The 57,671-nt window shown below is 51.8% G+C and carries 44 protein-coding genes, 1 tRNA gene, 2 other RNA genes and 2 pseudogenes (1 of these 49 running past the window's edge); 33 read left to right on the top strand and 16 right to left on the bottom strand.

All coding sequences use genetic code 11. The features are described 5' to 3' along the window. On the top strand, nt 1-1,751 hold the 3' portion of the coding sequence (gene glyS / locus H9644_RS17660) for a glycine--tRNA ligase subunit beta (protein ID WP_064527871.1). The gene continues 319 nt to the left of window position 1, outside the view; only the last 1,751 of its 2,070 coding nucleotides appear in the window; the start codon falls outside the window, past its left edge; it ends in the stop codon at nt 1,749-1,751. Nucleotides 1,752-1,873: 122 nt separating this feature from the next. On the opposite strand, the gene H9644_RS17655 is transcribed toward glyS, so the two are convergent. Continuing rightward, the gene (locus H9644_RS17655; RefSeq protein ID WP_123057978.1) at nt 1,874-2,761 is read right to left on the bottom strand and encodes a LysR substrate-binding domain-containing protein; all 888 of its coding nucleotides are present in this window, start codon (nt 2,759-2,761) and stop codon (nt 1,874-1,876) included. A gap of 133 nt (nt 2,762-2,894) precedes the next feature. On the opposite strand from H9644_RS17655, the gene H9644_RS17650 reads away from it, so the two are divergent. The 5 genes and pseudogenes from H9644_RS17650 to H9644_RS17630 all read left to right on the top strand — a co-directional run. Then, the gene (locus tag H9644_RS17650; protein ID WP_000023622.1) at nt 2,895-3,905 is read left to right on the top strand and encodes an aldo/keto reductase; all 1,011 of its coding nucleotides are present in this window, start codon (nt 2,895-2,897) and stop codon (nt 3,903-3,905) included. A gap of 19 nt (nt 3,906-3,924) precedes the next feature. Then, complete coding sequence (locus H9644_RS17645) at nt 3,925-4,722, top strand: SDR family NAD(P)-dependent oxidoreductase (protein ID WP_064527865.1); 798 nt, start codon at nt 3,925-3,927, stop codon at nt 4,720-4,722. Between the two features lie 25 nt (nt 4,723-4,747). Then, nucleotides 4,748-5,164, top strand: a complete 417-nt coding sequence (locus H9644_RS17640; RefSeq protein WP_064527863.1) for an SRPBCC family protein — start codon at nt 4,748-4,750, stop codon at nt 5,162-5,164. A gap of 154 nt (nt 5,165-5,318) precedes the next feature. Next, complete coding sequence (locus H9644_RS17635; RefSeq protein WP_191775682.1) at nt 5,319-5,531, top strand: YdgH/BhsA/McbA family protein; 213 nt, start codon at nt 5,319-5,321, stop codon at nt 5,529-5,531. Nucleotides 5,532-5,666: 135 nt separating this feature from the next. Next, nucleotides 5,667-6,005: pseudogene (locus H9644_RS17630) on the top strand (oxidoreductase); the annotation flags it as partial. A gap of 176 nt (nt 6,006-6,181) precedes the next feature. Here H9644_RS17630 and cspE read toward each other — a convergent pair. Together cspE and H9644_RS17620 are read right to left on the bottom strand one after the other, a co-directional pair. After that, nucleotides 6,182-6,394 (bottom strand): transcription antiterminator/RNA stability regulator CspE, encoded by a 213-nt coding sequence (gene cspE / locus H9644_RS17625; RefSeq protein ID WP_000014594.1) that lies wholly within the window; start codon nt 6,392-6,394, stop codon nt 6,182-6,184. A gap of 280 nt (nt 6,395-6,674) precedes the next feature. Then, a complete protein-coding gene (locus H9644_RS17620; protein WP_191775680.1) occupies nt 6,675-6,965 on the bottom strand; it encodes an HTH-type transcriptional regulator in 291 nt (96 codons plus the stop codon). 419 nt (nt 6,966-7,384) lie between these two features. On the opposite strand from H9644_RS17620, the gene H9644_RS17615 reads away from it, so the two are divergent. Next, nucleotides 7,385-8,095 (top strand): DUF3053 domain-containing protein, encoded by a 711-nt coding sequence (locus tag H9644_RS17615; RefSeq protein ID WP_064527854.1) that lies wholly within the window; start codon nt 7,385-7,387, stop codon nt 8,093-8,095. A 48-nt stretch (nt 8,096-8,143) separates the two neighbouring features. Here H9644_RS17615 and ghrB read toward each other — a convergent pair whose 3' ends face one another. Together ghrB and H9644_RS17605 are read right to left on the bottom strand one after the other, a co-directional pair. Continuing rightward, nucleotides 8,144-9,118, bottom strand: coding sequence for a glyoxylate/hydroxypyruvate reductase GhrB (gene ghrB / locus H9644_RS17610; RefSeq protein WP_191775678.1), 975 nt, complete (start codon nt 9,116-9,118; stop codon nt 8,144-8,146). A 103-nt stretch (nt 9,119-9,221) separates the two neighbouring features. Then, nucleotides 9,222-9,881, bottom strand: coding sequence for an OmpA family lipoprotein (locus tag H9644_RS17605; RefSeq protein ID WP_000747625.1), 660 nt, complete (start codon nt 9,879-9,881; stop codon nt 9,222-9,224). A gap of 152 nt (nt 9,882-10,033) precedes the next feature. Here H9644_RS17605 and bisC point away from each other — a divergent pair, with 152 nt between their 5' ends. Then, on the top strand, nt 10,034-12,367 hold the full coding sequence (gene bisC, locus H9644_RS17600) for a biotin sulfoxide reductase (protein WP_191775676.1): 2,334 nt from the start codon (nt 10,034-10,036) through the stop codon (nt 12,365-12,367). Here bisC and H9644_RS17595 read toward each other — a convergent pair. Together H9644_RS17595 and tag are read right to left on the bottom strand one after the other, a co-directional pair. Then, a complete protein-coding gene (locus tag H9644_RS17595) occupies nt 12,336-12,776 on the bottom strand; it encodes an N-acetyltransferase (RefSeq protein ID WP_064527847.1) in 441 nt (146 codons plus the stop codon). The genes bisC and H9644_RS17595 overlap by 32 nt on opposite strands. Next, nucleotides 12,776-13,336: a DNA-3-methyladenine glycosylase I gene (tag, locus tag H9644_RS17590; RefSeq protein WP_191775674.1), complete on the bottom strand. Its 561-nt coding sequence runs from the start codon at nt 13,334-13,336 to the stop codon at nt 12,776-12,778. The genes H9644_RS17595 and tag overlap by 1 nt, the downstream gene beginning before the upstream one ends. A gap of 157 nt (nt 13,337-13,493) precedes the next feature. On the opposite strand from tag, the gene H9644_RS17585 reads away from it, so the two are divergent. From H9644_RS17585 to dppF, 11 genes are all read left to right on the top strand, one after another. After that, nucleotides 13,494-14,192, top strand: a complete 699-nt coding sequence (locus H9644_RS17585; RefSeq protein WP_064527843.1) for an autotransporter outer membrane beta-barrel domain-containing protein — start codon at nt 13,494-13,496, stop codon at nt 14,190-14,192. Nucleotides 14,193-14,420: 228 nt separating this feature from the next. Continuing rightward, nucleotides 14,421-15,623 (top strand): L-lactate MFS transporter, encoded by a 1,203-nt coding sequence (locus H9644_RS17580; protein WP_135522583.1) that lies wholly within the window; start codon nt 14,421-14,423, stop codon nt 15,621-15,623. Nucleotides 15,624-15,899: 276 nt separating this feature from the next. Beyond that, nucleotides 15,900-17,591 carry a kdo(2)-lipid A phosphoethanolamine 7''-transferase gene (gene eptB, locus H9644_RS17575; RefSeq protein ID WP_191775672.1) on the top strand — a complete coding sequence of 564 codons (1,692 nt, stop codon included), beginning with the start codon at nt 15,900-15,902 and terminating at the stop codon, nt 17,589-17,591. Nucleotides 17,592-17,682: 91 nt separating this feature from the next. Then, nucleotides 17,683-17,759 (top strand) — tRNA-Pro (locus H9644_RS17570). A gap of 34 nt (nt 17,760-17,793) precedes the next feature. Then, nucleotides 17,794-17,928: non-coding RNA, RtT sRNA (locus tag H9644_RS17565), on the top strand. Nucleotides 17,929-17,962: 34 nt separating this feature from the next. Then, nucleotides 17,963-18,097: non-coding RNA, RtT sRNA (locus H9644_RS17560), on the top strand. Between the two features lie 954 nt (nt 18,098-19,051). Beyond that, nucleotides 19,052-20,659: a dipeptide ABC transporter substrate-binding protein DppA gene (gene dppA / locus H9644_RS17555; RefSeq protein WP_001222876.1), complete on the top strand. Its 1,608-nt coding sequence runs from the start codon at nt 19,052-19,054 to the stop codon at nt 20,657-20,659. Nucleotides 20,660-20,966: 307 nt separating this feature from the next. Next, nucleotides 20,967-21,986: a dipeptide ABC transporter permease DppB gene (dppB, locus tag H9644_RS17550; protein WP_191775670.1), complete on the top strand. Its 1,020-nt coding sequence runs from the start codon at nt 20,967-20,969 to the stop codon at nt 21,984-21,986. Nucleotides 21,987-21,995: 9 nt separating this feature from the next. Next, the gene (gene dppC / locus H9644_RS17545) at nt 21,996-22,898 is read left to right on the top strand and encodes a dipeptide ABC transporter permease DppC (protein ID WP_064527826.1); all 903 of its coding nucleotides are present in this window, start codon (nt 21,996-21,998) and stop codon (nt 22,896-22,898) included. A 10-nt stretch (nt 22,899-22,908) separates the two neighbouring features. Then, nucleotides 22,909-23,892 (top strand): dipeptide ABC transporter ATP-binding protein, encoded by a 984-nt coding sequence (dppD, locus tag H9644_RS17540; protein WP_064527824.1) that lies wholly within the window; start codon nt 22,909-22,911, stop codon nt 23,890-23,892. Beyond that, the gene (gene dppF, locus H9644_RS17535; protein ID WP_105289477.1) at nt 23,889-24,893 is read left to right on the top strand and encodes a dipeptide ABC transporter ATP-binding subunit DppF; all 1,005 of its coding nucleotides are present in this window, start codon (nt 23,889-23,891) and stop codon (nt 24,891-24,893) included. The genes dppD and dppF overlap by 4 nt, the downstream gene beginning before the upstream one ends. A 29-nt stretch (nt 24,894-24,922) precedes the next feature. On the opposite strand, the gene H9644_RS17530 is transcribed toward dppF, so the two are convergent. Further along, nucleotides 24,923-26,194 carry an aromatic amino acid transport family protein gene (locus tag H9644_RS17530; protein WP_064527820.1) on the bottom strand — a complete coding sequence of 424 codons (1,272 nt, stop codon included), beginning with the start codon at nt 26,192-26,194 and terminating at the stop codon, nt 24,923-24,925. Nucleotides 26,195-26,669: 475 nt separating this feature from the next. Between H9644_RS17530 and H9644_RS17525 the strand changes: the two genes are divergently transcribed. Further along, nucleotides 26,670-26,777, top strand: coding sequence for a type I toxin-antitoxin system toxin Ldr family protein (locus H9644_RS17525; protein ID WP_074399495.1), 108 nt, complete (start codon nt 26,670-26,672; stop codon nt 26,775-26,777). 86 nt (nt 26,778-26,863) lie between these two features. Here H9644_RS17525 and bcsG read toward each other — a convergent pair whose 3' ends face one another. Genes bcsG through bcsE form a run of 3 tightly spaced genes read right to left on the bottom strand, consistent with a single transcriptional unit; the run spans nt 26,864 to nt 30,299 of the window. Continuing rightward, nucleotides 26,864-28,543, bottom strand: a complete 1,680-nt coding sequence (bcsG, locus tag H9644_RS17520; RefSeq protein WP_191775667.1) for a cellulose biosynthesis protein BcsG — start codon at nt 28,541-28,543, stop codon at nt 26,864-26,866. After that, nucleotides 28,540-28,731: a cellulose biosynthesis protein BcsF gene (gene bcsF / locus H9644_RS17515; protein WP_064527814.1), complete on the bottom strand. Its 192-nt coding sequence runs from the start codon at nt 28,729-28,731 to the stop codon at nt 28,540-28,542. Before bcsF ends, bcsG begins: the two co-directional genes overlap by 4 nt. After that, entirely contained in the window at nt 28,728-30,299 is a 1,572-nt protein-coding gene (gene bcsE, locus H9644_RS17510; protein WP_191775665.1) for a cellulose biosynthesis c-di-GMP-binding protein BcsE, read from the bottom strand. Before bcsE ends, bcsF begins: the two co-directional genes overlap by 4 nt. A 273-nt stretch (nt 30,300-30,572) precedes the next feature. On the opposite strand from bcsE, the gene bcsR reads away from it, so the two are divergent. The 9 genes from bcsR (at nt 30,573) to H9644_RS17465 (ending at nt 46,314) form a co-directional block, all read left to right on the top strand. After that, nucleotides 30,573-30,761 carry a cellulose biosynthesis protein BcsR gene (bcsR, locus tag H9644_RS17505; protein ID WP_064527810.1) on the top strand — a complete coding sequence of 63 codons (189 nt, stop codon included), beginning with the start codon at nt 30,573-30,575 and terminating at the stop codon, nt 30,759-30,761. 11 nt (nt 30,762-30,772) lie between these two features. After that, nucleotides 30,773-31,525: a cellulose biosynthesis protein BcsQ gene (bcsQ, locus tag H9644_RS17500; RefSeq protein WP_064527808.1), complete on the top strand. Its 753-nt coding sequence runs from the start codon at nt 30,773-30,775 to the stop codon at nt 31,523-31,525. Continuing rightward, nucleotides 31,522-34,140 (top strand): UDP-forming cellulose synthase catalytic subunit, encoded by a 2,619-nt coding sequence (gene bcsA, locus H9644_RS17495; RefSeq protein WP_191775664.1) that lies wholly within the window; start codon nt 31,522-31,524, stop codon nt 34,138-34,140. The genes bcsQ and bcsA overlap by 4 nt, the downstream gene beginning before the upstream one ends. Before the next feature lie 10 nt (nt 34,141-34,150). After that, nucleotides 34,151-36,490 carry a cellulose biosynthesis cyclic di-GMP-binding regulatory protein BcsB gene (gene bcsB / locus H9644_RS17490; protein WP_191775662.1) on the top strand — a complete coding sequence of 780 codons (2,340 nt, stop codon included), beginning with the start codon at nt 34,151-34,153 and terminating at the stop codon, nt 36,488-36,490. Between the two features lie 6 nt (nt 36,491-36,496). Next, nucleotides 36,497-37,603, top strand: a complete 1,107-nt coding sequence (gene bcsZ / locus H9644_RS17485; RefSeq protein WP_191775735.1) for a cellulose synthase complex periplasmic endoglucanase BcsZ — start codon at nt 36,497-36,499, stop codon at nt 37,601-37,603. Then, complete coding sequence (gene bcsC, locus H9644_RS17480) at nt 37,585-41,058, top strand: cellulose synthase complex outer membrane protein BcsC (RefSeq protein WP_191775660.1); 3,474 nt, start codon at nt 37,585-37,587, stop codon at nt 41,056-41,058. The genes bcsZ and bcsC overlap by 19 nt, the downstream gene beginning before the upstream one ends. 82 nt (nt 41,059-41,140) lie before the next feature. Continuing rightward, on the top strand, nt 41,141-43,129 hold the full coding sequence (gene hmsP, locus H9644_RS17475; protein ID WP_074399493.1) for a biofilm formation regulator HmsP: 1,989 nt from the start codon (nt 41,141-41,143) through the stop codon (nt 43,127-43,129). Between the two features lie 182 nt (nt 43,130-43,311). Further along, complete coding sequence (dctA, locus tag H9644_RS17470) at nt 43,312-44,598, top strand: C4-dicarboxylate transporter DctC (protein WP_064527800.1); 1,287 nt, start codon at nt 43,312-43,314, stop codon at nt 44,596-44,598. 219 nt (nt 44,599-44,817) lie between these two features. Next, on the top strand, nt 44,818-46,314 hold the full coding sequence (locus H9644_RS17465) for a M16 family metallopeptidase (RefSeq protein WP_064527798.1): 1,497 nt from the start codon (nt 44,818-44,820) through the stop codon (nt 46,312-46,314). A gap of 104 nt (nt 46,315-46,418) precedes the next feature. On the opposite strand, the gene kdgK is transcribed toward H9644_RS17465, so the two are convergent. Then, the gene (gene kdgK, locus H9644_RS17460) at nt 46,419-47,348 is read right to left on the bottom strand and encodes a 2-dehydro-3-deoxygluconokinase (RefSeq protein WP_064528019.1); all 930 of its coding nucleotides are present in this window, start codon (nt 47,346-47,348) and stop codon (nt 46,419-46,421) included. Nucleotides 47,349-47,579: 231 nt separating this feature from the next. Between kdgK and pdeH the strand changes: the two genes are divergently transcribed. Both pdeH and H9644_RS17450 read left to right on the top strand, forming a co-directional pair. Continuing rightward, nucleotides 47,580-48,347 carry a cyclic-guanylate-specific phosphodiesterase gene (gene pdeH, locus H9644_RS17455; protein ID WP_191775658.1) on the top strand — a complete coding sequence of 256 codons (768 nt, stop codon included), beginning with the start codon at nt 47,580-47,582 and terminating at the stop codon, nt 48,345-48,347. Between the two features lie 68 nt (nt 48,348-48,415). Beyond that, nucleotides 48,416-50,476 (top strand): AsmA family protein, encoded by a 2,061-nt coding sequence (locus H9644_RS17450; RefSeq protein ID WP_191775656.1) that lies wholly within the window; start codon nt 48,416-48,418, stop codon nt 50,474-50,476. Between the two features lie 40 nt (nt 50,477-50,516). Here H9644_RS17450 and H9644_RS17445 read toward each other — a convergent pair whose 3' ends face one another. The 3 genes from H9644_RS17445 to H9644_RS17435 all read right to left on the bottom strand — a co-directional run bounded on the left by H9644_RS17445 (nt 50,517) and on the right by H9644_RS17435 (nt 54,189). Further along, nucleotides 50,517-51,839: an MFS transporter gene (locus tag H9644_RS17445; protein ID WP_064527793.1), complete on the bottom strand. Its 1,323-nt coding sequence runs from the start codon at nt 51,837-51,839 to the stop codon at nt 50,517-50,519. 388 nt (nt 51,840-52,227) lie between these two features. After that, on the bottom strand, nt 52,228-53,241 hold the full coding sequence (yhjD, locus tag H9644_RS17440) for an inner membrane protein YhjD (protein WP_191775654.1): 1,014 nt from the start codon (nt 53,239-53,241) through the stop codon (nt 52,228-52,230). Between the two features lie 48 nt (nt 53,242-53,289). Beyond that, nucleotides 53,290-54,189, bottom strand: a complete 900-nt coding sequence (locus H9644_RS17435) for a LysR family transcriptional regulator (protein ID WP_225221444.1) — start codon at nt 54,187-54,189, stop codon at nt 53,290-53,292. Between the two features lie 515 nt (nt 54,190-54,704). Here H9644_RS17435 and H9644_RS17430 point away from each other — a divergent pair. Continuing rightward, entirely contained in the window at nt 54,705-55,307 is a 603-nt protein-coding gene (locus tag H9644_RS17430; RefSeq protein WP_064527789.1) for a helix-turn-helix transcriptional regulator, read from the top strand. A 49-nt stretch (nt 55,308-55,356) separates the two neighbouring features. Here H9644_RS17430 and H9644_RS17425 read toward each other — a convergent pair whose 3' ends face one another. Next, complete coding sequence (locus tag H9644_RS17425; RefSeq protein WP_191775650.1) at nt 55,357-57,006, bottom strand: alpha,alpha-trehalase; 1,650 nt, start codon at nt 57,004-57,006, stop codon at nt 55,357-55,359. Nucleotides 57,007-57,502: 496 nt separating this feature from the next. On the opposite strand from H9644_RS17425, the pseudogene H9644_RS17420 reads away from it, so the two are divergent. After that, nucleotides 57,503-57,671, top strand: a pseudogene (locus tag H9644_RS17420) (glutamate decarboxylase); the annotation flags it as partial.

The raw sequence follows: 57,671 nt of genomic DNA, 5'->3' as shown, positions 1-57,671 counted from the left end.
GCCTGACTACTGACAAAGGCGAATGGCTGCTGTATCGCGCCCACGTGAAGGGCGAAAGCACCGAGGCGTTGGTGCCGAATATGGTCGCGACTTCTCTTGCGAAGCTACCGATCCCGAAACTGATGCGCTGGGGCGCGTCTGACGTGCACTTCGTACGTCCGGTTCACACAGTGACTCTGCTGCTGGGCGACAAAGTCATTCCGGCAACTATTCTGGGTATTCAGTCCGATCGCGTGATTCGCGGCCACCGCTTTATGGGCGAGCCGGAAATTACTATCGATAATGCCGATCAGTATCCGGAAATTCTGCGTGAGCGCGGTAAAGTCATCGCCGATTACGAAGAACGTAAAGCGAAGATTAAAGCTGATGCCGAAGAAGCGGCGCGTAAGATTGGCGGTAACGCTGACTTAAGCGAAAACCTGCTGGAAGAAGTGGCTTCTCTGGTTGAATGGCCGGTTGTTCTGACCGCGAAATTCGAAGAGAAATTCCTCGCGGTGCCATCTGAAGCGCTGGTTTACACCATGAAAGGTGACCAGAAGTACTTCCCGGTGTACGCGAACGACGGCAAACTGCTGCCGAACTTTATCTTCGTTGCCAACATCGAATCGAAAGATCCGCAGCAAATTATCTCCGGTAACGAAAAGGTTGTTCGTCCACGTCTGGCGGATGCCGAGTTCTTCTTCAATACCGACCGCAAAAAGCGTCTGGAAGATAACCTGCCGCGCCTGCAAACGGTACTGTTCCAGCAACAGCTGGGTACGCTGCGTGATAAAACTGACCGCATCCAGGCACTGGCTGGCTGGATTGCTGAACAGATTGGCGCTGACGTTAACCACGCAACCCGTGCGGGCCTGCTGTCTAAGTGTGACCTGATGACCAACATGGTCTTCGAGTTCACCGACACCCAGGGCGTGATGGGGATGCACTACGCGCGTCACGATGGTGAAGCGGAAGATGTGGCAGTGGCGCTGAACGAGCAGTATCAGCCGCGCTTTGCCGGCGATGACCTGCCGTCTAACCCGGTAGCCTGTGCACTGGCGATTGCTGACAAGATGGACACCCTGGCGGGCATCTTCGGTATTGGTCAGCATCCGAAAGGCGACAAAGACCCGTTTGCGCTGCGTCGTGCGGCACTTGGCGTGCTGCGTATTATCGTTGAGAAGAACCTCAACCTTGATTTGCAAACGCTGACCGAAGAAGCGGTGCGCTTGTACGGTGATAAGCTGACTAACGCCAATGTGGTTGATGACGTTATCGACTTTATGCTCGGTCGTTTCCGCGCCTGGTATCAGGACGAAGGTTACACCGTCGACACCATCCAGGCGGTACTGGCACGTCGTCCGACTCGTCCGGCAGATTTCGATGCTCGTATGAAGGCAGTATCGCACTTCCGTACGCTGGATGCAGCGGCAGCACTGGCGGCGGCGAACAAGCGCGTATCTAACATTCTGGCGAAATCAGACGAAGTGCTGAGTGATCGCGTTAATGCCTCCACCCTGAAAGAGCCAGAAGAAATTAAGCTGGCGATGCAGGTGGTTGTGCTGCGCGACAAACTGGAGCCGTACTTCGCGGAAGGTCGTTACCAGGAAGCGCTGGTTGAACTGGCTGAGTTGCGTGAACCGGTAGATGCTTTCTTCGATAAAGTGATGGTCATGGTTGATGACAAAGAACTGCGTATCAACCGTCTGACTATGCTGGAGAAACTGCGCGAATTGTTCCTGCGCGTTGCGGATATTTCGTTGTTGCAGTAATAACTCCTTTAATAAAAAACCTGCCATCTGGCAGGTTTTTTTATCGCTATAACCCGTCCTGAATAGTGTTGACACGTTCTGGTCGGGGCTCAGGCGGGAACTAATGGTTCCCGCTTAACGTTTTATTCACCGCGCAGAATCTGGCGGAAATGGGAAACCAGCGGACGTTGGTTGGCTTTATGCCATGCTGCCCATAATTGCGTTGAATAATTCATCCACGGCAATTCACGTAATACCACCCCTTCCGGCGCATTATGACGCAGACTATGTTGAATTAAGGCCAGACCTAATCCCGCAGCGACCAGACCTAATGCCGTGAGTGGTTCACCCGCTTCCAGGCGAATATCAGGATTAAACCCGGCGTTAACACAGGCGGCGACAAAATGATCGCGAGAATGCGCATCGTCGTTATGAATCACCGCAATCCACTGCTGATCGCCAAGTTGCGACGCGACAAGGTTTTCCTCCTGCGCCAGAGGATGATTTTGCGGTAAGGCCAACAACATTCGATCATCCAGAACCTGAATATATTCCAGATCCTGCTCGCTGTCGGCGGGCGGCGTATCGACCAGGGAAAAATCGAGACTGCGCTGGCGCAGGCCTTCAATCTGGGTGGCCGGTGGTTGGCTGTAAAGTGCGATATGCACATTCGGACGCGATACACGTAACGTACGTAGCGCCGTAGAAAGCACACCGGAATGCATGGCGTTTTCAATATAGCCAATACACAAGCCGCCATCTTCACCACGCCCCAGGCGTTTGCCTAACGACTCCAGACGGTTGGCGTGTGTCAGCAACGAACGTGTTTCGGCAAGGAATGTATGTCCATCAGCGGTCAGGCGAATGCGCTGCTGATTACGCTCAAACAGCGTCAGCCCCAGCCGTTCTTCCAGTTGTGCAATCTGGCGGCTCAGTGGTGATTGCGAGATATGTAATCGCTCGGCTGCGCGTCCCACGTGCTCTTCTTCTGCGACCACCACGAAGTACTTCAGTTGGCGTAAATCAATCATGTTAGACCTCAAAGGACTTAAGTCAGACGAATTATGTCCTATCAGGTCACAGCGTTGCAATGTATTGTGATCCTCGTCACAGGGCGATAGCAAAAAAACGCCCGAACCCAAACTGAATAATTGAGGACATCTTATGAGCATCAAAAATTTACTTCCCGGCAAAATTGGCTTAGGCGGCGCACCACTCGGCAACATGTTCCGTGCCATTCCGGAAGAAGAGGCCCACGCCACCGTGAGCGAAGCCTGGAACCTGGGCGTGCGTTACTTTGATACCGCGCCGCTGTACGGCTCTGGCCTTTCTGAAATCCGCATGGGTGAAGCGCTGTCTCAGTATCCACGCGATGAATACGTTCTGAGCAGCAAAGTCGGCCGCATCATGCTGGACGAAATGGAAGATCCGGCAAAACGTGATTTCGGTGAAAAAGGTGGCCTGTTCGAACACGGCCTGAAAAACAAAATTCTGAATGACTACTCTGCTGACGCCACGCTGCGCTCGATTGAAGACAGCCTGAAACGCCTGAAAACAGACCGTCTGGATATTGTCTGGATCCACGACCCGGCGCAGGACTTCTACGGTGACAGCTGGCTGGAGCAGTTCAACATTGCCCGTACCGGTGCGTTTCGTGCGCTGACACGTTTGCGTGACGAAGGTGTGATTAAAGCCTGGGGACTGGGTGTGAACCGCGTCGAACCTTGCGAACTGACGCTGGCGCTGGACGAACCGAAGCCAGATGCGTTCCTGCTGGCGGGGCGTTATTCCCTGCTGGATCACGAACGTGCGCTGCAACGCTTGATGCCAGAAGCACTGGAACAGAACGTGGATATTGTTGTGGGCGGTCCGTACAGCTCTGGCGTACTGGCAGGTGGCGAGCACTTTGAATATCAGAAAGCCTCTGCGGCCATCCAGCAGAAAGTGGCACAAATTAACGCCATTGCCACACGTTTCAATGTGAACGTTAAAGCAGCTGCGCTGCAATTCGCGCTGGCAAACCCGGCCGTTGCGGCGGTTATTCCTGGCTCCAGCCGTCCTGGTCGTATGGCAGAAGATCTGGCTGCACTGAATGCGCCTGTTCCGGCTGAATTCTGGGCAGAAATGCGCCGTCAAAATCTGGTTGCGGAAAATGCTCCGCTGCCGACCCGTTAATCAACCTGGTGAGAAAACGATGAAACTGGATCTGACAGGTAAAGTCGCGGTGGTCAGCGGCTCAACCTCCGGCATTGGGCAGGGTATCGCCGCCGGACTGGCAAAAGCAGGCGCAACGGTGGTTGTCGTCGGCCGTAAACAGAGCGGCGTTGATGACGCCATGGCTGCGATTGCGGCACAAACTCCCACGGCGTCACTGCGCGGCGTGGTGGCCGATCTCAGCACCGAAGACGGCGTGGCTACGCTGATCACTGCAGTCCCAACGGCTGATGTGCTGGTCAATAATCTGGGTATTTTCAACGATAAAGATTTCTTTAGCGTTCCGGATGATGAGTGGATGCACTTCTATAACGTCAACGTCCTCTCTGGCGTTCGTCTGGCGCGTCACTATGCGCCAGGTATGGCGGAGCAGGGCTGGGGGCGGATTATCTTTGTCTCGTCCGAATCCGGCGTGGCAATCCCTGGCGACATGATCAACTACGGCGTCACCAAAGCCGCGAATCTGGCGGTTTCTCATGGTCTGGCGAAACGACTGGCGGGGACCGGTGTGACCGTCAACGCCATTCTGCCAGGGCCAACCTTTACCGATGGCCTGAAAGAGATGCTGGCGGATGCCGCTGCACAGTCGGGACGCAGTGCGCGTGAACAGGCCGATGAGTTTGTTAGAACCTCGCGTCCGAGCTCCATCATCCAGCGTGCGGCGGATGTGGAAGAAGTGGCGAATCTGGCGGTTTATCTCGCGTCACCGCTTTCCTCGGCAACCACAGGGGCAGCTCTGCGCGTCGATGGCGGCGTCGTCGACACCCTGACTATGTAACCCTATAAATTAAGAGAAAATTATCATGGCTAAAACAACTGTATCGATCGAAATTCCGGCGTCTGCCGACGCCGTATGGCAATTGATGGGCGGCTTTGATGCGCTGCCAGACTGGCTACCCTTCATCCCGAAAAGCGTGGTGACAGAAGGTGGTCGCGTTCGTTCGCTGACAACCTCTGACGGCGGCACGGTGGTTGAACGTCTGGAAGCGTTCGATAACCGCCAGCGCAGTTATACCTATTCTATTATTCAGGCACCGTTCCCGGTTGTGGATTATCTCTCCACCATCACGGTTCAGGAGACTGCCGACAGCCAGGTTTCCCGTGTGGAATGGTCAGGTGAATTCACCCCTGTGAACGTGAGCAATGAAGAGGCCGAGGCGCTGTTTACCGGCATCTACCGTGATGGCCTCAAGGCGCTGAAAGACAACTTTGTTGCCTGATGCGAACGACAGGCGTTGGAATGTCCGGCGCCTGATTATTAACAATATAGAATAGCCTATTGTCATTTGTATCATTTATGTCATCAAACAACAGGCGTGTTCTCCTCTCATCGCGTTATCCGACGCACTTAATCAATATATTCTGGATATGACTATGAAAACTATTATCGCAATTGTTACCGCTTCCCTGTTCTCTGCTGCGGCGTTCAGCGCCTCTGCGCAATCCGTAACGGCAACGGGCACCACGCTGGATTCTGCGGAAGCGGTTATTGCGCAGAAAGCGAAAGAGATGAATGCCTCTGAATACAAAATTACCAGCGCTCGCATGGGCAATACCGTCACCATGAGTGCCGAACTGTATAAATAATCGCGCGAGGAACCCATTATGTTATTTGCTAAATATGCGCTGAATGCGTTGTTATTAAAAAACCGTATTGTAATGCCACCGATGACGCGTTCCCGCGCCGGTGCGGGCGACGTAGCGACTGACATGATGGTGGACTATTACGCGGCGGCAAGCGTACTGAACGAGCTGGGGATTGCCTATATCCATATTGCCGAAGCCGACTGGGAAGATGCGCCGGTGATGCCTGCGGCCTTTAAAGAAGCGCTGCGCATAATTTTCCACGGCACGCTGATTTACTCCGGTAAATACACCAAAGCGCGCGCCGAAGAGGCGTTGGCTAACGGCTGGGCGGATCTGATTGGTTTTGGTCGTCTGTTTATTGCCAACCCGGATCTTCCACATCGTCTGGAAAACGATTTACCGCTGAATGCGCCCATCAAAGAGAAATTCTTTGGCGGCGGTAAAGATGGATATCTGAATTATCCGTTTCTCTGAATTTGTTTTTTTGTCAGTCTGTCGTGATTGCCACATGCCGGACTTTTGTCCGAATATTCCTGTGCCGGATCTGGATTGCTCCTGCGACTGCTCTTCTCTACATTTAACGCGTTTTTTAAATAAAAAAATCCCCGCCAATTGGCAGGGATCTTAGATTCTGTGCTTTTAAGCAGAGATTACAGGCTGGTTACGTTACCAGCTGCCGGGCCTTTAGCGCCGCTTTCGATGGTGAAGGACACTTTCTGACCTTCGTCCAGAGATTTGTAACCATCGTTCTGGATAGCAGAGAAGTGTACAAACACGTCTTTAGAGCCATCGTCAGGAGTGATGAAGCCGAAGCCTTTGTCAGCGTTGAACCATTTTACGATACCAGTCATTTTACCGGACATAGTGTATTACCTTTAATAATTAAGTGTGCCTTTCGGCGATATGGCGTGCTTTACAGATTTTTGAAGCGTTAAAGGAATGTGCACTACGAGGGGTATCAACGATAACTCTTGAAGGGACTTGCCTTACTACACTGCTTTAATGGTCTGTACGTCAAACCGTTGAGTGCATTAAGCCACGCATTGGGGGCCGATGCAACAATTATTTTTCAAATTTATGATTAATTGGTCGGAAAGCGGTCCTGTCATCAGGACCGTAAACATCAAAAAAGTTAATAAAACTCTATTCCATCAACTGTTTACTTAATGCCGGATTGGCCTGAATCAGACGCATTAATTTTAGTTCAGCACTGGAAGGCTTCACTCGTCTGGATTCCCATTCCTTTACCATCGCAACGGATACGCCCAAAACCCGGGCGAAATCATCAATTTTTAACCCCGTTCCTTTGCGTAATTGCTCAATCTCGGTACAGGGCGTTGGTCTGTGCGTCAGGGTAATCTTTTGTGTTTCATCTTTAAAAACAATTTGTTCCAGGCTGCTCAACAGCTCATACATTGGATCTTTATATTCCATTGAAAACTCCTCAAATCACACTGCGGGATCGTGAATTGCATTGAAGCTCATTAAGAATAGCCGGGAAACACAGACTCAGCGGGAAGCAGCAGGAGTGTGATTCGATTCAGCTCATCAATAACTGTGACTTATAGTTACCTAACGATATGATTAATGCCGATATATTTTGCAGAATCCAGTATTGTAAAGATTCCGAAAATTTCACCTATTGAAGAGAAGTAAAGTTCTGGCTAAAAAACGCAATAGCAATGCCTGTTTTTAACAATGAAACAACAAATTAACCTTCCTTCATTTTCTACATCATTTTCCCAGGAAGATTATGCATAAAGGGTATCTTGCAAGCTTGTCCTGGACTATCCTTGTCACGTCAGACACACGTGTGTCGTTGTGCGCTTTTTTTGGGTGAAAGGAGTAAGAAAATGGCGACAGGAAAGTCCTGCTCTCGCTGGTTTGCGCCTCTTGCGGCGTTATTAATGGTAGTTAGCCTGAGTGGGTGTTTTGATAAAGAAGGTGATCAGCGTAAAGCGTTTATCGACTTCCTGCAGAATACAGTGATGCGTAGCGGTGAGCGTCTACCAACCCTGACTGCCGATCAGAAAAAACAATTTGGTCCTTTTGTCTCTGATTACGCGATTCTGTATGGCTATTCCCAACAGGTGAATCAGGCGATGGATTCCGGTCTGCGTCCGGTTGTAGACAGCGTTAACGCAATTCGAGTACCACAGGATTATGTCACGCAAAGTGGTCCACTGCGTGAAATGAACGGTTCGCTGGGTGTACTGGCGCAACAGCTACAAAATGCGAAGTTGCAGGCCGATGCAGCGCACTCTGCGCTGAAACAGACTGATGACCTGAAACCAGTCTTTGATCAGGCATTCACCAAAGTGGTGACGACACCGGCTGATGCGTTACAACCGTTGATTCCGGCGGCGCAAACCTTTACACAACAACTGGTAATGGTTGGGGACTATATTTCCCAGCAGGGTACTCAGGTAAGCTTTGTGGCGAATGGCATTCAGTTCCCGACTTCGCAGCAGGCGAGTGAATATAACAAACTGATTGCGCCATTACCGGCACAGCATCAGGCGTTTAATCAGGCCTGGACCACTGCAGTAACTGCAACCCAATAAAGAGTAAAAGCCCGAGAGATTTTCGGGCTTTTCTTCACGCAGTCGCGGTTAGTCTGCGACTTGCGGATTCACACAGTTCTTCTCGACATTCCCTTGTAACGCATTAATCAAATTATCCACAGCACAGGCGGCCATGCCATAACGCGTCTCATGGGTGGCAGAGCCAATATGTGGGACTGCGACGACATTTGCCATTGAGAGCAGCGGTGAATCTACTGACAGTGGCTCTTGTTCGAAGACATCCAACCCGGCGGCGTGAATTTCCCCTTTCTGCAATGCCGCAATCAGTGCATTTTCGTCAACCACCGGTCCACGTCCTGCATTAATGAAGATGGCGGAGGATTTCATTTTGGCGAATTGTTCAGCGCCAAACAGGTGATGAGTTTCTTCTGTCAGCGGTAGGATCAGGCAAACGAAATCCGATTCTTGTAACAGCGTATCCAGATCGCAATAACGGGCGTTAAAGCGTTCTTCAGCTTCTTTATGGTGGCGGCGAGCGTTATAGAGAATCGGCATATTGAAACCAAGGTGTGCCCGCTGCGCCAGTGCCATGCCGATCCGTCCCATCCCGACAATGCCAAGTGTTTTATGATGCACGTCGCTGCCGTACCAGTCCGGGCCGATGCTCGCGGTCCATTCACCTGCTTTTACGCGTTCAGCTACCTCGACAACCCGACGCGCGGTACACAGCACCAGCGCCATCAGCGTATCGGCCACCGTCTCCGTTAATACGGTTGGCGTATGCATTAGCAGGATTTTTCGGGCGGTAAGCGCATCGACATCGAAATTGTCATAGCCTACAGAGATAGTTGATGTGGCACGCAGTTTCGGCATTTTTTCCAGCAACACAGCATCAACATTTTCATTTGAACCTAACAAGCCTTCGGCTTCGGCAAAAATCTCCGCGTTTTGCTCAACGGTCTGTGGAGTCAGATCTGTCACCTGGTGAACGGTGAAATGCGCTTGCAGGCGTTGCAGTAAATCATCAGGTAAGGCTTTGTAGAGGATAACGGACGGCTTCATGCTTCTCTCCATTCACTGTTAAGGCGATCACCTTAGCCTGAAAAATGAAGCAGGAAAACCTAAGAATACCAGGTGATTGAATCACCACCTGGCATGAAAGTGATTACAGCGGGCTTAACGTAATTTCTACGCGACGGTTTTGGGCTTTGCCTTCTGCGGTGCTGTTGCTGGCGATTGGATTAGCCGGGCCAAGACCCTGGGTACGAATACGGCTGGCGTCAACGCCCTGGGTAATCAACGCGCTGGCAACGGAATCAGCACGCTGCTGCGAAAGGCGCATGTTCAGGTCATGACCGCCAGTGCTGTCGGTGTAGCCAATCACGTTAACCGCCGTTTTCGGGTACTCTTTCAGCACCATTGCAACACCGGTCAGGGTGTTAGCACCTGCTGGTTTCAGAGTGGCGCTGCTGCTGTCGAAGGTCACATTGTTCGGCATGTTGAGGATAATGTTGTCCCCGCTACGGGTTACGCTAACGCCTGTGCCGCGCATTTTGTCGCGCAGTTTCGCTTCCTGTACATCCATGTAATAGCCAACGCCGCCGCCCAGTGCCGCGCCTGCTGCTGCGCCAATCAGTGCGCCTTTACCGCGATCTTTCTTCGAAGAAGAGAGTGCGCCAATACCCGCGCCAACGAGAGAGCCCAGACCCGCGCCAATAGCAGATTTACCCGCTTCGCGTTCGCCGGTGTAAGGGTTAGTTGTACAGCCAGATACCGCCAGAGCGCCACTCACAACGGCGGCAATAAGATAAACACGTTTCTTCATTGTTAATCCTTAATAACCTTTTTATTCTTTGCCACGGGTTTCGTGGCGGAAGATTATGCCGCGTGAACATGAAGATTATTCCTGGGAATACTCGGAAATTTGTAAGTAATATTTAACTGCTCAATACATCTAACTTTTCAGGAGCCTTCGGTTTGGCCAACTCATCCTCACGTTATTCTGTTCTTACTGCTGCCCACTGGGGACCCATGCTGGTTGAAACCGACGGTGAAACAGTTTTTAGCTCGCGTGGTGCGTTAACCACAGGAATGGAAAACTCCTTGCAGAGTGCGGTTCGCGACCTGGTTCATAGCAATACGCGGGTGCGATTTCCGATGGTGCGTAAAGGCTTTCTTGCGTCACCGGCAAACCCACAAGGCATTCGCGGGCAGGACGAATTTGTGCGCGTGAGTTGGGATGAGGCACTGGATCTTATTCACCAACAACACAAACGTATTCGTGGAGCTTATGGTCCTGCGTCGATTTTTGCTGGTTCCTACGGCTGGCGTTCAAACGGCGTGCTGCATAAAGCGTCAACCTTATTACAACGCTATATGGCGCTGGCAGGCGGCTATACCGGCCATCTGGGGGATTATTCGACCGGCGCGGCACAGGCGATTATGCCGTATGTTGTGGGCGGCAGCGAAGTTTATCAGCAGCAGACCAGTTGGCCGCTGGTGCTGGAACATAGCGATGTGGTGGTGCTGTGGAGTGCTAACCCTCTAAATACGCTGAAAATTGCGTGGAATGCCTCCGATGAGCAGGGGCTTTCTTACTTTTCCGCACTGCGTGACAGCGGGAAAAAGTTGATCTGTATTGATCCCATGCGATCGGAAACCGTCGATTTCTTTGGCGATAAAATGGAATGGGTGGCACCGCATATGGGAACTGATGTGGCGCTGATGCTGGGGATAGCCCATACGCTGGTGGAAAACAGCTGGCACGACGAAGCGTTTCTGGCACGTTGCACTACCGGCTATGACGTCTTCGCCTCTTATTTACAGGGCGAGAGTGATGGCATAGCGAAAACTGCCGAATGGGCGGAGGGAATTTGTGGTGTTCCGGCAGATAAAATTCGCGAACTGGCGGCTATTTTCCATCAAAACACGACCATGCTGATGGCGGGATGGGGAATGCAGCGTCAGCAGTTTGGCGAGCAAAAGCACTGGATGATCGTCACGCTGGCGGCAATGTTAGGGCAAATTGGCACACCTGGTGGCGGTTTTGGCCTTTCCTACCATTTTGCTAATGGCGGTAACCCTACGCGCCGCGCCGCAGTGCTCTCTTCCATGCAAGGCAGTTTGCAGGGGGGGACGGATGCGGTAGATAAAATCCCTGTCGCCCGTATTGTCGAGGCTCTGGAAAACCCAGGTGGCGCATATCAACACAACGGCATGAATCGTCACTTTCCGGATATACGCTTTATCTGGTGGGCGGGCGGCGCCAATTTTACACATCATCAGGACACTAATCGTCTGATCCGTGCCTGGCAAAAACCGGAGCTGGTAGTTATTTCAGAATGCTTCTGGACGGCGGCAGCGAAACACGCCGATATCGTCCTGCCTGCAACCACGTCTTTTGAGCGTAACGATCTCACCATGACCGGAGATTACAGCAATCAGCATCTTGTTCCGATGAAACAAGTGGTGCCACCGCGTGACGAAGCGCGTAATGATTTTGACGTCTTTGCTGAATTAAGCGAACGCTGGGAGAAGGGCGGCTATGCACGGTTTACGGAAGGGAAAACTGAGCTGCAATGGCTGGAAATGTTTTATAACGTTGCCCGGCAGCGTGGGGCAAGTCAGCAGGTTGAATTGCCACCGTTTGATGAGTTCTGGCAAGCCAACCAGTTGATTGAGATGCCGGAAAGTCCTGACAGTGAGCGGTTTATTCGCTTCGCCGATTTTCGCCGCGATCCGCAGGCTCATCCATTAAAAACCGCCAGCGGTAAGATTGAAATCTTCTCGCAGCGTATTGCGGATTACGGTTACCCGGATTGTCCGGGGCATCCCATGTGGCTGGAGCCGGATGAGTGGCAGGGTAATGCCGAACCGGAACAGTTGCAGATACTTTCTGCCCACCCCGCACATCGTTTGCACAGCCAGCTAAATTACAGTTCTCTGCGTGAATTATACGCGGTGGCAAACCGCGAACCTGTCACCATCCACCCTGATGATGCACGAGCGCGAGGCATAAAAGAGGGCGACACGGTACGCGTGTGGAACTCGCGCGGGCAAATTCTTGCCGGCGCGGTCATTAGCGAAGGTATTAAACCTGGCGTGATTTGTATTCACGAAGGGGCATGGCCCGATCTGGATTTAACCGCTGGCGGCATTTGTAAAAACGGCGCGGTGAACGTGCTGACGAAAGATCTCCCCAGCTCGCGGCTGGGGAATGGATGCGCGGGTAACACTGCGTTAGCGTGGCTGGAGAAATACACTGGCCCGGAACTGCCACTTACGGCGTTTGATCCGCCTGCCAATCCATAATCCAGGTGGGAAGTTGGGTTTCTTCCTGCCAGGCGCAGTCGACAATATGGAATCCTTGCGCGTGGTAAAAATTTATCGCGGGCTGGTTTTTCTGGTAAACCTCCAACAATAAATGGGGATGGCGTTGTTGCACATGTTGCATCAGCGCCTTACCAATACCGCGCCTGACGGCCTTTGGTGTGACAAACATCGCAGCCAAAAATCGTCCTTCCATCACGCTGACAAAACCGAGAAACTTGCCGTCTTCTTCCCACACCCAGTTTTGCGCGTTGGCAAGATAAGCATCACGCACCAGCGGAATGCAGTCACGCCAGTAGCTTTCTTCTATAAAAGGATGTCCCCAGGTTGTACTTTCCAGCCATAATTCAAGGATCGCAGGTAATTCCAAACGTTGCGCTTCTCGAATCATTATTTCCCCCCCGGATGGCAACAGCAGCCAACGACATGATCGTTCACCAGCCCGCATGCCTGCATAAAGGAGTAACAAATCGTCGTGCCAACAAATTTGAAGCCGCGTTTTTTCAGTGCTTTGGAAAGCGCGTCAGAGGCGGGCGTTGACGTGGGGATTTCGCTCAACGTTTTGGCTTGTGTCACCTGTGGCTGATGGTTTACGAACGACCAGACAAAGTCGGCAAACGGTTCGCCGTTCTGCTCCATTTGCAGGAATGCCCGTGCATTACCAATTATCGCCTGAATTTTCCCACGATGGCGGATAATCCCGGCATCAAGCACCAGTCTTTCGACGTCCTCTTCCTGCATAGCCGCGACTTTTACCGGATCGAACTGATGAAAACAGGCGCGATAGTTTTCACGTTTTTTGAGAACGGTAATCCAGGATAACCCTGCCTGTTGCCCTTCAAGGCAGATCATTTCGAACAGTTTATTACTGTTGGTTTCAGGCACGCCCCACTCGTTATCGTGGTAGGCAATATAAAGCGGGTCCTGACTCACCCAGCCGCAACGTTCCATACTTTCCCTCGCTATGTACCCGATCGTAAATATTTCACCCTCTTTTCTTGACGCATCGGTGAAAAAGTCAATATTTAATACAGGGCTAAGATGCCCGACATCCTACATACAATGACAATAATATTGCCGAATTCGGCTCTTCCCTGGAGTCGTGTTAATGATCATAAAAAAATGCGGTGGTCGCTGGCCCCTAAGTCTGCTGGCGAGCGTGGTAATCAGTTCTTTTTTTCTCAACACAGCTTACGCCTGGCAACAAGAATATATCGTTGATACGCAGCCAGGACATACCACAGAGCGTTATACCTGGGATAGCGATCACCAACCGGATTACAACGATATTTTGTCGCAACGTATTCAAAGTAGCCAAAGAGCGCTGGGACTGGAAGTTAATCTGGCGGAAGAAACCCCGGCGGATGTGACCAGCAGTATGAGTATGGGCTGGAATTTTCCTTTATATGAGCAGGTTACAACAGGTCCAGTCGCCGCATTACATTACGATGGCACAACCACCTCGATGTATAACGAGTTTGGTGACAGTACTGCAACACTGACCGATCCGTTATGGCATGCCAGCGTCAGTACGTTAGGCTGGCGTGTTGATTCCCGACTTGGCGATTTCCGTCCCTGGGCGCAAATCAGCTACAACCAGCAATTTGGTGAAAATATCTGGAAGGCTCAATCAGGCCTGAGTCGCATGACGGCGACAAATCAGAATGGTAACTGGCTTGATGTGACCGTAGGCGCCGATATGTTGCTTAACCAACATATTGCCGCCTATGCCGCGTTATCCCAGGCAGAGAATAGCGCCAATGATAGTGATTATTTGTATACCATGGGCGTTAGCGCCAGATTTTAACGTATTTTTTACAACTATGGGCTGCTAATAACAACCATTGCAATGATAGTGGGTGCTAACTGACCAAATAATTATTGTGGTGAATATTTGTCACGTCATTCATTCCTGAACTAAGGCATTTCATTCCGTTCTGATGGCATTTCATGCCTTTTTTTCCCCTGCATAAAATGCACTTCGTTATGTTTGTCGGCAGAGAATTTTCCTTTTTACTACCGCAGGAATACTGCCATGACACCTTCAAACTATCAGCGTACGCGCTGGCTTACCCTTATCGGTACCATTATCACCCAGTTTGCGCTGGGGTCAGTTTATACCTGGAGCCTGTTTAATGGCGCGCTCTCTGCCAAACTGGATGCGCCGGTCAGTCAGGTTGCTTTCTCCTTCGGTCTGTTGAGTCTGGGACTGGCGATTTCTTCTTCTGTTGCAGGCAAGTTACAGGAACGTTTTGGTGTCAAGCGCGTCACAATGGCTTCCGGTATTCTGCTGGGATTGGGTTTCTTCCTTACCGCGCATTCCAACAGCCTAATGATGCTGTGGTTGAGCGCTGGTGTGTTGGTCGGTCTGGCAGATGGTGCGGGCTACCTGCTGACCCTTTCTAACTGCGTGAAGTGGTTCCCGGAGCGTAAAGGTCTGATCTCCGCATTCGCCATTGGTTCTTATGGTCTGGGAAGCCTGGGTTTCAAATTTATCGACACACAATTGCTGGAAACGGTCGGTCTGGAAAAAACCTTTGTAATTTGGGGCGCGATTGCGCTGGTGATGATTGTCTTTGGCGCGACTTTAATGAAAGATGCGCCGAAACAGGAAGTAAAAACCAGTAACGGCGTAGTGGAAAAGGACTACACCCTGGCAGAGTCTATGCGTAAACCGCAATACTGGATGCTGGCGGTAATGTTCCTGACGGCCTGCATGAGCGGCCTGTATGTGATTGGGGTAGCGAAAGATATTGCTCAGAGCCTGGCGCATCTTGATGCAATCTCCGCGGCCAATGCGGTAACAGTTATTTCTATTGCTAACCTTTCTGGTCGTCTGGTGCTGGGCATTCTGTCTGACAAAATCGCCCGTATCCGCGTCATCACTATTGGACAGGTTATTTCGCTGGTGGGTATGGCAGCACTGCTATTTGCACCGTTGAATGCGGTGACGTTCTTCGCGGCGATTGCCTGTGTGGCGTTTAACTTCGGTGGCACAATTACCGTCTTCCCGTCACTGGTCAGTGAGTTCTTCGGCCTCAATAACCTGGCGAAAAACTACGGCGTGATTTATCTCGGCTTTGGTATCGGTAGTATCTGCGGTTCGATTATCGCCTCACTGTTTGGCGGTTTCTATGTGACGTTCTATGTCATTTTCGCCCTGCTGATTCTATCTCTGGCGCTTTCAACGACCATTCGCCAGCCTGAGATCAGAGTGTTGCGCGAAGTACATGGTTAAGTTTAGCAACAGGTTTTAGACTTGTTCTGAGATTAAAAGGGTCATAAAACTGGCCCTTTTAAGCGTTCAATTACTACATAAGTCTCCTTTCATACTTGTATTTTTGTAAATTTGTGCTTCAAGCACATTCTTTCCCCACACTTTTTCCCTTTGCTGTGGTCTACTTATCTGTGTGTGCAGATTTTCCTTATCTGACGACCTTCGCACTTTTCCCTTGCCTGGCTTGAAAGGCCATTATGCAGGGTGTTATCACCTGTTTTTCCAGGGTTTGTTTGCATGAGATATATCAAAACGATAACACAGCAAAAGCTAAGTTTTTTGCTCGCTGTCTATATCGGCCTGTTTATGAATTGCGCAGTCTATTTCCGTCGGTTTGACGGTTACGCGCATAACTTCACTTTTCTTAATGGCGTCTCGGCGGTTATCGAACTGGCAGGGACGGTTCTGGCAACCTTCTTCTTTTTACGCTTAATTTCACTTTTCGGTAGAACAGTCTGGAAAGTGCTGGCCTCGTTGCTGGTGCTGATCTCTGCCGGAGCCAGCTACTACATGACATTTATGAATGTCATGATTGGCTACGGAATTGTCGCTTCGGTGATGACCACCGACATTGACCTGTCGAAAGAAGTGGTTGGCTGGACGCTTATCGCATGGGTTGTACTGGTGAGTATTATCCCGTTGCTATTTATCTGGATGAACCGCTCACAAGATACTTTCTGGCGTCAGCTTCGTACTCCGAAAACACGCTGGCGTAGTGCGCTTACCGTGCTGTTGGCGGGCTTATTAGTATGGGGGCCAATCCGTCTGATGGATGTAGTGCAAAAGCGTGCAGACCGTATGGCCGGAGTGGATATGCCGAGCTACGGTGGCGTGCTGGCGAACTCTTATTTGCCTTCTAACTGGCTTTCTGCGTTGGGGCTGTATGCCTGGGCGCAAGTGGATGAATCGTCAGACAATCGGTCGCTGATGAATCCGGCAAAAAAATTCACCTATACCCCGACGCAAAATCTCGACGATACCTATGTGGTTTTCATTATTGGCGAAACTACACGTTGGGATCATATGGGGATGCTGGGCTACGAGCGCGATACCACGCCGAAGCTGGCCAAAGAGAAAAACCTGGTGATGTACCGTGGTTATTCTTGTGATACCGCCACTAAATTATCACTACGCTGTATGTTTGTGCGTGAAGGTGGAACGGAAGATAACCCTCAACGTACGCTCAAAGAGCAGAACGTATTTGCGGTTCTCAAACAGTTGGGCTTTAGCTCTGATTTGTACGCTATGCAGAGTGAGATGTGGTTCTATAGCAACACCATGGCTGACAACATTGCCTATCGCGAGCAAATTGCAGCAGAGCCGCGTAACCGTGGGAAAGCGGTGGACGATATGTTGCTGGTCAATGAGATCGAGCGTTCTCTGGAGAAAAAACCAGAAGGTAAGCATCTGATTGTGCTGCATACCAAAGGGTCACACTATAATTATACTCAACGTTATCCCCGTGAGTTTGCCCAGTGGAAGCCAGAGTGCTATGCAATTGACCGCAAATGCCCACGCGCGCCGATGATTAACTCATACGATAACTCCATCACCTACGTTGATCATTTTATCGACACGGTGATCGACAAATTCCGCGATAAGAAGGCCATAATTTTCTATGCTGCGGACCATGGTGAATCAATTAACGAGCGTGAGCATTTGCATGGCACCCCCCGTCAATATGCGCCGCCGGAGCAGTTCCGCGTACCGATGATGGTCTGGATGTCGGATAAATATCTGGAGAATCCGGCCAACGCGCAGGCGTTCGCGCAATTGAAGAAAGAAGCGGATATCAAAGTGCCACGCCGTCATGTGGAACTGTACGACACCATTTTAGGTTGCCTTGGTTATACTTCACCTGACGGTGGTATCAACGAAAACAACAACTGGTGTCGAATCCCTGAGACGAAGAAGGCAGAAGCTAACTAAATGCACTGCTGAGTTTCTCGCCAGTCAACTGGCATTTTATCATTAAGGGATTGACGAAGGCGTATCTGAGCAGTAAGATGCGCCCCGCATTCGGTGATTGGCGCAGCCTGGTAGCGCACTTCGTTCGGGACGAAGGGGTCGGAGGTTCGAATCCTCTATCACCGACCAAATTCGAAAAGCCTGCTCAACGAGCAGGCTTTTTTGCATCTGTAGCCTAAAGAGGATGAGAACCTCCGGGGGCAGGGAGGTTCGACTCGAGCGAAGCGAGAGAACGTTGCGCCAGCAACGGCCCGCAGGGCGAGCCACGAAGTGGCGAGTAATCCTCTATCACCGACCAAATTCGAAAAGCCTGCTCAACGAGCAGGCTTTTTTGCATCTGTAGCCTAAAGAGGATGAGAACCTCCGGGGGCAGGGAGGTTCGACTCGAGCGAAGCGAGAGAACGTTGCGCCAGCAACGGCCCGCAGGGCGAGCCACGAAGTGGCGAGTAATCCTCTATCACCGACCAAATTCGAAAAGCCTGCTCAACGAGCAGGCTTTTTTGCATCTGTGCCTGCTCGAACCCAGGCCTGATAAGACGCGCCAGCGTCGCATCAGGCAAATGTGCCAGCCTGTTGTCGGATGCGGCGTAAACACCTTATCCGACCTACATGAGTGTGCTAATTCAATAAATTGCATCTCTCCCGGTAGGCCTGATAAGACGCGCCAGCGTCGCATCAGGCAAATGTGCCAGCCTATTGTTGGATGCGGCGTAAACACCTTATCCGACCTACAGGATTGTGCTAATTCAATAAATTGCATCTCTCCCGGCAGGCCTGATAAGACGCGGCTGCGTCGCATCAGGCAAATGTACCAGCCTATTGTCGGATGCGGCGTGAACGCCTTATCCGACCTACACTCCACATATTTCCCCGCCAAAATTGCGCCCCACATCTCACTATCCATTAACGGATTTGTGACAGAATCCATTGTCTTTTTTTATATTTGCTTAAATCTTTTTTTGCGTTACTTATGGCTGGCGCTGGCATTTTCCGCTGTGCGGTTTAGCGTTCATGGTATTAATCGCTCAGATATCCACCTTTTCATCAGATTTTTTTCACGAAAAGCATAAAATTTAATCACCAATTGTTGATAAATATTAAGCTGATTGTTCTGGTTATGTTGGAGTAGCACAAATTTCTCTGCTGCAAATAGTTGTTTGAAGTTTTTTTAATCTTTGTTTGTGGATTCTCACCGTTGGTGTAAATCCCGGTTGGCTGTATTGACGTTTTCACATTCTGTTGACAGATTGTAGGTCACGAGGGGCATTTTATGGAGGATCCGCACTGTAACACTGATGTTAATTAGTACGGCATCCCCACCTCATAACGTTGACCCGACCGGGCAAAAAACAAAAAAGGTCAGGCAGCGACAACCCACTGCAAAGGGTTAAAACAACAAACATCACAATTGGAGCAGAATAATGCGTATTTCCTTGAAAAAGTCAGGGATGCTGAAGCTTGGTCTGAGCCTGGTGGCTATGACCGTCGCAGCAAGTGTTCAGGCTAAAACTCTGGTTTATTGTTCAGAAGGATCACCGGAAGGGTTTAACCCGCAGTTGTTTACCTCTGGCACCACCTATGACGCCTCTTCCGTGCCGCTTTATAACCGTCTGGTTGAATTTAAAATCGGCACCACTGAAGTGATTCCGGGGCTCGCTGAAAAGTGGGAAGTCAGCGAAGACGGTAAAACCTATACCTTCCACCTGCGTAAAGGTGTGAAGTGGCACGACAACAAAGAATTCAAACCGACGCGCGAACTGAACGCCGATGACGTGGTGTTCTCGTTTGATCGTCAGAAAAACGCCCAGAACCCGTACCATAAAGTTTCTGGAGGCAGCTACGAATACTTCGAAGGCATGGGCTTGCCGGAGCTGATCAGCGAAGTGAAAAAGGTGGATGACAACACCGTTCAGTTCGTACTGACTCGCCCGGAAGCGCCATTCCTTGCTGACCTGGCAATGGACTTCGCTTCTATTCTGTCAAAAGAATATGCAGACGCGATGATGAAAGCCGGTACGCCGGAAAAACTGGACCTTAACCCAATCGGTACTGGTCCGTTCCAGTTGCAGCAGTACCAGAAAGATTCCCGTATTCGCTACAAAGCGTTTGATGGCTACTGGGGCACCAAACCGCAGATCGATACGCTGGTCTTCTCTATTACCCCTGACGCTTCCGTGCGTTACGCTAAACTGCAGAAAAATGAATGCCAGGTGATGCCGTACCCGAACCCGGCAGATATCGCTCGCATGAAGCAGGATAAATCCATCAACCTGATGGAAATGCCGGGGCTGAATGTCGGTTATCTCTCGTATAACGTGCAGAAAAAACCACTCGATGACGTGAAAGTTCGCCAGGCTTTGACTTACGCGGTAAACAAAGACGCCATCATCAAAGCGGTTTATCAGGGCGCGGGTGTGGCCGCGAAAAACCTGATCCCGCCAACCATGTGGGGCTATAACGACGACGTTCAGGACTACACTTACGATCCAGAAAAAGCGAAAGCCCTGCTGAAAGAAGCCGGTCTGGAAAAAGGCTTCTCCATCGACCTGTGGGCAATGCCAGTACAACGTCCGTATAACCCGAATGCTCGTCGCATGGCAGAAATGATTCAGGCTGACTGGGCGAAAGTGGGCGTACAGGCCAAAATCGTCACCTACGAATGGGGTGAGTACCTCAAGCGCGCGAAAGATGGCGAGCACCAGACGGTAATGATGGGCTGGACTGGTGATAACGGGGACCCGGATAACTTCTTCGCCACCCTGTTCAGCTGCGCCGCCTCTGAGCAAGGCTCTAACTACTCAAAATGGTGCTACAAGCCGTTTGAAGATCTGATTCAACCGGCACGTGCCACCGACGACCACAACAAGCGTGTTGAATTGTACAAACAAGCACAGGTCGTGATGCACGATCAGGCTCCGGCACTGATCATCGCGCACTCCACCGTATTTGAACCGGTACGCAAAGAAGTTAAAGGCTATGTGGTTGATCCATTAGGCAAACATCACTTCGAAAACGTCTCTATTGAATAATTAAAAGCCATACGAGATTAATGACAAACGCAATACTGCCTGATGCGCTCCGCTTATCAGGCCTACGAAAATTCTGCAATGTATTGAGTTTGCAAGATTTTGTAGGCCGGATAAGGCATTCACGCCGCATCCGGCATGAATAAAGCGCACTTTGTCAACAATCTGCATACCCGGTGGCGCTGCGCCTCTGCGCGCAGCGCCATCCGGCAGCAATACTTCATTCCCTGTCCAGCCAGGGCGGGAATTGATTTGTGAGCAATACAGACACGCAGTTCCAGGCTGCGAGTCACTACAGAGAATCCGGGTTATGTTGCAGTTTATTCTCCGACGTTTGGGACTCGTCATCCCCACGTTTATCGGTATTACCCTTCTCACATTTGCCTTTGTCCACATGATCCCGGGCGATCCGGTGATGATCATGGCGGGTGAACGTGGGATCTCCCCAGAGCGTCACGCACAACTGCTGGCTGAACTCGGCTTAGATAAACCGATGTGGCAGCAGTACCTCCACTATATTTGGGGCGTTATGCACGGCGATTTAGGCATTTCGATGAAAAGCCGAATTCCGGTATGGGAGGAGTTCGTGCCGCGCTTCCAGGCAACGCTGGAACTTGGCGTCTGCGCGATGATTTTTGCGACCGCGGTTGGCATTCCGGTTGGTGTGCTGGCGGCGGTTAAACGTGGTTCTATTTTCGATCACACGGCAGTTGGCCTGGCGTTGACCGGCTACTCAATGCCTATCTTCTGGTGGGGCATGATGCTGATCATGCTGGTTTCGGTGTACTGGAACCTGACGCCCGTCTCCGGTCGTGTGAGCGACATGGTGTTCCTCGATGATTCCAATCCGTTAACCGGTTTTATGCTGATCGACACTGCCATCTGGGGTGAAGACGGCAACTTTATCGACGCCGTCGCGCATATGATCTTACCAGCGATGGTGCTGGGCACAATTCCGCTGGCGGTTATCGTTCGTATGACGCGCTCCTCGATGCTGGAAGTGCTGGGTGAAGACTACATTCGCACTGCGCGCGCCAAAGGTCTGACCCGCCTTAGGGTGATTATCGTCCATGCGCTGCGTAACGCGATGCTGCCGGTGGTGACCGTTATTGGCCTGCAGGTAGGGACGCTGCTGGCGGGGGCGATCCTGACCGAAACCATCTTCTCGTGGCCCGGTCTGGGGCGCTGGTTGATTGACGCGCTGCAACGCCGCGATTATCCGGTGGTGCAGGGCGGCGTATTGCTGGTGGCGACGATGATTATCCTCGTCAACCTGCTGGTCGATCTGCTGTACGGCGTGGTGAACCCGCGTATTCGTCATAAGAAGTAAGGGGACATCATGTCACAGATTACTGAAAATAAAGTGATTAGCGCACCAGTGCCGATGACCCCGTTACAGGAGTTCTGGCACTATTTTAAACGCAACAAAGGCGCGGTTGTCGGACTGGTTTACGTCGTCATCGTGCTGTTTATTGCGATCTTTGCCAACTGGATTGCGCCGTATAACCCGGCGGAACAGTTCCGCGATGCACTGCTCGCCCCGCCAGCCTGGCAGGAAGGCGGCAGCATGGCGCATTTGCTGGGCACCGATGACGTAGGGCGTGATGTGCTGTCGCGCCTGATGTACGGCGCGCGCTTATCGCTGCTGGTCGGCTGTCTGGTGGTGGTGTTGTCGCTGATTATGGGCGTTATTCTCGGCTTGATCGCCGGTTACTTTGGCGGCCTGGTCGATAACATCATCATGCGCGTGGTCGATATCATGCTGGCACTGCCAAGCCTGCTGCTGGCGTTGGTGCTGGTGGCTATCTTCGGTCCGTCGATTGGTAACGCTGCGCTGGCGCTGACCTTCGTTGCCTTGCCGCACTATGTCCGCTTAACTCGCGCCGCCGTGCTGGTGGAAGTGAATCGCGACTACGTGACCGCTTCCCGCGTGGCGGGAGCCGGGGCGTTGCGCCAGATGTTTATCAATATTCTTCCCAACTGCCTTGCGCCGCTGATTGTCCAGGCGTCGCTCGGTTTTTCTAACGCCATTCTCGATATGGCCGCCCTTGGCTTCCTTGGCATGGGGGCGCAGCCGCCAACGCCGGAGTGGGGCACCATGCTCTCCGACGTGTTGCAGTTCGCGCAAAGCGCCTGGTGGGTCGTGACCTTCCCGGGGCTGGCGATCCTGCTGACGGTGCTGGCATTTAACCTGATGGGTGACGGTCTGCGTGACGCGCTCGATCCCAAACTGAAGCAGTAAGAGGTTCGAGATGGCGTTATTAAATATAAATAAATTATCGGTGCATTTCGGCGACGAAAGCGCACCATTCCGCGCCGTAGACCGCATTAGCTACAGCGTGAAACAGGGCGAAGTGGTTGGGATTGTGGGAGAGTCAGGCTCCGGTAAATCGGTCAGTTCACTGGCGATTATGGGGCTGATTGATTATCCGGGCCGCGTAATGGCGGAAAAGCTGGAGTTTAACGGCCAGGATTTGCAGCGTATCTCGGAAAAAGAGCGCCGCAATCTGGTGGGTGCCGAAGTGGCGATGATCTTCCAGGACCCGATGACCAGTCTTAACCCGTGCTACACCGTTGGTTTCCAGATTATGGAAGCGATTAAGGTGCATCAGGGCGGTAATAAAAGTACTCGCCGTCAGCGGGCGATTGACCTGCTGAATCAGGTCGGCATTCCCGATCCGGCGTCGCGTCTGGATGTTTACCCGCATCAGCTTTCTGGCGGCATGAGCCAGCGCGTGATGATCGCGATGGCGATTGCCTGTCGGCCAAAACTGCTGATTGCCGATGAACCGACCACCGCGCTGGACGTGACCATTCAGGCGCAAATCATCGAACTGCTGCTGGAATTGCAGCAGAAAGAGAACATGGCGCTGGTGTTGATCACTCATGACCTGGCGCTGGTGGCGGAAGCGGCACATAAAATTATCGTGATGTATGCAGGCCAGGTGGTGGAAACGGGCGATGCTCACGCTATCTTCCGTGCGCCGCGTCATCCGTATACTCAGGCATTGCTGCGTGCGCTGCCGGAATTTGCCCAGGACAAAGAACGTCTGGCATCGTTGCCTGGCGTCGTTCCCGGCAAGTACGATCGCCCGAACGGTTGTCTGCTTAACCCGCGCTGCCCCTACGCCACTGACAAATGCCGCGCTGAAGAACCGGCGCTGAATATGCTCGCTGACGGGCGTCAGTCCAAATGCCACTACCCACTTGATGATGCCGGGAGGCCCACACTATGAGTACGCAAGAGGCCACCTCGCAACAACCATTGTTGCAGGCTATCGACCTGAAAAAACATTATCCGGTGAAGAAAGGCATGTTTGCGCCGGAACGTCTGGTAAAAGCGCTGGATGGCGTTTCGTTTACTCTTGAACGTGGCAAAACGCTGGCGGTGGTAGGTGAATCCGGCTGCGGTAAATCGACGCTTGGTCGATTGCTGACGATGATTGAAACGCCGACCGGCGGTGAGCTGTATTACCAGGGACAGGATCTGCTCAAGCACGACCCGCAGGCGCAGAAGCTGCGTCGGCAGAAAATCCAGATCGTCTTCCAGAACCCCTATGGCTCGCTGAATCCGCGTAAAAAAGTTGGGCAAATTCTCGAAGAGCCGTTGCTGATAAATACCAGCCTAAATAAAGAACAGCGTCGGGAAAAAGCCCTGTCGATGATGGCGAAAGTCGGCCTGAAAACCGAGCACTACGATCGCTATCCTCATATGTTCTCCGGCGGTCAGCGTCAGCGTATCGCCATCGCCCGTGGTCTGATGCTCGACCCAGATGTGGTGATTGCCGACGAACCGGTTTCCGCGCTGGACGTCTCAGTGCGTGCGCAGGTGCTGAATCTGATGATGGATTTGCAGCAGGAACTGGGGCTTTCTTATGTCTTTATCTCGCACGACCTGTCAGTGGTTGAGCACATTGCCGATGAAGTGATGGTGATGTATCTGGGCCGCTGTGTGGAGAAGGGGACGAAGGACCAAATCTTCAATAACCCGCGTCATCCGTATACTCAGGCACTGCTCTCTGCGACGCCGCGCCTGAATCCGGACGATCGACGCGAGCGCATCAAACTCACCGGCGAACTGCCAAGCCCGCTGAATCCACCGCCGGGCTGCGCGTTCAACGCCCGCTGTCGTCGACGCTTCGGCCCCTGTACCCAGTTGCAGCCGCAGCTAAAAGACTATGGCGGGCAACTGGTGGCCTGCTTTGCTGTTGATCAGGATGAAAATCCGCAGCGTTAACTTACAAAACCGGGGCTATGCGCTCCGGTTTACTCAATCAGCTTCAACAGTGGCGACAAGCACAGCAAAATGCCATAAAACAGGATAAGCCATGTTTTTAGCCCGCGTAGTTTTTTCAGTTGTGAAACTTTAGAGATCAGGAAAAACGGAATCAGGCACGACACAATGCCATACAACGGGCTTCCCAACTGAAAGAACACCAGCACCGATACACGAAACGAAACCCAAATCGTCAACGTAATGACGATAAAAGCGCAAATTGCCAAAGTCAGCATGCGCGAGTTAATTTTCTGGATATCAATAATTCGGCTTAACAGATTGAGAATAATGCCTTTAATGGCCTCGTGGAAACCGAGGTAAATGCCAAAGAAAGCGGTCAGTACGGCAAAGATATTCAACACCGTAGAGGTGATATGAATGATATGTCCGGGGATCACCTGCGCGGCCAGTGCCAGTGCCGAGATATTTTGCTCAAAGGCAGAAACCGCCTCTTCATGGCTTATCGAAAAGGTAAACGAAAAGGCAAAAAACAGGATCACCGCGATGAGCGTGATATAGCTAATCCGGTGGGTACGCAGCGCGAGCCGAGTTGCCAGTACTTTATCCGTTTCCCGTTTACGATAGGCAATATTCATCGGGTTAAGCACCTGAATAAATACCGCAGAAAAGAAACAAAATGGAATGGTGAGCAGGACGTCGCGAAAAAATACGGAGGCTTGTGGGAAGGCGGCTATATTGGCGAAATTCCAGTGTGGGATCATCGCAAAACCGAACACGACAATAATCCCTACTTTGACCACCACCATTGGCCCAGAGATCTTAAACAGCAACCTTTCACCGCCAGACGCAATCGCAACCAGTACGGCGAAAATAGCGACTTTATAAAGTAGAGATTGTGAAAGATCGGCATCGGTTAAACCGAAGGTTTTCAGGTATGAGGCGCTGTCGAAAACCACGGAGAGAGAGTAGATAAAAATCCCGTGGATAATCATCAAAAAGTAGATAACTCCGAGGAAAATTCCCCAGTTTTTGCCCAGGTAATGACTGATAATATCTGTATAGTCATTACAGGAATCACTTTCTGAAAGTGTCTTTAAATAAATGTCCTGCACTATCCAGGTAGCTGGATAAGCAATGATTGCAGCGGTAATAAATACCCAAATTCCCTTCAGGCCAATTTGTACCGGCATCAGTACGGTTCCGGCACCAATCGCCATTCCTATGCATAATAAAACCCAGCCGAAGTCGTAGCGCGTAAACGGCAATTTGTGATCGTGTAATGGTTGTGTGTTGTGCTGCATAAAGTCCTGTCCAGAAAGAAGTCAGCCTCGTAAAAATGAATAACCCCAGCTTCTCTTGCGCAACTGGTAGAGAAGTTGAATACGCAGTGTGTAACGAATGAGACAACAGATTCACTGGGGAGAACGCGAGGAGGCGCAATTCTACAAAATTGCGCATTTCACTACCAGTCTGGAGTCAGCCCGGATATTAACTGCAACTATTGTAAACAAAGAAATTAAGCTGGAAGGCATCACGCAATGAGGAAGATTGCCGGGTGCTGACGGTAAAAAGCAATCATAGAATCAGCGGCAAGCCGGGAGGATCCCGGTGAGGCGCAATGTTGCGGGGGCTTTATCCCTGGTGGCATTGGTTGCTGGAGAGAGAAAACCCCCGCACGTTGCAGGTATGCACCTGACAACATCACGGGGGCTAATCTTGAACCTAGACCACTCAAGAATAGCCGCGAAACGTTGTCATTACAACAGAGGCGGCTATATGACGCTCGCAGAGTTGAGCATGGCCTTCTGGCATGATTTAGCGGCTCCGGCCATTGCTGGCATTCTCGCCAGCCTGATCGTGAGCTGGCTGAATAAGCGGAAGTAACATGCCATGCGGGCGTCAGGCTGCCGTAATGGCAATTTGCGCCCGGACCAGGCCGCAGGGGTGAAACTCTGCGGCCTTTTTCGTAATTACTGCGGATAAGGCACCCAGTCGCCACCGTTCAGGCGAACATACGGTTTATTTTGATATTGAATGACCACCGCATTCGAGTTCTCGGAAACAGGCGCCGTCTGCGGTAATCCACTGGTGAGTTTTTTCCAGTCAACATTGTCTTCGGTGAAAATCTTGCCATCGAGAACGCGAACCACCAAATCAGAGATTGCCAGGAAGCTGCTTGGTTGGTCGATGACAATTGGCGCGCTCTGATGTGGTGTTTTCATGCCGAAGAATTTCACGCCAACCGGTACATCAGTGATTGCCGGACTAGGAATATCACGCAAACCAGACACTTGCATTCTGTCACCTTTCAACGCGCCACCGTGTTCCGGCACTACGACCACCATCACTTTACGGCCAGATTTCTCCAGCTCGGTAAAGAACGCATCCAGTTCATCAAAGAATTTCTGCGCCCGCGCTTTGTAGTCTGCTGTTTTGCTGACTCCCGGATAATGGTTGCCATCATGCAGTGGAAGCGTGTTGTAGAACGTAGCGCTACGAGTGTTTTTATCTTTTTCGGTAACGTCCAGCCAGCGATTAAGCACGGCGGTATCGTCATAAACCGGTGAGCCATCAAAGCCCAGCAAAATGACGGGAAGATTTGTTTGATCCATTAACTCCGTTTGCATACCGCCATTTTCGCGAACTTCTTTCAGGAAGCCGCCAAACTGGCCGTTATGTCCCATCATCAGGTGCTGGGTAAAGCCCAGTTTTGACAAGTTATCGAACAGATAGCAGTCATTATTTGCCGGTTGATACAGATTGGTGTGCGATGGCTGGCCGCAGCTGGCGCGCAGCAGACGAATCGCCGCCGGACCGCTGTATGAGGTTGCAGAGTTAAAATTCTTGAACTCAATATCGAAATGCGACCACAACGGATGTGACATTAATCCGGCAGCTTCAATATCCGACCATGAAAGCGAGCAGATATTAATCACCAGAAGCTCAAATGGTTGCGCATCCGCTGGCAGCGCGGATGGGAAGGCCGATTTACGTTTCGCCTCGGCGTTATAGAAATTGTTCAGCCAGGCATTGAGGTTTGCGGTTGTCGGCGGTGCAGTTTGCGCTGGCATATCTCCAACTACTGGCGTGCCACCGGTTGCCGCGACAGTTGCCGCTGCGTTACCGCCCGTCGTTGTTACCGTGGTAGTCGGTTGACCGGCTGGCCACAGGGAGAAACTTGGGCCAGCCAGCGTAAGTACGTTCAGCCACACCAGAATGGCGACCACAAAAACGGTGATGCGAATCCATTGCGAAAGGAATAACCAGGCCACTAGCAAAACAAAGACAGCACCAATCATCTGCCAGTTAATAAAGCGCGTGACCAGGTCGATTAAATAATCGGTACTAAAGCCTGCCACCTGTGACCCCTGACTCATAATACTTTCCGGGCCAGGTAGCCAGGTATCATGCCAGAAGAGGGCAAAGCCGATCGGCAGGGCGATCCAGTGGCGCAGGCGATGCAGGCTGTAGCGCGGAATCGGCATTAGCAAGAATGCGGCAAACACCAGATTGAGTAGCGGATGGAAGTTAAGGTAGCCCGCCCACAACAGGCCGAACTTAACCAGAAAATAAAAGTTCCAGCCAGAAAGGCCGCGCCAGTATTGCCAGAGGGAAGAAGGCATAGTGGTATTTTGGGTAAATTGAGTCATTTTTTGGTAGCCCTGGCTTTTTCTGCACGGCGTAACGTACCGGTCGGTTTTACATAACGAGGTTTCGCAAATAACAAACGCAGGGTGTCACGAATGCGCCGTAGGGAATGGCGCGCCAGATAGCCCAGCGGGAAAAAAACAAGCGCACAAACGACAATGATTTCAATGATATCGCTGATGGTCATCATGAAGAATGCTCCACAGGATCACTCAACAGTCGCAGCGGTTCCGGTATTCGTCGCCAGTTACGCCCATCATGCTCGGCATTGATTACCGGCATGGAGGCCTGAGTTAAAGGCAGTGGCACCCCCCACTGTTCCGGGGCCAGCAGACGCATTTGCACCAGCTCGGCGCTGATTTGGTCATCTTCAAACCAGACCATACGGTTAGAGAAAATATCGCCGGTAGGCAACGGGAAAATGTGATTCAACGCAGTATCCAGATCGTTGATCCGGCAGAATGAGAGGAACAGGACCAGCCGATTGCCACCAACGGTCATAATGTCGCCAGTGCGATTTGGACGGCATAGTGTCAGGGCTTGCTCAACACGAATGCCAGGAACCGGGCGCAGTGCTACCAGCACCCCTTTACCATGTGCAGGCAGCAACGTGTTGTTCATCATATTATTTACTGCGTTACAGAACACATCCCACTTTTGAAAACCGCGCAGTTTCAGTGGTTGGGTCATGGACAGCAAGGTCGCGATATCTTCCGGAACATAGCGGCTGAACTTCTGCCCTTGCACGCTTTCAATCATCGTCAGACAACGGGAGAGCGGAGCATTCCACGGAATCACCATATTCGCACCGCAGGCCAACAACAAACGTTCATCCGTGGCGCGCAGGCTGGCGATATTTTCCCGTACGAGGATTTTGATCGCACTACCGCGCTGGCGACGCAGGGTATGAATGCTGCGGGCCAGTGGCTCAATTTGCGCATTTTGCTGTAAAGAAAACACCACCGTTGCCGCCTGAGCGGTACGGGCTTCATTGAACAGGGCTTCGTTGTTGTCGAACAGTTGCCAGTGTTCTGATAGCGGGGGGGCGCCTTCCAGCACAGCAATATTGCTAAGAATGCGTTTTTCATCGCTGCGTGGTTGGATCTCCGCTTCTTCGCGCTGAACTAACGTCCAGATCCCCTCTTGCTGCTGAACGATGAGTTGCTGACGGGCGCTAACCCCTTTTTCGTTGCACCAGAAGGCGATATCCAGCAGATGTTGCTCGCCCTGAAAACGCAAACTGGCGAGGCCAAAAAGAGAACGGTACTCTTCAAGCAACAATGAAAATTGTTTATCGTTATTATTTCCTGGATTAATTACCAGCAGTGAACAATGGTATAATCTACTCCACTTGTTCATTTTATCCAGCCATGAACGAAGCCGCTCAGTTGGAATGTTTTGCCATGCGTTATTGGCGCAAACAAGAATAAAAAGATAATTTTCGGGATCAATAGAACATTGTAAATCACGGGGCAAATAGTATAGCCCCTTTTCATGATTTAGCATTGAAAATAATTTTATTTTTTCCGGTCCGTGAGAATCATCTAATTTGAAGGTTTTTCCGGGATCGCCATCCATGCTAATGACCGCGACTTTCGCGGTTTCAGCTTGAGAAGCTATCGTTTGATTCACAAGGCTGATAGCATCTTCTTGACGATCGACGTTAAACCACCAGACGCCGCCTGCTGGCATATGCCGCAACTCATCCCACAATGATGAGATACCGATAGAGAATACAGGGTCCACAATGTCCCTCAAGTCACCATTTTGTCTGATTATCAGTTTACTAGCGAAAGCTAAGAAATAAACCTACCATTGAAATTAAAACTTATCAGATTTAGCATGTGAATCAATTTAGCAGGCTGGAAGCCTTATGATATCAGTCTTTTCGTTTTTTACTTTCTTTAGTTGCATACATGAAAGTTAAAAAATGAACGGATGGCGTATTGCCGTCTGGCATTATACGGGCAAAATTCTGTCGATTAGAATTGACTGATGCGTGGCGAGTATATTTTATCGAGATTAAGCATAATGAATAACAACGAACAGGATACTCTGCCTGATCCCGCGATAGGCTATATCTTTCAGAATGATATTTTGGCGTTAAAGCAGGCGTTTTCACTGCCTGATATCGATTATGCCGATATTTCTCAGCGTGAGCAGTTGGCAGCGGCGTTAAAACGCTGGCCATTGTTGGCTGAGTTTGCGCAACAGAAGTAGGGGAGTAATGAATGGCCGTACTGGGATTGCAGGGGGTTCGGGGAGGTGTGGGTACGACAACCATCACCGCCGCGTTGGCCTGGTCATTGCAAATGTTGGGAGAAAATGTTCTGGTTGTTGATGCCTGCCCGGACAATTTGTTGCGCTTGTCGTTCAACGTTGATTTTACCCATCGTCAGGGCTGGGCCAGAGCCATACTGGATGGTCAGGACTGGCGAGATGCCGGGATGCGCTATACCTCGCAGCTCGATCTGCTGCCTTTTGGACAGTTAACCATTGAAGAGCAAGAGAATCCCCAGCACTGGCAAACTCAGTTGGGGGCAATTTGCACAGGCCTACAGCAACTGCAGGCCAGTGGGCGTTATCAATGGATTTTGATTGACTTACCGCATGACGCCTCGCCTATAACGCATCAAATTCTGAGCCTGTGCGATCACTTGCTGGCAATCGTCAAAGTGGATGCCAACTGCCATATTCGGCTGCATCAGCAAGCACTGCCTGCTGGCGCGCATATATTGATTAATGATTTCCGCATTGGCAGCCAGGTTCAGGAAGATATTTACCAGTTGTGGTTACAAAGCCAGCGCCGGTTACTGCCAATGTTGATTCATCGCGATGAAGCGATGGCTGAATGCCTGGCGGCGAAACAGCCGCTAGGTGAATACCGCAGTGATGCGCTGGCGGCGGAGGAAATTCTGACGCTGGCAAACTGGTGCCTGTTGAACTATTCCGGGCTGAAAACGCCAGTCGGGAGCACGTCATGAGTATCTTGACCCGGTGGTTGCTTATCCCGCCGGTCAACGCGCGTCTTATCGGGCGTTATCGGGATTACCGCCGTCACGGCGCATCGGCTTTCAGCGCGACGCTTGGCTGCTTTTGGCTGATCCTGGCCTGGGTGTTCATTCCGCTTGAACACCCGCGCTGGCAGCGTATCCGCGCAGAACATAAAAACCTTTACCCACATATCAACGCTTCGTGCCCTCGCCCGTTGGATCCGGTCCGCTATGTCATTCAGACTTGCTGGTTGCTGATCGGTGCTTCACGCAGAGAGACTCCAAAACCACGCTGGCGAGCATTTTCTGGCCTGCAGAATATCCGTGAGCGTTACCATCAATGGATGGACAAACTGCCAGAGCGTGTCAGCCAGAACACGCAACATCTTGATGAGAAAAAAGAACTGGGCCATCTGAGCACTGGAGCACGGCGTTTTATTCTTGGCGTCATTGTGACTTTCTCGCTGATTCTGGCGCTGATTTGCGTCACTCAACCTTTTAATCCGTTGTCGCAATTTATCTTCCTGATGTTGCTGTGGGGCGTGGCGCTAATGGTGCGGCGTATGCCAGGGCGCTTCTCGGCGCTGATGTTGATTGTGCTGTCGCTGACTGTCTCGTGTCGCTATATCTGGTGGCGCTACACCTCCACACTGAACTGGGACGATCCGGTCAGTCTGGTATGTGGCTTAATCCTGCTATTTGCGGAAACGTATGCGTGGATTGTGCTGGTGCTTGGCTACTTCCAGGTGGTGTGGCCGCTGAATCGTCAGCCAGTACCACTGCCGAAAGACATGTCGCAATGGCCGTCGGTGGATATCTTTGTACCAACCTACAACGAAGATCTCAGCGTGGTGAAAAACACCATTTATGCCTCGCTGGGTATCGACTGGCCGAAAGACAAACTCAACATCTGGATCCTTGATGACGGTGGCAGGGAAGAGTTCCGCCAGTTTGCGCAAAACGTTGGGGTGAAATATATCGCCCGAACGACGCATGAACATGCGAAAGCAGGCAACATCAACAATGCGCTGAAATATGCCAAAGGCGAGTTCGTGTCGATTTTCGACTGCGACCACGTTCCCACACGCTCGTTCCTGCAAATGACCATGGGCTGGTTCCTGAAAGAAAAGCAGTTGGCGATGATGCAGACGCCTCACCACTTCTTCTCGCCAGATCCGTTCGAACGCAACCTGGGGCGTTTTCGTAAAACGCCGAACGAAGGCACGCTGTTCTACGGTCTGGTGCAGGACGGTAATGACATGTGGGATGCCACTTTCTTCTGCGGTTCCTGTGCAGTGATTCGTCGTAAGCCGTTGGACGAGATTGGCGGCATCGCCGTCGAAACCGTTACTGAAGATGCACATACTTCTCTGCGTTTACACCGTCGTGGCTACACTTCCGCTTATATGCGTATTCCCCAGGCTGCGGGGCTGGCGACTGAAAGCCTTTCGGCGCACATTGGGCAGCGTATCCGTTGGGCGCGCGGGATGGTGCAAATCTTCCGTCTTGATAACCCGCTTACTGGTAAAGGACTGAAGTTTGCCCAGCGGCTGTGCTACGTCAACGCTATGTTCCACTTCTTATCGGGCATTCCACGGCTGATCTTCCTGACTGCGCCGCTGGCGTTCCTGCTGCTTCATGCCTACATCATCTACGCACCTGCGTTGATGATCGCCCTGTTTGTGCTGCCGCATATGATCCACGCCAGCCTGACTAACTCGAAGATTCAGGGCAAATATCGCCACTCGTTCTGGAGTGAAATCTACGAAACAGTGCTGGCATGGTATATCGCCCCGCCGACGCTGGTGGCGCTGATTAACCCGCACAAAGGCAAATTTAACGTCACCGCCAAAGGTGGTTTGGTGGAGGAAGAGTACGTCGACTGGGTGATCTCGCGACCGTATATCTTCCTCGTATTACTCAACCTGGTCGGTGTTGCTGTCGGCATCTGGCGTTACTTCTATGGCCCGCCGACCGAAATGCTCACCGTGGTCGTTAGTATGGTTTGGGTGTTCTACAACCTGATTATTCTCGGCGGCGCAGTAGCAGTATCGGTAGAAAGCAAACAGGTTCGTCGTTCGCATCGTGTTGAGATGACCATGCCAGCGGCAATTGCCCGGGAAGATGGGCATCTTTTCTCCTGCACCGTTCAGGACTTCTCTGACGGCGGCCTGGGGATCAAGATCAACGGTCAGGCGCAGATTCTGGAAGGACAGAAAGTAAGCCTGTTACTCAAACGCGGTCAGCAAGAGTATGCCTTCCCGACTCAGGTTGCGCGTGTGATGGGTAACGAAGTGGGGCTGCAATTGATGCCGCTCACTACCCAGCAACATATCGATTTTGTGCAGTGTACGTTTGCCCGTGCGGATACATGGGCGCTCTGGCAGGACAGCTACCCGGAAGATAAGCCGCTGGAAAGTCTGCTGGATATTTTGAAGCTCGGCTTCCGTGGCTACCGCCATCTGGCGGAGTTTGCGCCTTCTTCAGTGAAGGGCATTTTCCGCGTACTGACTTCTCTGGTTTCCTGGGTTGTTTCGTTCATTCCGCGTCGACCGGAACGGAGTGAAACGGTACAACCATCGGATCAGGCTTTGGCTCAACAATGATGATAACGCGATGAAAAGAAAACTATCCTGGATTTGTGCAGTGGCTATGGGGATGAGCGTATTCCCCTCCTTCATGACGCAGGCGACGCCAGCAACGCAACCACTGATCAATGCTGAGTCAACTGTGCCTGCCCAGGCGGAGCAAAATCCGCGGGTCGGACAGGTGATGCCAGGCGTGCAGGGCGCGGACGCGCCCATTGTGGCGCAGAATGGTCCTTCACGCGATGTGAAGCTGACCTTTGCGCAAATCGCGCCGCCGCCGGGCAGCATGGTGCTGCGTGGTATCAACCCGAACGGCAGCATTGAGTTTGGTATGCGCAGCGATGAAGTGGTGACGAAGGCGATGCTCAACCTCGAATACACGCCATCCCCATCGTTACTGCCTGTCCAGTCGCAGTTAAAGGTTTATCTCAATGATGAACTGATGGGCGTGCTGCCAGTGACCAAAGAACAGTTGGGTAAAAAGACGCTGGCGCAAATGCCAATTAACCCACTGTTTATTACCGACTTCAACCGTGTGCGGCTGGAGTTTGTCGGTCATTATCAGGATGTGTGTGAAAACCCAGCCAGCACCACGCTTTGGCTGGATGTTGGACGCAGTAGTGGACTGGATCTGACGTATCAATCACTGAATGTGAAAAATGACCTGTCACACTTCCCGATCCCGTTCTTTGACCCGCGAGATAACCGTGCCAACATCTTGCCGATGGTCTTTGCGGGTGCGCCGGATGTTGGTCTGCAACAGGCTTCGGCGATTGTTGCGTCGTGGTTTGGCTCCCGTTCTGGCTGGCGTGGGCAGAACTTCCCGGTACTCTATAATCAGCTTCCGGACCGCAATGCGATTGTTTTTGCGACTAACGACAAACGCCCGGACTTCCTGCGCGATCATCCGGCAGTAAAAGCCCCGGTGATTGAGATGATCAACCATCCGGAAAATCCTTACGTCAAACTGCTGGTGGTCTTTGGGCGTGACGACAAAGATCTATTGCAGGCGGCGAAAGGCATTGCTCAGGGCAATATTTTGTTCCGTGGCGACAGCGTAGTGGTGAACGATGTTAAACCGCTGCTGCCGCGTAAACCGTACGATGCGCCGAACTGGGTGCGTACCGATCGTCCGGTCACCTTTGGTGAGCTGAAAACCTATGAAGAACAGTTGCAGTCCAGCGGGCTGGAGCCGGCAGCGATTAATATCTCGCTGAACTTGCCGCCAGATCTCTACCTGATGCGCAGCACCGGTATCGATATGGATATCAACTATCGCTACACCATGCCGCCGGTAAAAGACAGCTCGCGGATGGATATCAGCCTGAACAACCAGTTCCTGCAATCTTTCAACCTGAGCAGTAAACAGGAGGCGAACCGCCTGCTGCTGCGGATTCCAGTGTTGCAAGGTTTGCTGGATGGTAAAACCGATGTCTCCATTCCGGCGCTGAAACTGGGGGCGACCAACCAGTTGCGTTTCGATTTTGAGTATATGAATCCAATGCCGGGCGGTTCGGTGGATAACTGTATTACCTTCCAGCCGGTGCAGAACCATGTGGTGATTGGCGACGACTCCACCATCGACTTCTCGAAGTATTACCACTTCATTCCGATGCCGGACCTGCGCGCGTTTGCCAATGCGGGCTTCCCGTTCAGCCGGATGGCGGATTTGTCGCAAACCATCACCGTGATGCCAAAAACGCCAAACGAAGCACAGATGGAAACGCTGCTTAATACCGTGGGCTTTATTGGCGCACAGACGGGCTTCCCGGCGATCAACCTGACGGTGACCGATGACGGCAGCACCATTCAGGGGAAAGACGTCGATATCATGATAATCGGCGGTATCCCGGACAAATTAAAAGATGACAAGCAGATCGATCTACTGGTGCAGGCTACCGAAAGTTGGGTGAAAACACCGATGCGACAGACTCCGTTCCCCGGCATTGTGCCTGACGAAAACGACCGCGCAGCAGAAACGCAGTCCACACTGACCTCTTCTGGCGCGATGGCGGCGGTGATTGGCTTCCAGTCACCGTATAACGACCAGCGCAGCGTAATTGCGTTACTGGCGGATAGTCCACGCGGTTACGAGATGCTCAACGATGCGGTGAACGACAGCGGTAAACGCGCCACTATGTTTGGTTCCGTAGCGGTGATTCGCGAGTCCGGTGTTAACAGCCTGCGCGTTGGTGACGTCTATTACGTCGGTCATCTGCCGTGGTTTGAACGTTTATGGTACGCACTGGCGAACCATCCGATTCTGCTGGCGATACTGGCGGCAATCAGCGTGGTGCTGCTGGCCTGGGTACTGTGGCGTCTGCTGCGCATCATCAGCCGTCGTCGTCTTAATCCGGATAACGAGTAATAGATGATGAAAGTTTTGCGTAGTGGGATCGTGACGATGCTGCTGTTGGCTGCCTTCAGTGTTCAGGCAGCCTGCAACTGGCCTGCCTGGGAGCAGTTCAAAAAGGATTACATCAGTCAGGAAGGGCGTGTCATTGACCCCAGTGACGCACGCAAAATTACCACTTCTGAAGGGCAAAGCTACGGCATGTTCTTTGCCCTGGCGGCTAATGATCGTGCGACATTTGACAACCTACTTGACTGGACCCAGAACAATCTTGCTCAGGGTTCCTTAAACGAACATTTACCTGCCTGGCTGTGGGGCAAAAAAGAGAACAGTAAGTGGGAAGTGCTGGACAGCAATTCGGCCTCTGATGGTGATATCTGGATGGCCTGGTCGTTGCTTGAGGCGGGCCGATTGTGGAAAGAGCAACGTTATACCGACATCGGCAGCGCATTGTTAAAGCGCATTGCGCAAGAGGAAGTGGTGACGGTGCCGGGGCTGGGCTCCATGTTATTACCGGGAAAAGTCGGCTTTGCCGAAAATAATACCTGGCGTTTGAATCCGAGTTATCTACCACCGACGCTGGCACAGTATTTCACCCGCTTTGGCACGCCCTGGACTACGCTGCGCGAAACGAATCAACGTTTGCTGCTGGAGACTGCCCCGAAAGGTTTTTCGCCTGACTGGGTGCGTTATGAAAAAGATAAAGGCTGGCAGCTGAAAGCTGAAAAAACGCTGATCAGCAGCTATGACGCCATTCGCGTTTATATGTGGGTTGGCATGATGCCCGACAGCGATCCGCAAAAAGCGCTGATGCTCAACCGTTTTAAACCGATGGCAACATTTACTGAGAAGAACGGCTATCCGCCGGAGAAAGTTGATGTCGCTACGGGTAAAGCTCAGGGTAAAGGGCCGGTAGGTTTTTCTGCGGCTATGTTGCCGTTTCTTCAGGACCGTGACGCGCAGGCTGTACAGCGCCAGCGTGTGGCAGATAACTTTCCTGGCAGCGATGCCTATTACAATTATGTGCTGACCCTGTTCGGACAAGGCTGGGATCAGCACCGTTTCCGCTTCTCGACAAAAGGTGAGTTATTACCGGACTGGGGCCAGGAATGCGCAAATTCACACTAAATATCCTCACACTTTCTCTCGGTCTGGCTGTGATGTCGATGGTCGAGGCGGCGCCAACCGCCCAGCAACAATTACTGGAGCAGGTACGAGTTGGCGAAGCGACTCATCGCGAAGACCTGGTGCAGCAGTCGCTGTATCGTCTGGAACTTATTGATCCGAATAACCCGGACGTCGTTGCTGCCCGCTTTCGCTCTCTGTTACGGCAGGGGGATGTTGATGGGGCGCAAAAACAACTCGACCGATTGTCGCAATTAGCGCCGAGTTCGAACGCTTACAAATCGTCGCGGACTACGATGTTGCTTTCCACGCCGGATGGTCGTCAGGCACTGCAACAGGCACGATTGCAAGCCACCACCGGGCATGCGGAAGAAGCCGTAGCAGGTTACAACAAACTGTTCAACGGGGCGCCGCCGGAAGGAGATATTGCCGTCGAGTACTGGAGTACAGTGGCGAAAATTCCGGCGCGCCGTGGCGAAGCGATTAATCAGCTAAAACGCATCAATGCGGATACGCCGGGCAATACGGGCTTGCAAAACAATCTGGCGTTATTGCTGTTTAGCAGCGATCGCCGTGACGAAGGTTTTGCCGTCCTGGAGCAGATGGCGAAATCCAACGCCGGGCGTGATGGGGCCGCTAAAATCTGGTACGCACAGATAAAAGACATGCCTGTCAGTGATGCCAGCGTGCAGGCGCTGAAAAAATATCTCTCAATTTTTAGCGATGGCGATAGTGTGGCTCTGGCGCAATCGCAACTGGCAGAACAACAAAAACAACTGGCCGATCCTAATTTCCGCGCTCGTGCGCAAGGTTTAGCGGCAGTGGACTCTGGCATGGCAGGTAAAGCCATTCCTGAACTGCAACAGGCAGTGCGCGCTAACCCGAAAGACAGTGAAGCCCTTGGGGCGCTGGGCCAGGCGTATTCCCAGAAAGGCGATCGCGCGAATGCGGTGGCTAATCTGGAGAAAGCCCTCGCGCTGGACCCGAACAGTAGCAACAACGATAAGTGGAACAGCCTGCTGAAAGTGAACCGCTACTGGCTGGCGATCCAGCAGGGCGATGCCGCGCTTAAAGCGAACAATCCTGATCAGGCGGAACGGTTGTTCCAGCAGGCGCGCAGTGTCGATAACACCGACAGCTATGCGGTGCTGGGGCTGGGTGATGTGGCGATGGCGCGGAAAGATTACCCCGCAGCCGAACGTTATTATCAACAGACGCTGCGGATGGATAGCGGCAACACCAACGCCGTGCGCGGTCTGGCGAATCTCTATCGCCAGCAATCGCCGGAAAAGGCCGAAGCATTTATTGCCTCGCTCTCTGCCAGCCAGCGGCGCAGCGTTGACGACATCGAACGCAGCCTGCAAAACGACCGTTTGTCACAGCAGGCCGAAGCGCTGGAAAAACAGGGCAAATGGGCGCAGGCGGCAGAACTTCAGCGGCAACGGCTGGCGCTGGACCCCGGCAGTGTGTGGATTACTTACCGACTTTCGCAGGATCTCTGGCTGGCTGGACAACGCAGTCAGGCTGATACTCTGATGCGCAATCTGGCGCATCAGAAGCCGAACGACCCGGAGCAGGTTTACGCCTACGGGCTGTATCTCTCCGGCCATGATCAAGACCGGGCGGCACTGGCGCATATCAACAGCCTGCCGCGCGCGCAGTGGAACAGCAATATTCATGAACTGGTAAACCGGCTGCAAAGCGATCAGGTGCTGGAAACAGCTAATCGCCTACGTGAAAGCGGCAAAGAAGCCGAAGCGGAAGCGATGCTGCGCCAGCAACCGCCTTCCACGCGCATTGACCTCACCCTGGCCGACTGGGCGCAGCAACGGCGCGATTACACCACCGCCCGCGCGGCGTATCAGAACGTCCTGACGCGCGAGCCAACTAACGTCGACGCCATTCTTGGGCTGACGGAAGTGGACATTGCTGCAGGCGATAAAGCTGCGGCGCGTAGCCAGTTGGCGAAACTCCCGGCAACGGACAATGCTTCGCTGAATACCCAGCGGCGCGTGGCGCTGGTACAGACGCAGCTTGGCGATACCGCAGCGGCGCAGCAGACGTTTAACAAGCTGATCCCGCAGGCAAAATCTCAGCCGCCGTCGATGGAAAGCGCGATGGTACTGCGTGATGGTGCGAAGTTTGAAGCGCAGGCGGGCGATCCGCAGCAGGCGCTGGAAACCTACAAAGACGCGATGGTCGCATCCGGTGTGACCACGACGCGTCCGCAGGATAACGACACCTTTACCCGTCTGACGCGTAATGATGAGAAAGATGACTGGCTGAAACGTGGTGTACGTAGCGATGCGGCGGATCTCTACCGTCAGCAGGATCTTAACGTCACCCTGGAGCATGATTACTGGGGATCGAGCGGCACTGGCGGTTACTCTGATTTGAAAGCGCACACCACTATGTTGCAGGTGGATGCGCCGTATTCTGACGGACGGATGTTCTTTCGCAGTGATTTCGTCAATATGAATGTCGGCAGTTTTTCCGCCGACGCTGAGGGTAAATGGGATAACAACTGGGGTACCTGTACGTTACAGGACTGTAGCGGCAACCGCAGCCAGTCGGATTCCGGCGCAAGCGTGGCGGTCGGCTGGCGAAATGACGTCTGGAGCTGGGATATCGGCACCACGCCGATGGGCTTCAACGTGGTGGATGTGGTCGGTGGCATCAGTTACAGCGACGATATCGGGCCGCTTGGTTACACCGTTAACGCCCATCGCCGACCTATTTCCAGTTCATTACTGGCCTTCGGCGGGCAAAAAGACTCTCCGAGCAATACCGGGAAAAAATGGGGCGGTGTGCGTGCCGATGGTGTGGGGTTAAGCCTGAGCTATGATAAAGGCGAGGCAAACGGCGTCTGGGCATCACTTAGCGGCGACCAGTTAACCGGCAAAAATGTCGAAGATAACTGGCGTGTGCGCTGGATGACGGGCTATTACTATAAAGTCATCAACCAGAATAATCGTCGCGTCACTATCGGTCTTAACAACATGATCTGGCATTACGACAAAGACCTGAGTGGGTACTCACTTGGGCAGGGCGGCTACTACAGCCCGCAGGAATATCTGTCGTTTGCCGTACCGGTGATGTGGCGTGAGCGCACGGAAAACTGGTCATGGGAGCTGGGCGCGTCTGGCTCGTGGTCGCATTCGCGCACCAAAACCATGCCGCGTTATCCGCTGATGAACCTGATCCCGAACGACTGGAAAGACGACGCCGCTGACCAGACCAACGGTGGCGGCAGCAGCCAGGGCTTTGGCTATACGGCGCGAGCGTTACTTGAACGGCGCGTCACATCCAACTGGTTTGTCGGCACGGCGATTGATATCCAACAGGCGAAAGATTATGCGCCAAGCCATTTCCTGCTCTACGTACGGTATTCTGCCGCCGGATGGCAGGGCGATATGGATTTACCGCCACAGCCGCTGATACCTTACGCCGACTGGTAAGTTTTCAGATAGCGCCTCTCTTAATGCCGCTGCGATCGGGTATACTCGGGCGGCAGTCTTGGATTTCCGGGGGAGAGATAATTTGCGCGTTAGTCGTTCGTTAACAATCAAACAGATGGCAATGGTGGCGGCCGTTGTCCTGGTGTTTGTCTTTGTTTTTTGCACCGTTTTGCTGTTCCACCTGGTACAGCAGAATCGCTATAACACGGCTACGCAACTGGAAAGCATTGCTCGTTCTGTCCGCGAACCTTTGTCCTCAGCTATCCTCAAGGGGGATATTCCCCAGGCGGAGGCCATTCTTTCCAGCATTAAACCTGCGGGCGTGGTCAGCCGCGCAGATGTGGTGCTGCCTAACCAGTTCCAGGCGCTGCGTAAAAGTTTTATTCCTGAACGCCCGGTGCCGGTAATGGTTACCCGGCTGCTCGAACTACCGGTACAAATCTCGCTGGGCGTCTACTCGCTGGAGCGCCCGGCAAACCCACAACCGATTGCTTATCTGGTGTTACAGGCGGACTCCTTCCGCATGTATAAGTTCGTGATGAGCACGCTCTCCACGTTAGTGACCATTTACTTACTTTTGTCGCTCATCCTGACAGTGGCGATTAGCTGGTGTATTAATCGGCTGATTTTGCACCCTTTACGTAATATCGCCCGTGAGCTTAACGCCATTCCGCCGCAGGAGATTGTCGGCCATCAACTGGCGTTGCCGCGTCTGCATCAGGACGATGAAATAGGCATGCTGGTGCGTAGTTATAACCTTAACCAGCAATTGTTGCAGCGCCATTATGAAGAGCAGATCGAAAACGCGATGCGCTTCCCGGTATCGGACTTGCCAAATAAAGCCTTGCTGATGGAGATGCTGGAACAGGTGGTGACGCGTAAACAGACTACTGCGCTGATGATTATCACCTGCGAAACCCTGCGTGACACCGCCGGAGTGCTGAAAGAGGCACAGCGGGAAATCCTGCTACTGACGCTGGTGGAAAAACTCAAGTCGGTGCTGTCGCCGCGCATGATCCTCGCGCAGGTCAGTGGCTATGACTTCGCTGTTATCGCCAACGGTGTGCAGGAACCGTGGCACGCTATTACTTTAGGTCAGCAAGTGCTCACTATCATGAGCGAGCGTTTGCCGATTGATCGCATTCAACTGCGCCCACACTGTAACATCGGCGTGGCGATGTTCTATGGTGATATCACCGCCGAACAACTTTATGGTCGTGCTATTTCTGCAGCGTTTACTGCTCGTCATAAAGGGAAGAATCAGATTCAGTTCTATGATCCGCAGCAGATGGAAGCCGCTCAACAGCGGCTGACGGAAGAGAGCGATATCCTTAATGCGCTTGAAAATCATCAATTTGCGATTTGGTTACAACCACAAGTTGAGATGACCAGCGGCAAATTAGTCAGCGCGGAAGTGTTACTGCGTATCCAGCAACCGGATGGGAGTTGGGACCTACCGGATGGGTTAATTGATCGTATTGAGTCTTGTGGACTGATGGTTACCGTCGGTCACTGGGTGCTGGAAGAGTCATGCCGACTGCTTGCCGCCTGGCAGGAGCGCGGCATTATGCTGCCATTATCAGTAAACATCTCAGCTCTGCAGTTGATGCACCCGAATATGGTGGCGGATATGCTGGAACTGCTAACGCGCTATCGTGTCCAGCCAGGAACGTTGATTCTGGAAGTGACAGAAAGCCGACGCATTGATGACCCTCACGCGGCGGTGGCAATCCTTCGTCCGCTGCGTAATGCCGGAGTACAAGTGGCACTGGATGATTTCGGTATGGGCTATTCAGGGCTGCGTCAGTTGCAGCACATGAAATCTCTCCCGGTGGACGTATTGAAAATCGACAAAATGTTCATTGATGGTTTGCCGGAAGATAGCAGCATGATTGCCGCGATTATCATGCTGGCGAAAAGCCTGAATCTGCAAATCATTGCCGAAGGCGTGGAGACAGAAGCGCAGCGCGACTGGCTGGCAAAAGCGGGCGTTGGTATTGCCCAGGGCTTCCTTTTTGCCCGTCCACTCCCCATCGAAATCTTCGAAGAGAATTACCTGGAAGAAAAGTAGCTACCCCAAACTGATTACAAAACTTTAAAAAGTGCTGGTTTGTGCGAGCCAGCTCAAATTTTTTAACCTTTTTGTTTCAATTATGATCCAGGTACATTTCTGTGATGTTGTCTGGGTGTTATTTTAAGGCCGCAGGTACCCCATAACCTTACAAGACCTGTGGTTTTACTAAAGGACACCCTATGAAAACCTCTCTGTTTAAAAGCCTTTACTTTCAGGTCCTGACAGCGATAGCCATTGGTATTCTCCTTGGCCATTTCTACCCTGAAATAGGCGAGCAAATGAAACCGCTTGGCGACGGCTTCGTTAAGCTCATTAAGATGATCATCGCTCCTGTCATCTTTTGTACCGTCGTCACTGGCATTGCGGGCATGGAAAGCATGAAGGCGGTCGGTCGTACCGGCGCAGTCGCACTGCTTTACTTTGAAGTTGTTAGTACCATTGCGCTGATTATTGGTCTTATTATCGTTAACGTTGTACAGCCAGGTGCTGGAATGAACGTCGATCCGGCGAGTCTGGATGCGAAAGCGGTAGCCGTTTACGCCGCGCAAGCGAAAGACCAGGGCATTGTCGCTTTCATTATGGATGTCATCCCGGCGAGCGTCATTGGTGCCTTTGCCAGCGGTAACATCCTGCAGGTGCTGCTGTTTGCCGTACTGTTTGGTTTTGCGCTTCACCGTCTGGGCAGCAAAGGCCAGCTGATTTTTAACGTTATCGAAAGTTTCTCGCAGGTCATCTTCGGTATCATTAATATGATCATGCGCCTGGCACCGATTGGGGCGTTCGGGGCGATGGCGTTTACCATCGGCAAATACGGCGTCGGAACACTGGTGCAGCTGGGGCAGCTTATTATCTGCTTCTATATCACCTGTATCCTGTTTGTAGTGCTGGTACTGGGTTCGATCGCTAAAGCGACCGGTTTCAGTATCTTCAAATTTATCCGCTACATCCGCGAAGAACTGCTGATTGTGTTGGGAACATCGTCTTCCGAATCGGCGCTGCCACGTATGCTCGACAAGATGGAAAAACTCGGCTGCCGGAAATCGGTGGTGGGGTTGGTCATCCCGACAGGCTACTCGTTTAACCTTGATGGCACATCGATATACCTGACGATGGCGGCGGTATTTATCGCCCAGGCTACCAACAGTCAGATGGATATTGTCCACCAAATCACGCTGTTAGTCGTGTTGCTGCTTTCTTCAAAAGGGGCGGCTGGGGTAACGGGCAGTGGCTTTATCGTGCTGGCGGCGACACTTTCAGCCGTAGGCCATTTGCCGGTGGCGGGGCTAGCGCTGATCCTCGGTATTGACCGCTTCATGTCGGAAGCTCGTGCGCTGACTAACCTGGTCGGTAACGGCGTAGCAACCATCGTGGTCGCTAAGTGGGTTAAAGAACTGGACCACAAAAAACTGGACGATGTGCTGAATAATCGTGCGCCGGAAGGCAAAACGCACGAATTATCCTCTTAATCTCACCACTTATACCCGCACTCCCTTCCCCGAGTGCGGGTGTTTGCGCATAATTGACCCCTGTGCCTGAACTTACCACCTGGGTGAGTTCAGGTTTATTTCACTTCTTCCGTGACATTTTCATATTCTTGCGGTCTAACACGAAGTGTTTTTAATGTCATTTAGACTGACCGACAACGGGCAGTTTTTTATTACCAGGATAGTTGATCAGGGGTTCACATGCAGGGCACAAAAATTCGACTTTTAGCGGGCGGTTTGCTGGTGATGGCCACTGCTGGCTATGTGCAGGCAGATGCGCTCCAGCCTGATCCAGCATGGCAACAGGGGACGCTCTCCAACGGTTTACAGTGGCAAGTGCTGACCACGCCCCAGCGTCCCAGCGATCGTGTTGAAATTCGCCTGCTGGTTAATACCGGTTCGCTCGCCGAAAGTACCCAACAGAGCGGTTACAGTCATGCTATTCCCCGCATCGCGCTGACACAAAGCGGTGGTCTGGATGCAACACAGGCACGTTCATTGTGGCAACAGGGGATCGACCCTAAGCGCCCGATGCCGCCGGTGATCGTCTCTTACGACACCACGCTATTTAATCTTAGTTTGCCAAATAACCGTAACGATCTGCTGAAAGAAGCGCTCTCTTATCTGGCGAATACAACCGGCAAGCTGACCATCACACCAGAAACGGTTAACCATGCGTTGCAAAGTCAGGACATGGTGGCAACCTGGCCTGCCGATACCAAAGAAGGCTGGTGGCGTTATCGTCTGAAAGGATCAACCTTGTTAGGTCATGATCCTGCCGATCCGCTGAAACAACCCGTTGAAGCAGAAAAGATTAAAGACTTCTACCAGAAATGGTACACCCCGGATGCAATGACGCTGCTGGTGGTGGGGAACGTGGATGCGCGTTCAGTCGTCGACCAAATCAACAAAACGTTTGGCGAACTGAAAGGCAAACGTGAAACGCCAGCTCCGGTGCCGACGCTTTCTCCGCTGCGCGCGGAAGCGGTGAGCATTATGACCGACGCGGTGCGCCAGGACCGGTTATCCATCATGTGGGATACGCCGTGGCAGCCGATTCGTGAGTCAGCGGCACTCCTGCGCTACTGGCGTGCGGACCTGGCCCGTGAGGCGCTGTTCTGGCATGTTCAGCAAGCATTAAGCGCCAATAACAGCAAAGATATCGGTCTTGGTTTTGACTGCCGCGTGCTGTATCAGCGTGCGCAATGTGCCATCAACATCGAGTCGCCAAACGACAAACTGAACAGCAATCTAAATCTGGTGGCGCGTGAACTGGCGAAAGTTCGTGATAAAGGTCTGCCGGAAGAAGAGTTCAATGCATTAGTGGCGCAAAAGAAACTGGAATTGCAGAAATTGTTTGCTGCTTATGCGCGAGCTGATACCGATATTCTGATGGGCCAGCGGATGCGTTCGTTGCAAAATCAGGTTGTCGATATCGCGCCGGAACAATATCAGAAACTGCGTCAGGATTTCCTCAACAGCCTGACGGTGGAGATGTTAAATCAGGATCTGCGTCAGCAGTTGTCGAACGACATGGCGTTAATTCTGCTACAGCCGAAAGGCGAGCCGGAATTTAACATGAAAGAGTTGCAGGCCGCATGGGATCAAATCATGGCCCCATCGACTGCAGCTGCAGCGACGTCTGTCGCCACGGATGACGTGCATCCTGAAGTTTCGGATATTCCACCCGCGCAGTAATAACGTGATCTGCCTGATGGTGATGAGTTAGCACAATCATCAGGCGTTATGGAAGAGCTGGATAGAGGACGAACACGCTATCCAGCTTTTTTCATAGGCCGTTTTTACGCTGGCATCGCCTCACGCGGGATAATCGCGCCGCGATACTGAATAACGGTACTTGCAGTCAAATGTCCGCGTTTTGCCGCTTCTTCTGCACTTCCCCCGGTCAGGCGTACCGCCAGATAACCGGCGCTGAAAGAGTCACCCGCAGCGGTGGTGTCGATCACTTTTTCTTTCGGCAGTTTCACCGCTGGGACATCCACTAACCCTTCGCCTTCAATAGAAACCAGGCAAGAATCCGCCCCGCGTTTTACCACCACTTCTTTCACGCCCGCTTTATGGGTACGCGCAATAACGTCTTCCACCGGCTGTTGACCCCACAGTGCGTCTTCATCGTCCAGCGTCAGGAAGGCGATATCTGTGCATTCCAGCATTCGCTGATACACCTGCTGCGTCTCTTCTTTGCTGGCCCACAGGCGCGGACGGTAGTTATTGTCGAAAATCACTTTTCCGCCATTGGCGCGGCATTCGCGCAGCAGAGCAAGCAGCTTCTCGCGGCTGGTTGGGCTTAAAATCGCCAGGCTAATCCCGCTAAGGTAGAGATAATCGAATTTCGCCAGCTCTGCACAAATCGCCGCTGACTGCTCGCTCTCCAGCCAGAATTTGGCCGCTGCTTCGTTACGCCAGTAGTAAAATGTACGTTCGCCAGTGTCATCGGTTTCAATGTAGTAAAGACCCGGCAGGCGGTTTTCCATCCGTTGGGTCAGGGACGTATCGACGTTCTCGCCGTGCCAGGCGTCCAACATCTGCTGACTAAAACTGTCCGTTCCCAGCGCAGTCACGTAATGAACTGTTAATGCCGTAGAGTCGACCTGACGGGCGATGTAAACGGAGGTGTTCAGGGTATCGCCGCCGAAACCGCGCTTAACGTCTGCGCCTTTCTCGGAAAGCTCAATCATGCATTCGCCAATCACGGCAATCTTTTTGGACATAGTCGTGAACCTGATCTGTAAAAAATTAGCGTTAGTTTGCGCTGTGGTGGTTTGCTGGTCAACTATATTAAAACACTGTTCCATTATTTTTTTGAGCCAGAACGTATTCCTGGAAGATTTCGCCACAGGACGGGCAAATTTAGCCGCTTCGGGCGGTAAAGTTCTGGCGTTGTGCGCCGATAACATTTGTCGAGTCCGGGCAGCATCACTTTTAAATACAGGACATCTTCGATGATAAGGCAGGTTATTCAGCGAATAAGCCATCCTGAAGCAAGTATTGAAAGCTTGCAGGAACGACGCTTTTGGTTGCAGTGTGAACGTGCTTACACCTGGCAACCGATTTATCAGACATCCGGTCGGTTGATGGCCGTGGAGCTATTAACGGTCGTTACTCATCCTGAGGCCCCTTCGCAACGACTGCCGCCGGATCGTTATTTTGCTGAAATCACTATCAGACATCGTATGGATGTGGTGAAAGAACAGATTGATTTGCTGGCGCAAAAAGCCGTGTTCTTTGTTGAACATGGCCTGCTGGCATCGGTTAATATTGATGGTCCGACACTTCTCGCCCTACGTCAGCAGCCGGAAATTTTTCGCCAGATTGACCGCCTTCCCTGGCTGCGTTTTGAACTGGTAGAACATATCCGCCTGCCGAAAGATTCAACCTTTGCCTCGATGTGCGAATTTGGTCCGCTATGGCTTGATGATTTTGGCACCGGGATGGCAAATTTCTCCGCGCTAAGTGAAGTCCGTTATGACTACATTAAAATCGCTCGCGAACTGTTTGTGATGCTGCGCCAGTCGCCGGAAGGCCGTACGCTCTTTTCGCAGCTTTTGCATTTGATGAATCGCTATTGTCGCGGAGTAATCGTCGAAGGTGTAGAAACGCAGGAGGAGTGGCGTGATGTACAGAACTCTCCCGCATTCGCCGCACAAGGCTGGTTTCTTTCGCGTCCGGCACCGATAGAAACGCTGGATACGGTGGCTCTGGTGGTGTAGCCGCCTCATTTTCCGCCTGGCTGGACTATCTTTAGGACTGGCCCAGGAAGAATATGAGGAAGCGAACTATGAGCAAGGCAGGCAAAATAACCGCCGCGATTTCAGGGGCTTTCTTGTTGTTGCTCGTCGTGGCGATCATTTTGATTGCGACTTTTGACTGGAATCGACTCAAACCGACCATCAATCAGAAAGTCTCTGCGGAGCTGAATCGTCCGTTCGCTATTCGTGGCGATCTGGGCGTGGTGTGGGAGCGGCAGAAACAGGAAACCGGCTGGCGCAACTGGGTACCGTGGCCCCATGTACATGCAGAGGACATCATTCTCGGCAACCCGCCAGACATTCCCGAAGTCACAATGGTGCATTTGCCACGGGTAGAAGCAACGCTGGCCCCTCTGGCGCTACTGACCAAAACGGTCTGGCTGCCGTGGATCAAACTGGAAAAGCCCGACGCACGCCTCATTCGCCTCTCAGAAAAGAACAACAACTGGACGTTTAATCTCGCCAGCGATGACAACAAAGACGCGGATGCAAAGCCGTCGGCGTGGTCGTTTCGGCTGGATAATATTCTGTTCGATCAAGGGCGGATCGCCATTGATGACAAAATCAGCAAAGCGGATCTGGAAATTTTTGTTGATCCATTAGGCAAGCCGTTACCGTTCAGTGAAGTCAGCGGATCGAAAGGTAAGAACGAGAAAGAAAAGGTGGGCGATTACGTTTTTGGCCTGAAGGCGCAGGGGCGCTATAACGGTGAATCGCTCACTGGCACGGGTAAAATTGGCGGTATGCTGGTGCTGCGTGGCGAAGGGACACCGTTTCCGGTGCAGGCTGATTTTCGCTCCGGTAATACCCGTGTTGCTTTTGATGGCGTCGTGAATGACCCAATGAAAATGGGCGGCGTCGATTTACGGCTTAAATTTTCCGGTGATTCGTTGGGTGAACTCTATGAACTGACAGGCGTTCTGCTGCCCGATACCCCACCGTTTGAAACCGATGGTCGGCTGGTTGCGAAAATCGACACGGAAAAATCGTCGTTCTTTGATTATCGTGGCTTTAACGGGCGTATTGGTGATAGCGATATTCACGGTTCTCTGGTCTATACCACCGGCAAGCCACGGCCAAAACTGGAAGGTGACGTCGAGTCGCGGCAATTGCGGCTGGCAGATTTAGGGCCGTTGATTGGCGTTGATTCCGGGAAAGGGGCGGAAAAGTCGAAACGATCTGAACAGAAGAAGGGCGAGAAAAACGTTCAGCCTGCGGGCAAAGTGCTGCCCTATGACCGCTTCGAAACCGATAAATGGGATGTCATGGATGCCGATGTTCGATTCAAAGGCAGTCGTATCGAGCATGGCAGCAGTTTGCCGATTAGCGATCTTTCAACCCATATCATCCTCAAAAACGCTGACCTGCGTCTGCAACCGCTGAAATTTGGTATGGCGGGCGGCAGCATTGCAGCGAACATCCACCTGGACGGCGATAAAAAACCGATGCAGGGGCGGGCAGATATTCAGGCCCGTCGGCTGAAACTGAAAGAGCTGATGCCAGATGTGGAACTGATGCAAAAAACGCTGGGGGAAATGAACGGTGACGCGGAACTACGCGGTAGCGGTAACTCAGTGGCGGCGCTTTTGGGGAACAGTAACGGAAACCTGAAACTATTGATGAATGACGGGCTGGTGAGCCGTAACCTGATGGAGATTGTCGGGCTGAATGTCGGTAACTACATTGTCGGTGCGATTTTCGGTGATGATGAGGTGCGGGTGAACTGCGCGGCAGCAAATCTGAATATTGCTAACGGCGTGGCGCGTCCGCAGATTTTTGCTTTTGATACTGAGAACGCGTTGATTAATGTTACCGGCACGGCAAGTTTTGCTTCGGAACAGCTGGATTTGACTATTGATCCTGAGAGTAAAGGGATTCGGATAATCACGCTGCGTTCGCCACTGTATGTGCGTGGGACGTTTAAAAATCCGCAGGCTGGGGTGAAAGCTGGGCCGTTGATTGCCCGAGGTGCTGTTGCGGCGGCACTGGCAACGCTGGTGACGCCTGCGGCGGCGTTACTGGCGCTGATCTCGCCTTCCGAAGGGGAGGCTAATCAGTGCCGGACCATTTTGTCGCAGATGAAGAAGTGATGGAAATTGCCGGATATCTGGCATCCGGCAATTAAACAGATTACAACGACTGATGTCGCGTCTCATGGGTCAGCAGCAGGGCGATTAACGTCAAGCCAGCCATTGCCGCCAGATATAACCCTACCGCACCTAACCCGTAGTTAGTCTGCAACCAGGCCGCGATATATGGCGCAACGGAAGCTCCGAGAATCGATGATACGTTATAAGAGAACGACGCCCCGGTATAACGTACTTCTGTCGGGAACAGCTCTGGCAGCAGTGCGCCCATCGGTCCAAAGGTCAGCCCCATCAGGCTTAACCCCAGCAGCAGGAAAGCAAAAACCAGAATCGGATTGCCAGAACCAAGCAGTGGATTAAAGGCGAACAGCGCGAACAGGATGATAAGCGTCGTGATGATCACCATGCTTTTACGACGCCCAAAGGCATCAGCCAGCAATCCGGCTACCGGCACCATCACGCCAAAACCAATCACGGCCATCATCAGCATCCACAGCACTTCATTACGCGGCAGGCCAAGCCCAACTGGCGCGGCGGCGGTACTGAAGGTCATTGAGTAGACAGTCATGATGTAAAACAGCGTGTAGGTCGCCAGCATGATAAAGGTGCCGAGTACCGTGACGCGTACGTGTTTGGTCAGCAGCGTACCCAGCGGGATCTTCACCTGCTTTTTCGCTTTAGCGACTTTCTCAAACACCGGCGACTCATGCAGCGACACGCGAACATACAGACCGATAATTACCAGCACCGCCGAGAAGATAAACGGCACGCGCCAGCCCCAGCTCATAAACTGCTCGTCGGTCAGCAGCCAGGAAAGCAGCAGAAAAGTGCCGTTGGCAAAGAAGAAGCCAATCGGTGCGCCCAGTTGCGGGAAGGAACCATACAGTGCACGTTTACGCGGTGGTGCGTTCTCGGTTGCCAGCAGCGCTGCGCCACCCCATTCACCGCCTAATCCCAGCCCCTGACCAAATCGAGCCAGCGCCAGCAGCAGTGGGGCGAAAATACCAATCGTGGCATAGCCTGGCAGCAGACCAATCACCACCGTCGAAATCCCCATCGTTAGCAAAGAGGCGACCAGCGTCGCTTTACGCCCAACGCGATCGCCGAAATGACCAAATACGGCAGAGCCGATGGGGCGCGCGACGAAGGCAATGGCGAAGGTGGCAAGCGATTGTAGGGTCGCCGCTGCGGGATCGCCCTGCGGGAAGAAGATATGCGGGAACACAATAACGGCCGCAGTGGCGTAAATGTAGAAGTCGAAGAACTCAATGGCCGTGCCAATGAGGGAGGCGACGAGGACTTTATTACGCGAGTTTATCGGCGTGTATTCTTGCTCGTTGTCGAGTGTTGTGGCTGTTGCTTGCATAATCTTTTCTTATTTTTTGGCTAACGAATAGCCATATTACGCACAGCAAAAGTGATATTTCAATGTGTAACAAATCGCGGAAATGTTCAAAAATCAGGCAAAAAGGGGATAATGTTTAGGCCAGTGATTTTTCTTCTATGAAATGCTTCACACAATTTCATAAATGGTGAATAAAACTGGTTTAAGGTTAAATAAAAGTTACTAACTGGATTTATATGCTGATATGGTAAGGAGGGGTAGTAAAATACCCGGTTGATGGTTTTGATGCCGGTGTCGGATGCGACGCTTGCGCGTCTTATCCGACCTACAGGGGCTTATCCGGCCAGGGGGAGCCAGGTCGAATAAATTCGTAGGCCGGACAAGGCGTTTACGCCGCATGCGGCATATTTTAATGCTGTGTTTTCCCCGGCATTCGCGGGTCGTCTTTATATTCGGCGGTGGCAATCCACGCCGCACAAAACAGCGTCAGACGGGCAAAGAAGTAAAAAAACGCCATCAGCCCCAGTACGGAACCAAATGCCGCGCCAGAGGGGGATTTCATCAACGACGGCAGGGTATACGTCATCACGATTTTAATCACTTCAAAACCAATCGCCGCAAGGAATGTCCCGCGAATCAGCGCCTTTCTACGCGGGCGGTGGCGCGGCAACCGCCAGAAGATCCAGAAGAAAAGCAGATAGTTGGCAAAGATAGAAATCCCCAGGCCAATCAACCGCCACGTTGGTTTCAGCCACTCAATGCTATTAAGGTGCAGCGCGCTAATAATCATTTGTTGCGCAGAACCGGCAACGGAAGTGATCGAGAGCGTCACAATCAGCGCAATCAACAAACCAATCAGCGAAATAAAGTCACGCAGATATTTAACCCAGAACTTCTCTTGATCTTGCGGCGAACGTTCCCAGACATCGCGCGATTGGGCGCGAATTGCTTCACGCAAATTTCCCATCCAGTTAATCCCGGAATAAAGCGCCACCGCCAGGCCGACAAGCCCTACGGTAGTACGCTGCTGAACGGCAGTGTTGATGGTGTTTTTCAATGTGGCCGCCAGCGTCGGATCGCTGATGTTTTGCAGAATTTTGTCGAAGATATCCTGTAACAGCATCGGATGCGAAGCCAGTACAAAACCCCCTGCGGCAAATGACACCATTAAAATCGGGATCATCGATAAAAACGAGAAATAGGTGATAGCCGCACCAAACTGGTTACCCAGCCGATCGTTAAAGCGTTCCGTCGCGCGTATCAGGTGCGCGATGATTGGTTGACGTTGGATTTTCTCGGCAGTGGTGGTGACGGTTTCCAGTGCCTGACTGACTTTGCTGCCTTTATCGCTATTATCCAGATGTTTAATCGGCTCGTGTTCCAGTTCCTGGGGGGGACGTTTGATCTCGTTTTCCTGCGTCATCCGCTCTTTAGTCCTTCTGTCGTTGTCTGTCTTTAAAAGTATAGTCGGTCAGTCCAGGTGCTCTTTTATTACGCCAGCCAGCCAATGCATAAACAGATTTACACGGCGGGAAAGCTCCCGCCGCTGGAGATAAACCAGAGAAATGGATAGCGGCTCGGCGCGGTAGTTGGGCAACACTTCAATAAGCCGCCCGGCGCGTAGGGCTTCGCGTACGGCGACGCGGGGGATCTGAATGATTCCCAGACCCGCCAGGCCAGCGGCGAGATAGGTTTCGCTACTGTTTACCGTCAACATGCCACCGGACTTAAACCACTGGACGCCATTACTGGTGGCAACCTCAAAACCTAATGGATGCGCGCCCAAATGCGGCGTGTAATGCACCACCGCGTGCGAAGTCAGATCGTCCACACTTTGCGGATAACCAAAACGCGTCAGATAGTGCGGGCTGGCACAGTTGATCATCGTCAGTTTGCCGAGGGGGCGGGTAATAATACCCTCGTCGGGCAACGAGCCCGTGCGTATCACGCAATCATAGCCATCACGAAGAATATCAATCGCCCGGTCACTGCTAGTTAATTCCAGTTCAATCCCTGGGTACTGATGAAGAAATTCTGGCAGGCGCGGCAGCAACAGGTTTTTCGCAATTCCGAGCGGGATATCGACGCGTAATTTGCCGCTGATGCTGGTGGTATCCTGCTGAAACAGGCCGTCCAGTTCGTTGAGATTACTCAACACATCTTTCGCTCGTTGGTAATAGGTCATGCCGTCGGGGGTAAGTTTGACCCGCCGCGTAGTGCGCTGCAGCAACTGGGTGCCAAGCTGATGTTCCAGCGCCTGTATCTGGCGTGAAACACTTCCCTTTGGCAGAGCAAAGAAATCCGCTGCGCGGGAAAAACTTTCCAGCTCTGCGACCTTAATGAACAACTGCATTGCGTGAATTTTATCCATTTCTTTGACCGATTGTTGTTCACAGCGAAACAGTAGCGCGTATATCGCATTATTTATTGTTTTTTCTAGCATCTAATGCAAGGTTTCACAATGTAGTAATGATTAATACAGGTATTTTTTAGAAGGAAATGTCTGATTAGCTGCACGGAAAAGGAAAATTAACGTTTGAAAGACTGTCTTTTCAGCAATTTCCTGCAAAATAGTAAATGTAGTATTGGCTATTCGTGCGCAATTTAATCGTTTTGCGGTCAGGTATTTAGCCAGCTCTCGCGAAAATCACGGTTTATTTGAATGCCTGGCAGACGAAGATATAAGGATATCCTCAAAAATGTTTTAAATAATGCCCTCGACATGTAATTTCAGGCCGTCAGCTGTAACTATTTATATCGGTAACTATTTTCCACATTGCATATCTGTAGAATGGCCACCGCCAAATGGCGAATTCTTATTTTGCCTCTCGGGTAATACCCTTCCCCTACTTAAGAGTTTTAACGTATCCAGGTGGAGATTCAGTAATGCATATAATCATGTTTGACAGGCAGTCAATATTTATTCACGGAATGAAAATCAGCTTACAGCAGCGTATTCCTGGAGTGAGTATTCAGGGCGTCGATCAGGCAGATGAACTGTGGCAAAAGCTGGAAAGCTCCCCTGAAGCCTTAGTCATGCTTGATGGTGATCAGGATGGTGAGTTTTGCTATTGGTTACTGCAAAAAACCGTAGTGCAATTTCCTGATGTTAAAGTGTTGATAACGGCGACAGATTGCAGCAAACGATGGTTACAGGAAGTTATCCATTTTAATGTGATGGCAATTGTACCGCGTGATTCAGCCGTAGAGACGTTTGCGTTGGCGGTAAATAGCGCGGCGATGGGAATGATGTTTCTGCCCGGAGACTGGCGAACTACACCGGAAAAAGACACAAAAGACCTCAAATCGCTAAGTGCCCGCCAGCGGGAAATTTTAACTATGCTGGCGGCAGGTGAATCAAATAAAGAGATCGGCAGGGCGTTAAATATCAGTACCGGAACGGTTAAAGCGCATCTGGAATCGCTTTACCGCCGTCTGGAAGTGAAAAACCGCACTCAGGCGGCGATGATGTTAAATATCGCCTCCTGAAGAGGGTAATTTTATAGCCAGCAGGTTGTTAGTGGCTGGCTGTAAAATATTACGGTTCGCCGTACAAACCAATCAGGCGCCGTACCACACCGTTGGTCCAGCCAAATCCATCCTGCAGCGGATATTCGCCCCCGCCGCCCTCACGGGAAATGCCATCGGCAATATGGTATTTCTCGATCAGTTTGTGGTGCTCCAGGTAAAACTGGTTCACTGTCTTCAGCCAGCTACGCGCGATTTCATCACCCAGATGGTCATCGCCGTACATTTTAAATCCCTGAATCGCCATCCATTGCAATGGCGCCCAGCCGTTGGGTTTATCCCACTGTTCTCCGGTTTCATACTCGCTCGCCAGAATTCCACCCGGCGTCAGTAAACGGCTACGTACGGCGTTTGCCAGGCGGTCTGCCTGTTCGTGATTCGCCATGCCCACGTATAACGGCACAATAGCGGCAGCGGAAAAGAGGGCTAACTGCTCGCGCCGCCAGTCGTAATCACGGTAGATGCCGTTTTCATCATCCCAGAGATAGCGGTTGACTGCATCGCGACGGGCGTTGGCTTTCTGACGGAACAGCGTTTCCGTCTCTTTCTCACCTTTCAGTGCTGAGATGTTGGCAATGGCGCTCTCCAGTTTAAACAGGAAAGCATTAAGGTCGATGGGGATGAATTGGGTCGTGCGAATGCTTGCCAGACGGCCCGCGTCACGTAGCCAGCGTGATGAGTAATCCCAGCCAGAAGCGGCACCTGCGCGTAAATCGCGATACACCTCGTTAGGCGGACGACCGGAGTGCTTCGCGGTTTCCACATCTTCCAGCCAGGATTCATCACGCGGCGTGTCGCGGTCATCCCAATAACGGTTTAGCAGGGCGCCGTCCGGCATCCGCACCACATGGCGATAGGCCTGATTCGGAATCAGTGATTCCGAGCCGTCCATCCAGAAGGCATATTCCATTTTTAGATGATCAAGGTAACGGCGCGCGCCGCGCACACCATCTTCTTCAAACAGCTCCACCATCAACGCAAAAACCGGTGGCTGTGAGCGGCTCAAATAATAGGTGCGGTTGCCGTTGGGGATGTGACCATAGTTTTCTATCATCCAGGCGAAGTTATCGGCCATGCATTTCAGTAAATCCTCACGCCCGCTCTCCGCCAGCCCCAACATGGTGAAATAGGAATCCCAGTAGTAGGTTTCGCTAAAACGGCCCCCCGGTACAATGTACGATTGCGGCAGCGCCAGCAGAGAGGACCAGGGGATATGATCCTGGGGTTCGCGGGTTAACACCGGCCATAGTTGGTCGATATGCTCTTTCAGTGAGTTTTGCGGGTCTGATACATACTCGCTGGAGCAGACTTCCGGCAGCCAGAAGTGCTTTTCAACAAACTGGCGTAAGTCGAAATCGCGATGACGGCGCACTTTACGATAGCGGATTAAGATATCCAGCGGGTCCATTTTGGGGGCGCAGTCGGGGAAGGTTTTGCTGTCAGGGAAAATTTTCGCCGACTGGACATGCTCGAACAGTTCGAGATAACGATCGGCAGGGGTCAGCGCATCAGAGGCGGGTAGCCCCTCAATCATCTCGGGTTCTGGCTCTGCCTCCATCATCTCATCCAGTTTTAATTCATACGGATCCAGCTCATAGCAGAGATCGACTTCGATCATCAGTTCATCTGGATTAATGTTTTGAATTTTCTGATTGAGCATAAGGATCCGACCTCCGAAATTCGTCTCTAATTATCGGGCTTTCCTTTAAGAGTAGTCATTCGCTGCGGTCGATGGGGGCAAAGTGTGCGGCAGATCACGTTTATTAATGTGTCAAAAATATAACTCGTTAATATATAAGGAGAATGAGTGATAAACGTTTTTCTGCAAATTTTCATTTTCGGAATATTCACGCACTTCATGATAAAAGCAAGAGCATCGTTGTTGTTACAAATACGAGTAACGGTTATCTGTGGAAAAATACCGAAGGAAGTAAATCCTTTTCGGTAATTAAAATAAATAACAGGAATTACTTGATTATATATTTAAACTTAATCCGGTGATTTCTGGTATTAATATTATTGGTGTTTTCTTATTATATAAATAAATCAATTTATGCTTAGGATTTTGTTATTTAAATTATACCCGTAACTCCTTGCACCCATTCCAGATAAATCCTACTTTTTTATTGCCTTCAAATAAAATTAAGGAGTTCGAAATGGACCAGAAGCTGTTAACGGATTTCCGCTCAGAACTACTCGACTCGCGTTTTGGCGCAAAGGCAATTTCTACTATCGCGGAATCTAAACGTTTTCCGCTGCATGAAATGCGCGATGATGTCGCATTTCAAATTATCAATGATGAATTATTTCTCGACGGTAACGCTC

The sequence above is a fragment of the Escherichia whittamii genome (assembly GCF_014836715.1).
Classification (GTDB): Bacteria; Pseudomonadota; Gammaproteobacteria; order Enterobacterales; family Enterobacteriaceae; genus Escherichia; species Escherichia whittamii.
Note: the sequence above shows the minus strand (reverse complement) of the source record. Positions and strands in the feature narration are given on the sequence as shown.

What these genes read in the sequence shown, in the direction of transcription:
- H9644_RS17450 (WP_191775656.1), top strand. Translation starts at nt 48,416, where the DNA reads ATGAGCAAGGCAGGCAAAATAACCGCCGCGATTTCAGGGGCTTTCTTG.
- H9644_RS17650 (WP_000023622.1), top strand. Translation starts at nt 2,895, where the DNA reads ATGAGCATCAAAAATTTACTTCCCGGCAAAATTGGCTTAGGCGGCGCA.
- H9644_RS17595 (WP_064527847.1), bottom strand. Translation starts at nt 12,776, where the DNA reads ATGATTCGAGAAGCGCAACGTTTGGAATTACCTGCGATCCTTGAATTA.
- bcsA (WP_191775664.1), top strand. Translation starts at nt 31,522, where the DNA reads ATGAGTATCTTGACCCGGTGGTTGCTTATCCCGCCGGTCAACGCGCGT.
- H9644_RS17580 (WP_135522583.1), top strand. Translation starts at nt 14,421, where the DNA reads ATGACACCTTCAAACTATCAGCGTACGCGCTGGCTTACCCTTATCGGT.
- dppB (WP_191775670.1), top strand. Translation starts at nt 20,967, where the DNA reads ATGTTGCAGTTTATTCTCCGACGTTTGGGACTCGTCATCCCCACGTTT.
- dppA (WP_001222876.1), top strand. Translation starts at nt 19,052, where the DNA reads ATGCGTATTTCCTTGAAAAAGTCAGGGATGCTGAAGCTTGGTCTGAGC.
- H9644_RS17620 (WP_191775680.1), bottom strand. Translation starts at nt 6,965, where the DNA reads ATGGAATATAAAGATCCAATGTATGAGCTGTTGAGCAGCCTGGAACAA.
- bcsB (WP_191775662.1), top strand. Translation starts at nt 34,151, where the DNA reads ATGAAAAGAAAACTATCCTGGATTTGTGCAGTGGCTATGGGGATGAGC.
- H9644_RS17655 (WP_123057978.1), bottom strand. Translation starts at nt 2,761, where the DNA reads ATGATTGATTTACGCCAACTGAAGTACTTCGTGGTGGTCGCAGAAGAA.
- yhjD (WP_191775654.1), bottom strand. Translation starts at nt 53,241, where the DNA reads ATGACGCAGGAAAACGAGATCAAACGTCCCCCCCAGGAACTGGAACAC.
- H9644_RS17465 (WP_064527798.1), top strand. Translation starts at nt 44,818, where the DNA reads ATGCAGGGCACAAAAATTCGACTTTTAGCGGGCGGTTTGCTGGTGATG.
- bcsR (WP_064527810.1), top strand. Translation starts at nt 30,573, where the DNA reads ATGAATAACAACGAACAGGATACTCTGCCTGATCCCGCGATAGGCTAT.
- H9644_RS17640 (WP_064527863.1), top strand. Translation starts at nt 4,748, where the DNA reads ATGGCTAAAACAACTGTATCGATCGAAATTCCGGCGTCTGCCGACGCC.
- H9644_RS17435 (WP_225221444.1), bottom strand. Translation starts at nt 54,189, where the DNA reads ATGGATAAAATTCACGCAATGCAGTTGTTCATTAAGGTCGCAGAGCTG.
- H9644_RS17530 (WP_064527820.1), bottom strand. Translation starts at nt 26,194, where the DNA reads ATGCAGCACAACACACAACCATTACACGATCACAAATTGCCGTTTACG.
- H9644_RS17525 (WP_074399495.1), top strand. Translation starts at nt 26,670, where the DNA reads ATGACGCTCGCAGAGTTGAGCATGGCCTTCTGGCATGATTTAGCGGCT.
- dctA (WP_064527800.1), top strand. Translation starts at nt 43,312, where the DNA reads ATGAAAACCTCTCTGTTTAAAAGCCTTTACTTTCAGGTCCTGACAGCG.
- tag (WP_191775674.1), bottom strand. Translation starts at nt 13,336, where the DNA reads ATGGAACGTTGCGGCTGGGTGAGTCAGGACCCGCTTTATATTGCCTAC.
- H9644_RS17585 (WP_064527843.1), top strand. Translation starts at nt 13,494, where the DNA reads ATGATCATAAAAAAATGCGGTGGTCGCTGGCCCCTAAGTCTGCTGGCG.
- bcsG (WP_191775667.1), bottom strand. Translation starts at nt 28,543, where the DNA reads ATGACTCAATTTACCCAAAATACCACTATGCCTTCTTCCCTCTGGCAA.
- kdgK (WP_064528019.1), bottom strand. Translation starts at nt 47,348, where the DNA reads ATGTCCAAAAAGATTGCCGTGATTGGCGAATGCATGATTGAGCTTTCC.
- eptB (WP_191775672.1), top strand. Translation starts at nt 15,900, where the DNA reads ATGAGATATATCAAAACGATAACACAGCAAAAGCTAAGTTTTTTGCTC.
- H9644_RS17615 (WP_064527854.1), top strand. Translation starts at nt 7,385, where the DNA reads ATGGCGACAGGAAAGTCCTGCTCTCGCTGGTTTGCGCCTCTTGCGGCG.
- H9644_RS17425 (WP_191775650.1), bottom strand. Translation starts at nt 57,006, where the DNA reads ATGCTCAATCAGAAAATTCAAAACATTAATCCAGATGAACTGATGATC.
- H9644_RS17635 (WP_191775682.1), top strand. Translation starts at nt 5,319, where the DNA reads ATGAAAACTATTATCGCAATTGTTACCGCTTCCCTGTTCTCTGCTGCG.
- bcsZ (WP_191775735.1), top strand. Translation starts at nt 36,497, where the DNA reads ATGAAAGTTTTGCGTAGTGGGATCGTGACGATGCTGCTGTTGGCTGCC.
- dppD (WP_064527824.1), top strand. Translation starts at nt 22,909, where the DNA reads ATGGCGTTATTAAATATAAATAAATTATCGGTGCATTTCGGCGACGAA.
- ghrB (WP_191775678.1), bottom strand. Translation starts at nt 9,118, where the DNA reads ATGAAGCCGTCCGTTATCCTCTACAAAGCCTTACCTGATGATTTACTG.
- H9644_RS17445 (WP_064527793.1), bottom strand. Translation starts at nt 51,839, where the DNA reads ATGCAAGCAACAGCCACAACACTCGACAACGAGCAAGAATACACGCCG.
- H9644_RS17645 (WP_064527865.1), top strand. Translation starts at nt 3,925, where the DNA reads ATGAAACTGGATCTGACAGGTAAAGTCGCGGTGGTCAGCGGCTCAACC.
- H9644_RS17605 (WP_000747625.1), bottom strand. Translation starts at nt 9,881, where the DNA reads ATGAAGAAACGTGTTTATCTTATTGCCGCCGTTGTGAGTGGCGCTCTG.
- bcsF (WP_064527814.1), bottom strand. Translation starts at nt 28,731, where the DNA reads ATGATGACCATCAGCGATATCATTGAAATCATTGTCGTTTGTGCGCTT.
- bcsQ (WP_064527808.1), top strand. Translation starts at nt 30,773, where the DNA reads ATGGCCGTACTGGGATTGCAGGGGGTTCGGGGAGGTGTGGGTACGACA.
- bcsC (WP_191775660.1), top strand. Translation starts at nt 37,585, where the DNA reads ATGCGCAAATTCACACTAAATATCCTCACACTTTCTCTCGGTCTGGCT.
- dppF (WP_105289477.1), top strand. Translation starts at nt 23,889, where the DNA reads ATGAGTACGCAAGAGGCCACCTCGCAACAACCATTGTTGCAGGCTATC.
- H9644_RS17430 (WP_064527789.1), top strand. Translation starts at nt 54,705, where the DNA reads ATGCATATAATCATGTTTGACAGGCAGTCAATATTTATTCACGGAATG.
- pdeH (WP_191775658.1), top strand. Translation starts at nt 47,580, where the DNA reads ATGATAAGGCAGGTTATTCAGCGAATAAGCCATCCTGAAGCAAGTATT.
- dppC (WP_064527826.1), top strand. Translation starts at nt 21,996, where the DNA reads ATGTCACAGATTACTGAAAATAAAGTGATTAGCGCACCAGTGCCGATG.
- cspE (WP_000014594.1), bottom strand. Translation starts at nt 6,394, where the DNA reads ATGTCCGGTAAAATGACTGGTATCGTAAAATGGTTCAACGCTGACAAA.